The sequence below is a fragment of the Leptospira hartskeerlii genome (assembly GCF_002811475.1).
Lineage (GTDB): Bacteria > Spirochaetota > Leptospiria > Leptospirales > Leptospiraceae > Leptospira_B > Leptospira_B hartskeerlii.
This window is the reverse complement of sequence record NZ_NPDL01000009.1, coordinates 136513-177415: the sequence shown is the minus strand read 5'-3', so window position 1 is coordinate 177415 and position 40903 is coordinate 136513. Positions and strand designations below refer to the sequence as shown.

Here is a 40903-nt window from a genome sequence, read left to right as displayed (position 1 = left end):
CCTTCACGAAAAACACTGCGGTTACCATAAAAAATACGAGAAGAAGAAACGCGATATCCGACATAGAAGAGGCTGAAATTTCCTCCAAACCTCTTTTTTTCTTAAGCTGAATCATATTCCGAATTCCTAATAAATGGAAGAGCTAATATTAAGCTCTTGCGTTACGTTTCAGGAATTCTTTATAAATTCTGTTTGCAGCTTCTTCCACTTCGGAAGTAAAACCGTCGATCCTGGAAGTCAGGTATTGGTGAAAAGTCATTGCAGGAATCGCGATGATCAATCCGGCCGCAGTGGTGATAAGAGCTTCTTTAATACCGCCCGCTACCACTTTCGCGTTAACTTGGTCGGCATTTGCGATCGCATCGAATGCGTTTATCATACCGGAAACCGTTCCTAAGAACCCGATCAAAGGTGCGATAGTCGAAACAGCAGCCAAGATCACAAGACCTCTTTCAAGAACTACGATCACTTCAGCAGCTTCTCTTTCGATACCTTTAGCGAAAATTTCTGCGTTACCTGCGGATACATCGATACCGTTTTTCAAAATATCTGAAATTTTATAAGAAGGATTTGCTTCGATGAATTCTTTCGCTCCATCAAAACCTTTTTCATCAACCTTCTCCCCTAAATCGATATTAAATCCTTTAGGCAGAAGTTTGGAAGTAGTAAGGAAGTAGATCCTTTCGAAAATAATTGCAAGAGCAATGATAGAAGAAAGAGCCAATGGATACATTGTCCATCCACCCTTATTGAACAGATCTACAAATCCCCATGTTCCGCTTTTTTCAGCAGGAGCTTGCGCAGGTTGTTCTGCAGGTGCGGTAGTTTGTTCTGTTTTATTTGCGTCGGTTGGCGCAGCATCTTGAGAAAAAGTAGGTAAAGTTGCAGTTAGAACGAATCCTCCCACAAGTGCAATGGCGATCCATTGGCGTAGAGAGAGATTAGTATATCGATTATGCATAGCTTTCGGAAGCTCCATAAGAAGTAATGAGACATTTTTACGTGATTTGAGTTACGTTCAGATTACAGGGAGGTTACGGGTGTGCTAGTTTGGGGAGAGAAAAGCCGCATTCTATTTGGAAAATTTCCCTTATGATTTCGTTTTGTAACGAAGAAAAGGAACTTAGAATGCGGCCAGGTTTATTACTTAGAAGGATAACCGCCGTAAGTCATCTTTCCAATCATATAGATCGGACTTTTCTTTTGGACCAAAACTCTTGTCTTAAGATCGTTCTGGATGGAAGAAAGAAGGCTTTCCGAGTAAGAGACTCCTGCAGCATCCACTGCCACTAAGAAGTGCACAGAATTTTCCGGATCTTCATCAGAATCCAAATCATCCCAAACTGCTAGAATATTTCCGGAACCGCTAACACGATTCGGGTCAGGAATAAGAACTGCTTCATTGGATCTATTTTGAGGGCTTGTAGGAATTCCTTTATTGTAAATAGTTTTGTCGGTGATCAACACTAGATCCGAACCGGAAAAATGCGGAGGAAGATATACTTCCGTAGGTGCGTCTGAACGTTTGCCGGTCCAAATCACTACGATAAATCTTCTGTCACCGAAATAGCTTGTGCCAGTTTCGGTGGGTCTGATCGCTCCCCATTGAAATACATTATTCCAAGTATCATATCCGATCGTATTATAATAGAAACTCATGAGAGAACCTTGGATCTTTCTCGGATAACCTCTTTGCAGAACATGAAAGTCCATATTTGCTTTGGTCCCGTAACTTCCAATCGCGGAGAAATCCTCGTCGTTCCAAGCATCCTTAGAAGTTAGAAGTTTGGAAGTATTACCATTCATGTATTCTTTATGATTATCGTAATAATAATCCCAATGCCATTCTGTTCCGGACACTACGGGATTATAGAAGTCCGCGAATCTGGTCTTAGTAGTTTGTTGCACGTCAGAGATTTCCATAGCTTGGTAAACTCCGCTGATCGTACGGGCGGTATCCTGGGCTCCTACACCTTTGAGTTTCATTCCGAATTCACTTAAGAAAACCGGAATGTCCAAGAATCTAGCTTCTTTTCGGATCTCATCCAAAGCCTTGAAATAAGTACCGTTATCAACCCCGGTGGTATCCAGACTCAGTCTGCCTGCGTCATAAAAATGAGAATTGAAAACGAAACCTTGGCCAGGCTTAGAAGTCAGATATCCTCCACCGGTTGCAATACCTCCGAAGTTTGTATTCCAAAATACCATAGGTTCTGCATAAACCCATTTGTTTTCCCAGCCACTTTGATCTAAGGTTTGTCTTATTTTATAATAGAAAGGCCAAAGCTTTTGGTTATCCCATTGAGCAGGAGTAAGACCTTCCATTCCACCATCAGCAGGTTCGTTGAAAGGATCTAATCCTAAAACGTAATCGAATTCCTGACTAGATAAGTTATTTTTAATATAAGATAGGGCTTTGCCGACCTGCCAAATATATTCCGTCTGCAAATTTCTAGCTTTATTCGCAGCGGTGAAGGGAGCGTTATTCCAAAAATTACGGAAACCTCTACGAACTGCTTCATTTGAGAAAAGGTTTTGTCCCCAAGTAAAACAGATCCCGCAAGATTCTTGAGGATAAGAACCGCTCGGTAAAACCCAAGCGGGCGCTCCGTTGCCTGTATACCAAGAACCTTTATTGAATAAATTTCTGGAAAATAAGTCCTGATGATAATCCAGCAATATATACATTCTACGAGCAATTGCAGCTTTGATCTGAAGAATGACAGCGTCCAAATAAGCATAATCGATCGTATCTGCGGAAGGATTCACTCCTTCCCAAGCGATTAGAAAACGAACCATATTGGAACCGGCGCTTTTTCCTAAAAGAGAGAATGCATTCTCCGCATCCGCAGTATTCCTAAACGGTTTAAAGCCGTCGGAAAGCATTTTGGTATTACCTGAAATATTAAAACCTCTGAAATACGCCTCTCTGCCTAAACCATCCACGAAGATCCTGTCGGTTGTTCCTGAATAGGATTTTGATCCTAATTGAATTCTTCTATCTTGCTCAGAACCTATATAATCCAAGGAGTGAGAATAAGAAGTAGAGTCTACTGCTGTGGAGTTTAGAGCGTGTTCATTTGTTTGTGTTCCTATGTTGGATACGTTTAACAAAGAAAGAATAGAGTTATTGAAACCTTTAGAGCCGACATTTTCACAAGAAGTGAAACATATTAGGATCAATGCTGATAATATTTTCGTATAGTGCTTACGGGTCATGCGTAGCGATCTAAGATTATATTTTTTCGTTGGAAAGTAGATTTTAAAAGAGTATAAGTTATTTTTAATACAGGAATATTATTTATTTTCACTTTTATTTCAGGAGATAAGTGAATTATAAGAAGAAGGTTTTGAAGAGGAGGGAAGGGTAAGTAGTGATTTTGAAATTAGGACTGAGCTAAGTAAATAGGACGAACAATCCTCCCCAAAATAAAAAAGCCCCTAATTCCTTTATAGGAAAGAGGGGCCTGCGATAGTTTTAAAATTTATTTAAAGCTTATAAGTAGCTTGGAAAGCGTAACTTACCCCTGTTCTATAAGAAAGGAATAGATCCTTCTCTCCGGTTAGCTCGTTTTTCTGATACACTCTATAGCGAGTATCAAAAATATTCTGAGCAGAAACCTTGAATTCAAGATGGTCTCCTCTTTTGGCTGTATAAACAACGTCGGTCAAACCAACTGCTCTTTCATAAGCGTCCGGTAGATAGTTCGCACCCACTGCATATAATCTATCTGCAAAGTAGTTATAATATACCCCGATTGTTTGTGTCTTTTTCTCGTTTAAGAAAAAGTCAAATCTCAGGTTGAATACGAATGGAGACTGCCCTTGCAGAGGTCTTGAAAGATTCGTCGGGTTATAAGCGGCGACTCTGGAAAGCGTATCTACTAAACCTGATTGAACTGCAATATATTGTTCCCAAGAGAGTACATCCACTCTGGATTTAATAAAGAACATATTCGTTTCAAAACGAAGCCAGCTAGTGATTTCCTTTCTGAAATCAAATTCTACCCCTCGGATGGTTGCCTGTTGAGCGTTAGCAAACGTGAATTTTTGGCTAATTCCACCTGCAACCGGTTGGCCGATCATTTCTATCGGATCGGAGATTTGTTTGAAGAATGCTCCTACCCCAACATAGTCGGTCGGATTTAGATAATATTCATAACGTAGATCGTAGTTATGGATATAAGATCTTTGTAATGAAGAGTTACCAAATATAGTGTTTGCTCCATAATAAGGAGTAAATCCGAAAGGCGATAATTCTCTTAAGTCAGGTCTTGTAAGAGTTTGGGTGACTGCTGCTCTTACGATCTGATCTTTTGCAAGTTCCCAGTTTAAATTGAAAGATGGAAGGCGGTCCTTTGTTCTGAGTTCTCCCACTCCATTATTGAACTGATCGCAAATATTATTCCTGATTAATGCAACTCGAACAGTGTCATCGCTTACACCGCATCCATAATCCAAATTTAGGAAGCTAGTAGTATTCCCAGTATAGTAAGTTTTTACTTTTTGGTAACTATCCTCGTAGCGCATACCGACTAATACTTTTAACTTAGGTAGGATTGGTAGATCCACCTGGCTATAATACGCTTGTAACTTTTGAGAAGCGGCATACGCGTTAGACTGACCCGGTAATTGTTGTGAAAACTGGTTCGTATTGTCTAAGAATGTTATAGGATTTGAATATACTTCCCCAGGAAGAGGATAACGTTCTAAACCTGTGGCAGTGTTAGGCTTTTGGCCATACCAGAAAAACGTAAAGTCTTTCTCTCTTGCCATCGAATAAGTTCCTAATTTGAGTAAAGCTTTCAATCCTGACCACTGATCAAAAGGAATCTCATAATTCAGTTTTAATGTTCTGGAAATATCTCTAGTATTTGAGAAGAATCTAGATCCGTCGTTAGAATCTCCTAATCTGGTCATATCATAAGGGTTCGGATTTCCTATCCCTTGTCTCCAAACCTGTTGTTGTAAATCAGGCTGGTCTCTGTCTGCTTGAGCGTAGTTCGCTCTCCAGTCGAACTTATGTGCACGATCTCCAAACCAGTTTAGAGCATGGTCTCCACCTAAAGTATGGTGTTGGATCAAGCTGCTGGTATATTGGGTTGTTAGTGCCTTGAAGTGAGCTAAGTTAATATAATCATTACCTTGAGCATCACGAACAACTCCTTCGCCTTGTTGAGTATAAAGTGATTTGATAAAGACTTGTTGGCCTTTAGTAATCTCATAAGCAAGGTTCATGTTATTTCCCCAGTTTCTTTCCTCAGTATAGAGGTCAGCTTTTTGGTCCTGGAGTTTATTTAGAGTAGAACCTGCAGTTGTATTTGGAAAAGCCGCAACACCTAAGTATCGATTTGATTCTTCTTGTCTGAATCTATAGTTTCGGTTATATGTTGAACCTACTAAAATACCAATACGAGAAGTTGCTCCAACTTTAAAAGTATCTCCATAGTTGATGGAGAAGTTTCTGTCGAAAGGAGCAGGACCCTTATCCGGGGTCCATTTTTGATTAAATTCAGCACTACTTGCTTGGACTATAGCAGGATCATATCCACCAAAGATGGATCCTGGAACTACAGGAGTCACATTCGGAACATTTGCAAGAGGGTTCTTTTGGTTGTCGTTCACTCCTCCCAACATATTTCCTTGGTTCATGTTTAAGAATTTATGACCTGTGGTATTATAGTTTCCACCAGCACCAACAGAAACACTGAATAATTTCTCTTCCGGATATTCTTGGGTCTCGATCTTTACAAGACCTCCAGAAAATTCAGCAGGTAGTTCCGGGATGAACGTCTTAATGATCCGAACGTTCTTTAACACTCCGGAAGGGAAGATGTCTAACGCAACAACCCGTTTATCTGGCTCAGTGGATGGAACTAAAGTATCATTCAATTCTGTGTTGGAATAACGTTCTCCCAAACCGCGAACGAATACGAATTTACCGCCGACTAATGTGATCCCTGTAACTCTTCGAACCACTTCACCTGCAGAGGAGTCCGGGCTTTTCTTGATGGCTTCTTTCGAGATACCGTCAGAAACGGATGAAGATTTCTTTTGTAATGCGAGAAGGGCAGCTTCCGCGTCGTTCAAGGCTCTTCCTTTAACATCTACAGTTTCCAGAGTTTGGAGACCGAAGGTGATATTGACCACTTGAGGTTTTCCTGGAGTGACAGTCACTGTTCTCTTTTGAGCAGAGAATCCGATCATTTGGAATTCTATTTCATGAGTTCCAAGCGGAAGTTCCAGATCATACGCGCCGTCAAAATCGGTCTTAGCGAATTTTTTGACTGCTCGAACTACAATGGTAGCACCAAAAACAGGTTCTCCATTGTCTCCATCTACGATTTTTCCCCTGACTTTTCCTGCCGCCTGTGCGAAAGCATTCTCCGAAAAAGTGAAGACCAGTAAAGCGATTGCAAAAAGTTTTATTTTCATTGTTAGTATTCGTTTTTATTATTTTTAAGAATTAAGTTCCAATAACGCAGACTTTAAATTTGCCTCGGTGTTCCACGACCAAGCGCACTTCTTCCAGTGTCACTTTTTCATTCCCGAAACTAATCGTTAAATTACCGACCCTATGCCCCTTTAAAGCTTTTAGCTGACGGACATCTTCTCTCCAAGTTAAGGTCTCTATTTTAAATTTTTGAGTTTTATGTTTTTTGAATAGGTTTTGAAGATTTTCTAAGGCAATGAATCTGCGCATATCCGTGAACTTCCAAGCTTGTTCTAAAGGCATGGTATTGGATAAAGTGTTTTCATCCATGGTATTCGGAAGGAAGATATTGATGTATTCGTCTTTGGTAAAAATATAGCGATCAGTCTGTCCATTTTGGACAGCTTCTAAAAATCGATAGACTGCTTCTTCTTTCGTGTTACTGAGATCGGAAATTTCGTAATTGTCTTTTATGCGGGCTCTTAGATAGGCCTGTGACTCTTCGATCTTCTTAAAATACTCTGGATCGTCGCCTTTATATTCTTTTTTGCAATTTGCGACTAAGCTTATAGTTAATATTGCAAAGATGATTTGCGTTATTGCAATCAATCTGGCATTCATGTTTGGTTCCCGGAACTTTATTTTTTTATTTTTATGTAATTATAAAAAAGCCTCCCCTGTGAAGAGGAGGCTTATGTAGTTTTTTAGATTCGATTAACGAGCTCTCCAAACAGACCAGCCAGAATACCAGCTGTTTCCACCAGTAGGTGTTACTACTGTAGTCCCGTCGAAGTCGTATAGAGTGGTTCCAGTATCAGGAGCTCCACCCCAAGTAGTTTTTCCCGCTACATTCGTTTTCAGATCCGGCTTGAATCCCAAAAACCCGCAATTGCTTTGGGTTGTTGTGATAGAAGCAACCGGAGCACTTGCTAAGGAAGTATCGCGAGTTCCTGTAGAAGTTGTTAGAGTGCAAGTTTGGACTTGGTCTGGATTGGTATCACTTACTAAACCATCGATGATGGAAGTAGAATCCCCGTATCCAGTTCCACTTGTAGCTGCACTTTCGCATTTAATGATTTGTTTGAATGCGTAAGCAACACCATGGAGGAATAATCCTTTCATACCTTCTCTATGACGTTCTGCATAACTTGCAGTTTCGTTCACTCCAAGCAGGGTGTATTGGTCTACGAATGGGTTAGAAGGTTCATCTCCTGCAGTTGCGCTAGGAGTTTTAGTGGTTCCATCCACTCCATCCATTTCCATTCCACCTGGGTCAGTGGAAGGAGTTCCACCGCAGGTTTTAGGATATTTAACTGCGATAATATATTTCAGGGCTCCGGAGAATCCTTCATCCATATCGAAGTCGTCATCCATACCACCGGTTCCTAAAAGGAACTTTCCTTTGAAAGTACGCTCAGTCGCTCCACCGGTTCCGGTTAGATTAGGAGAAGCTGCAGTTCCTACATCAGTAGCGTTAGCACCTCTTCCGCCTCCCCACCACTCAAAAGAATCGTCCAAACCTCTGTGAGATTGAACATAATTGAAGTTTCCGCTATTGAGTGCATACATAGAGTAAGAGTTCAACTCGTCTCCAGGTGCAACCTCAGTTCCTGCAAATTCTACGATTGTGTAATTCAAAGTAACGCTGGAAGAACCGGATGAAAGCGGATAAGCTAATGGATTGGTTCCTTCAGTTAAAGCTGCTGCAGTTCTGGTATTATTTCCACTTCCTATAAAGATCAAACCACCCCAGTCTCCAGGGAATCTGGATCCTCTTGCTTGTGCAGAAGTGAAACATACAGGGTTTGCAGCAGTTCCGTTAGTAACAAGGTTACCGCCATTGAAGAACATTGCAGAACCTCTTTCACCGTAAATCACAGCGCCAGCTGGAGCAGTGATTGTCGCTCCATTAGAAACAGTTACAGTTCCTCTTAACAGAGTGTAAGCTCCTAAAGTTTTGTTAGAAGTGATGTTTCCGGAAACGATCTCGGGATTTCCGATAGAGTCACATTTAGCTTCCCCGACAGTTGCATTAGGGTTACTGTAAACTCCTTTTACGGAAGTGATTACTGAAATATTAGATGCTAAAGTAGATCCGTCGAAAGTTCCAGTAATTACCAAACCTGCGCTGGAAGCTGCAACATCCGGATCAACAACTCCTGTCTCGTTTGAGAAGGTGATCTGACTTGCGCTAGTAGGGGCGGAAAGATCTACATTCACCGCCATGTCAAATGTTCCAACCAATTCGGTATAATTAGATGAACTGTCGCATGGATTCGGGTTTCCGGAGCATGTTGTAGTATCCGGAACTGAGAAAACTTCTCCTTTGATAGTTGCACTGGAATCGCTGATTTTAGTTGTGATGTTAAAATCAGCGGCGTCGTTGTTTCCGCTCGCATTTGCACATGCAACAGTGAAGTCAGTCCCTCCCGCTGTAATTTTGGAAGAAGTAAGTTTCACATACAAAGGTTTCGCAAAAGCAGGGGCACTGTTAAAGTTTGCAGGAAATTGTCCTACACAGTTTGCTTTTGCAAAAGTTCCCGATTGGGTTAACTTCCCGTTGATGATGACGGTGGCTTCGTAACCAGCTCCGCCTAAAGCGGCTAAAGCTAAGCCTGCGCCGTTGCTTCCTCCGCCGGAATCACAGCCTACAAGAGCAATAGCAACTGCAAGAGCGCTAACTGCTTTCGAGACTTTTTTATTTAACGATTTCATGGATCGAATCTCCTATTCATTCTGAAAAGAGGCCGAAATCCGATCGACCTCGAGGATTATGTTAGATAAAATACTTTACGACTTGATTACGTACCTGTTAAGGTTTTGGTTCTTTAGGGTAAAAGTAGTATTACCAAGAAGATCGCACCGAAAATCCCATAGTCAGTGTATCTTTCTTTATCAGGATAGTTCTCCTGATCTTTTTGTTTCCACTCTACAGGTTTTGCTTCAACAGTAACAGACGTTCTGTCAAAACCTCTACGAGAGCCGTCTTCGAACTCAACGATCACACCTTGTTCTGTCTGATTGGTTTTTACGTTCTCAATGACTTCTTTGGTTTTGGTATTGGTGACTGTGTCTGCAGAAAGAGTTCCCAAACATATTAGAAAAATTGAAATTGTAATAATAGTTCTCGTAATCATAATGTAATACTTCCGGTTCACTGTATCCTCCTTATGGAAAGTATGGATACTCGTGCAATTCGATTAAGCCGAGAACTGTTACAAACAGATTAAATGTAATAAAGGAAAAGGTGAAAGTGTAAGGACTAATCGATTGTGATTAGCCATGAAGGTGCGGAGAAGAAGTTGTATTAGGTTTGAACGAATACCTCTAATTCTTCTAAAAGAATCGGTTTACTTAAGAAATATCCCTGTGCTTCGTCACAGCCAAGATCTTTGATCTTACGCATTTGCACTTCTGTTTCTACACCTTCTGCAGTGATCCGCAGCCCTAAACTTTTTCCTAATGCGACGATCGTTTTAGAAATCGCCAGCGAATTCGGATCCGTTAGGATTTTGCGTACAAAGGATTGATCCACTTTTAAGGTTTTGAGCGGGATTTTACTTAAATAAGAAAGGCTGGAATATCCTGTTCCAAAATCGTCCAAAGCCAAGGAAATTCCCCAGGAATGCAGTTCTCCTAAAATTTCTAAAGCAGACTGTATATTTGTAATGAGGCTCGATTCTGTGATCTCAAGCTCTAGATCTTCTACGCTTAGATTGTTCTTCTCCAATATATCCAATACTTTTTTAGTAATATTCTTATCTTCCAATTGTTTTGCAGATAAGTTTACTGAGATGCGGATCGGAGGCAGCCCTCTCTTTTTCCAAATTCCCAAATCTTCCATAGATTTGGAAAGGACCCATTCTCCCATTTCTCCAATGATACCACTTTCTTCTGCGATTGGTATGAAGATAGTAGGGGAGATTACACCGTATTCAGGATGATTCCATCTAAGTAGTGCTTCTGCGGAGATTTTTTTGCCTGTTTGTACTTCTATTCTTGGCTGGTATTGAATGAATAGCTGGTTTCTAGAAATTGCAAGTCTCAGGTCTTTTTCGAGAAGATATTTCTCTTTCATCCTTTCCTTCCATTCGGAAGAATAAGTTTGGATCTTAGAAGTTCCCGATATTTTTGCTTGGTTTAGTGCCGTCTCAGATTTCCATAAAAGTTGATCGGATGATTTTCCATCATAAGGAAAAACTGATATTCCGATTAGTATCTCGGAAGAGATCTGTTGATCTACGACGTTTAAAGGAGAAGATGTAATGTCCTGTATCTTCCCCGCCCAAATTTCCGAATCCGTTTCTAATATTTGAGAAGAAGAAGGTAAAGGAAAGAAAGAGAATTCTGCATCTCCTGTCCTTGCGAGAACTGTTTCCGGTCCAAGCATTGTTTCCAATTTTTGTACCAATGATCTCAGGTATAGATCGCCCATATGTACACCAAAATTAGATCTGATCTGTTTCAAGTGGGTTGCTTCTAATGAAAGAACAGGAAAACTTAATATTTCTTCCCTCATGGAGAGTTCATGAAGAGAACTGCCCAATCTTTCCAAGAATAGATCCCGATTCGGTAATCCGGATAACCCATCATAATTTGTCATGTAATGAATGAGCTCATCCAGCTTGCGCACAGTAGTAACGGTATCCGCCATTAATGAACCAGCTTCATCTCGGAACACTGTGGGTAGATTCGGGATCTCTCTTTCGCTCAAATATCTATTCAAAGACTTAGAAGTGAGCATTACCGGAGCTAAAAGTTTACGTAATGCAAGAAGAGTGGCGGCCGTTCCCGTAAGAGTTGCCGCGAGTGCGATCCCTAAAATTTTAAATGCAGTCTGTAAATCCTGAATAGTGGATATCACAAAGAATAATAAAAGTGTGATCAACGGAACGTGGGTTCCGAGAAATGCCACCAGCATAATTTTGCTGGAATAGGTTTTAAGAATTCGGACCTTACTAAGATAGGAATAAAAATTTAATCCGTTAAGACTCATCAAAGTTTCCTTGATTGGAACGTTATACGTTTTCGCGTTGTGCCGAGGCTTTTCGTCTTAGGTGGAACTAAATTTCTACTTATAAACCATGCTTTTGAGGAGACCTCCCTAAACAAGGACAAAAAATCAAAGGCATAGTCCGAAGTATTTAGTTGATAATTTATTTTCTGAATATAGGAACTTCAACATCAATAACTTGAAGAAGTTCTCACGCAAAGCCTCTAAGTAGAAAAGATTTTCCTGCGGAAGGGATACGGAGGGGAAGTCCGAAGGACCGAAGCCCGTAGTAGCCCGGTTCGAGCAAAGCGAGAAGTCGCCCAATCCTTTCTTTTGTCGGATCCGCCGATTTGGACTGTTTTAAAACGATTGTTAGAAAAAATCCCAATCTGGGGATTTTTTTCTTGATCCGAATTGGGTTTATGTTATAATACCAAACGTTCGAAATAAATTAAATCGATTGATTTTCCCGGAGAAATGCGGGATAGGAGAGAGAGAGATGAGTGTAGGGAAAAGATTATCCTTCTTAATTGCATACCTGATCCCGGGGCTAGCCGTAGCAGGTTATTATTTGGGAGGCAGTTTTAATTTTTTAACTTTGGCAGTGGTATTTGGAATTCTTCCGATCATGGATCTTTGGATCGGGCCGGATGCGAGTAATCCTAAGGAAGAAGATGTGCCTGAGCTTCAAAAGGAATTATACTTTAGATTCCTGACCTATGGTTGGGCCTGGATCCAATTTGCATTAGTGATTTGGGCTCTGTGGGAGGTCCAAACTCAAACTCTTTCCACATTGGAATGGGGAGCTTTTGTTTTAGCGATCGGCGTGAACACCGGCGGGATCGGGATCACAGTTGCTCACGAACTCGGGCATAAGAACACTAAGATTGAACAATGGTATTCTAAGTTCATTCTGATGACTGTTTGCTATATGCATTTCTTTATTGAACACAACCGAGGTCATCACGTAAATGTTTCCACTCATGAGGATCCTGCTTCCAGTAGAAAGGGTGAGTCATTCTTCGCTTTTTATCCAAGAACAGTTGTAGGAAGTTTAGTGAGCGCTTGGAACTTAGAGAAAAAAAGACTGGGTAAACTGGGCAAGTCCGCTTGGACATTGGACAATGAGATGATCACATCCATGATCATTCCTGTTTTGTTCATCTCTACAGTAACCGGGATTTTTTATGCGATCACCGGCAATTTGAATTGGCAGGTGCCCGTATTTTTCTTTGTCCAAAGTTGGATCGCATTCTCCTTATTGGAGCTCGTAAATTACATTGAACATTACGGCTTGGCTCGTAAGGAATTATCTCCTGGAAAATTCGAGAAGGTCCTTCCGATCCATTCATGGAATCAGAACTTCAGCTTGTCTAACGCGTTCTTGTTCCAACTACAAAGACATTCGGATCATCATGCGAACGCGGGAAGGAGATACCAATCTTTAAGACATTTTGAAGAAAGTCCTCAGCTTCCTTATGGATATGAATTGATGATACTTCTGGCTTTATTTCCTCCACTTTGGTTTAAGGTGATGGATAAAAAATTGGAAGAATGGAAGATCCAACATGGACAAACTTCGGGGAGTTCCGGAGGAAAAAGGGAACCTGCTACTGCATAGTCCTGTCTAAAAAATAGATCTTTTTGGTAAAGAGTTAGAGGCTGCCCTCTAACTCTTCTTTTTTCTTAGAGAACTAAGTTAGTCTTTTTAGTCTTTGTATTTTTCTAAAACCTTCAAGGTTCTTTGCATATCGTCTCTTTGCTGTTGGAGATCCTTCTTCAATAGTTCCGGTAGTTTTTTATTTTGATCCAGAAATTCTTGGGTTCTTTTTAGAAGGCTTGGATCCGGCTCGAAAGAAGGGAACATCATATGACCGAATGCAGAAGCAAAATGCGGATCTCTTGTCTCATACACTGAGATCACTAAATTAAAATAAGAATCAGTATAAGAAACTAATAACTGCTTTTGGTGATTCCATTGGAATCCCCTCATCCCGTATCTTAGAAAGTCGGTAGAATCTCCTTCTTTCGGTTTCAGGAATCTTTCCCAGGATTCTCTTTTTGTTTCAGGATCCGGGAAGGAAACTTTAGCTAAGAATGCCTTTTTAGCTCCTAAATCCGTATTATCTTTGGCAACTTCTTCTTCGATTCGTTTGGAAGATTCGGGATCTCCGTAAGCGCTCAACCTAGATAGAATGACCCAACGTCTTTCTTGGTCCATTGCGATCCCTGGAATACTTTTTTTCTGATCCAGCAATTCTTTCAAATAAGAAAGTTGTTCTATAGATTTAGAAGTATTTTCTAATATTCTAAACCATAGGATCTGCTCTTGTTCCGGGTTTTGGGCAAGAAGCGATTTTTCTTTGGCGATACTGTTCAATTTGTCCGACCAGTTTCTCTTCTCTGCTTCCGGGATATAATTGTCGATTACTGTTAGAGCTTTGGTGAGTATATGGCTATTTCGAACGGAAAGATCCGGTTCTTTTAAGCCTTGGTCCAAAGCTAACTCAAGGAATTCTTTGGGAGAAAGTTCGGCGTCTCTTACCATTTGCCATAAACTTCCCCATACAACTCTTCTGGAAAAACGATCCTTTAAAGTATGGAGACTTCTTTTTAAGATGGGGAGCGATTCTTTGCTGAGATAAGTTTTGGCATAAGCAAAGTCTTCTGTATTCAAAAGTAGAAGGTCCGCTTCACCGGAATAATTCTCTTCTAATAGAGTTTCTTTTCCTTTTACGAGTACTCTTTTTTTCCAGACTTCTTCGAGGTTCCCGTTCTTTTCTCTGAATAATGAGGCTTGGAGAGCATGGGTGCGTAAAAGTCCGTTTGTTGCAGAAGGTCCTTGGTATAAAAATAATCTACCATTTTGTCGAACTGGACTGAGAGTGTTGACTCCTGTTGTCTCTAACCATTCTTTACTCCAGCCTCTGATATCGATTCCGCTAGTTTCCGACATGCAAGAAAGAAAATCGTTTAGTACTGTGTTTTTCTCGGCATGCCTTTTGAAATAAAGCCTCATTGCATCTCTGAATTTTTCTTCTCCCACGTAATACATCAATTGGCGAAGAACGGATGCACCTTTGGAATAAGAGATCCCGTCGAAATTGCTGATCGCTTCTAACGTATTTTCCGCTTTTCCTGCAATTGGATGGGTAGTGGAGAGTTGGTCTTCTCTATAGGCCCATTCTTCTCTTACATAAAAATGTTCTAATGCATCCGGGAAAATTTTTCCTTTGGACATAGAGTAATAAGAAAGATAATCCGCAAAACTTTCATTCAACCAGAGATCGTTCCACCATTTCATCGTGACCAGGTTTCCGAACCACATATGTACCATTTCGTGATACACTGTGTTTGCTCTGTTTAAGTATTCTGAATAGATCCTAGGTCCTCTGAAAATATAACTTTCGGAGAATGTGACTGCTCCCACATTCTCCATGGCTCCCATATTGAATTCTGGCACAAATATCTGGTCGTATTTTCCATACGGATAGGAAACCGCGAAATATTCCTGAAGGAATCCGAATGCTTCCTTTGTAATCGCAAATAGATTCTCCGCGTCCATATACTTGGAGAGAGATTTTCTGCAGAATATTCTGAGAGGAATTTCTCCTGCTTTATCTTCCCAAACTGCGTATGGTCCTACGATTAGAGAGAAAAGATAAGTGGAGAATTTTTTAGTCTTATTGAACTTTATGTTTTTATAATTCCCCTGTGTTTCTTCCGATTTTGGAACAGTGTTATGAATATAAGTCCATTCGGAAGGTCCTGTGATCTCTAACTCGTAAGTTGCTTTTAGATCCGGTTGGTCAAAAGAAGGGAATAATCGATGAGCTTCGAACGGTTCGAAGTCGGTATGCATATACTCGGCTTTGTCAGAAGGATCCGTAAATTTATGAAAACCGGAACCGCTATGATCGAAAACGTTTTTGTATTTTACCTTAAGTTCATTTTTGCCTTCCGCTAATAATTCTCCAGGTAAGAAGAATGCGGATTCTTTCTTTTCGTAATTTGTTTCTTCTTTTCCGTTTAGCCAAAGGATCTCAATCTTCTTAGATACAAAATCTACTTTAAGTTTCCCTTTTTTGCCGCCGCTGTATACGAATCGGACCGTGGTTTCTCCCTCGTATTCTTGGGATCCTTTTTCCAGTTTTATTTTTAATGTATAGTCCACTTCGGAGATCTGTCCGGAGCGGAGCATCGCTTCTTGTTGAGTAAGAATATTGTCCATATTAAACCGTTATATCCTTTAGATCCATTTTTCGAAGGCGAGGTGCGATCGCAGTAACGATCCCTACGGTTAAGAGAGTGAGTGTTCCTCCGATTACCACGGAAGGGACCAGGCCGAATGCTTTTGCGGTGGCTCCTGATTCGAATGCTCCCAACTCATTGGAAGAACCTATGAATATATTATTCACTGCAGAAACTCTTCCTCTCATATGTTCGGGAGTATACATTTGAACGATCGTATGACGGATCACAACACTTACCATGTCAAAAGAACCGCTTACGATCAAGGCTGCGCAGGAAAGATAAAAGTTCTTAGAAAGTGCGAATACGATCATACATAGCCCAAAACCGAATACACTACTGAGCAATATGATCCCCGAATTTGTTTTAGGAGGTTTTACTGCGATAAATAATGCGCAAAGCACCGCACCGATCGCTGGAGCGGATCTTAAAATTCCGTAATATTCAGGACCCATTCCTAAAACTTCTCTGGAGAATGTGGGGATAAGCGCCACTGCTCCGCCGAATAATACTGCAAATAGATCCAAACTGATCGCACCTAATATCAATTGATGTCCGAATACGAATTTCCAGCCGGTTCCCAAACTTTTCCAGATGGATTCCTTCTCTCCTTGTTTTTCCGGAACAGGTTTAGAAGGAACAAGTAGTAGTAGAAATAAGGAGAATAACATAATGCAGAAATCCGCGAGATATGCGGTCTGCACTCCGTTAAATCCGGTCAGAAGTCCTCCTAACATTGGACCTAAAACTGCGGAACCTTGCCAAGCGACACCGCTCCAAGTCGCCGCGTTCGGAAAAATTTCCTTAGCTACCAGCTGGGTTTGAAATGCTGCGATACTAGGAGATAAAAATCCTCTACAAATTCCTGAGAAGAAGATTACGGAATAGATGGGATAAACCCAATATTCTTGGATGACCCATTGAAAACTAGGAAGAGTGAATAATAAAAGTAAAAAGGAACTAAAAGTCAGACCGCTTAAGGAAAGAAAGATAATCTTCTTTCTTGGAAAACTATCCACAACCAATCCGGAAAAGAGAGAAACTGCTACGTTAGGCACGAGCTCTGCAAATCCGATCAGTCCAACGAAAAATGCATCGTGGGTGATATTATCTATCTGCCAGAAGACCACAGTGGATTGCATAACGAATGAAAGTGTGACCAAAAATTTTCCGGCCAAGAAGTTCCTGAATTCAGGGACTTGTAAAGAGATGAATGGGCTCGAGCTTGCGGATTTTGTCATGAGATAGTTCTACTTCTTCTTTGCTCCGTATTTTAAAAAGAATAATCCGAACGCTGCCACGACCAATGCGTGGTGTACGATATTCTTCTCTAAAATTTCGGGGATTTTGTCTAATGGATATTGATACACTTCTATTTGTTCGCTTTCATCCAGTTCTTGTCCACCCGGATGAGGATAGACATTTCTGGCGATATAAGTATGACACCAATTGTTCATAAAGGAAGGATTTGCAGAGACCTTTCCTAGATATTCCCAATCATCCGAGATAAAACCTGTCTCTTCTCTTAATTCTGCCTGAGCGGATTCTAAGATTGAATTTTTTTCCGCGATCCCACCTGGGATTTCCAAACAATAAGAATGCAATCCATGTCTGTATTGATCGATCAAGATCACATTTTCATTGGAGGTGAGAGCGATTACATTCACCCAATCCTTGGATTCTACTTTGTAAAAATTGCCTGAGATCGTTTTGTCCGGAGAAATTTTCGGAATGGAAACTAACTCGAAAATTGGAGTTTTGAATTCGGAAGTTCTTTTTCCTTCTTCCCAGAGATTGGAATCAGGGAGGTAGTTTTCTGGATGGAATTCTTGCATATCTGCGGTTTCTTCCAGTTTTTTGAAATCCTTTCAGATTCGCAAACCTTTGCCTGTACGCAGTTGACAAGAAGAGAAAAATCAGGATTATGTCGCTTATAGCTGGGGTTCGAAAAACCGGATTTTTCGGATCTTGAGATAATTTTGCCCTCATAAAATCTGATGAAAGAAGATACAAATCAAAGTCTGGATCTGTTTTCCCATCTGGAAATTCCGGAAGGAAAACCGGAGCAGGATCTACCATTACTCAGCTTCTCCGAAAGCATTTCGGACGGGAAGGAAGAAGGTCCGCTCGTGGTAGGAACTCCCGCTACTTCTCCAATGGAAGAAATACAAGAGGAATCCTACGGTTCTTCCTTTTATGATGAGGATGATTTTTCAGAAAAAGAGACCTCGGAATTCGTTTCTACTTCCATAGAAGTTTCCGAAAGTTCCGAAAAGATTGAACTTGAGTCAGTGGTAGGAACTCCAGAACAGGAAGAAGTCTTGGCCTCAACCGAGGTCAATTCTGAGATCGCTGAAGTATCTGAAGAAAAACCTTCTATTCCCAAAAGAAAAAGAGAAGAAAGGCCGAAGGAACCTCGGGACTCCGCTGCTATTTTCCTAAGTCTGTCTCCGGAACAAGCGCGTGCCGTGCAAACGATTCACGGTCCTCTTTTGATTTTCGCCGGTGCAGGTTCCGGAAAAACAAGAGTGATCTCGAATCGCATCGCGCACATGATCCAGGACCATTATATACCTGCGGGAAAGATTGTTGCATTGTCCTTCACAAATAAAAGTGCAAAGGAAATGGGAGAAAGGGTTCGTAAACTTATTCCCAGAAATTTATTAAAAGGGATTACTCTTTCTACATTCCACTCTTTGGGACTTGGAATCTTAAAAAAACATATCGAGAAGTTGGAATACAAACAACCTTTCCTTCTTCTGAACCAAGCGGACCAAGAAGGTCTTGTGACAGGAATGCTTGTGGCACAAAAGCTCGAGCCTAAACGTCCTCAGATCATGGAAGTTCTTTCTAAAATTTCCAGGATCAAAAACTCAGGAGAAGATTATTTAGCGGATATGAGGACCTCTATGAATGAGGGTGATCTTCTGGCCGCCTCTCTTTTTCAGCAATACCAAGATACTTTAAAAGAACAGAACTCTATCGACTTTGACGATTTGATCCTTCTTCCTTCTAAACTTTTAAGACAGTTCGAAGAAGTCAGAGATGAATACCATAAAAAGTTCCAATATTTCATGGTGGATGAGTTCCAAGATACAAACCCGATCCAATACGAATTTTTAAGAGCACTCATGGGAGAATCGGACAATCTATGCGTGGTGGGTGACGACGACCAATCCATCTACGCTTTCAGAGGTTCCGATGTAAGTTTGATCCTTGGATTCGAAAACGATTTTAAGGGCGCAAACGTTATCCGTCTCTTAGAGAATTATAGATCCACTGATATCATTGTTTCTGCTGCGAACTCTCTCATTCGTCATAATCTTTCCAGAAGATCCAAAGAACTTTTCTCTAAGGTGCCTGGTGCACTTAAAGTGAAGTATGTGGAAAGAAGTGATGAGAAAGACGAAGCGGAATGGGTTGCCGAAAGTATCCGAGAAGAGATCATAAAACAAGCGAGAAAGGGAAGCCAGATCGCGATCCTTTTCCGCACGAATTTCCAATCCAGGCCTTTTGAAGAAGCGTTTAGATCTAGGGAAATGCCTTATAAGGTAGTGGGCGGATATAACTTCTTCGATCGTAAAGAAGTCAGAGACTTGATATCTTATATCCGTCTCATTGCAAACCAAAAGGACGATGCATCTTTATTAAGGATTATTAATTATCCGAAACGTGGGATCGGTGCTGGATCCATTTCTCTTGTGCATGAGAAAGCGGCTCAGAATAAGGAATCTCTTTATGAGACATTATTTAGAGTATGTGAATCTCCCGATTTTATACCTGATCTGAACCGTAAAATTTCTTCAGAGATCTATAATTTTGTAAATCTGATCGAAAAGGCTAAGAAAAAATTCTCTTCTTCACCAAGACTATTCTTCGCATTACGAGAGTTAATTGCGGATCTGGGCCTGGAGAAAGAGATAGTGCTGGAAGAGAAAGAGGAGAAGGTCGCAAAGGCTCGTATCTATAATATGTCCGAGCTTGTGAATATGTTGGCATTCTTCGAAGAAAATAATGACTCAGGAGAAAAGCCTACTCTATTCGACTTTATCAACCGTTTGGCGATGCTAATGGAAGATGAACCTTCCGATGAGAAGGAAGATAATCGAGTACAGTTACTCACCATTCACCAATCTAAGGGTTTGGAGTTCGAGTCTGTTTATGTCGTAGGACTGGAAGAGGGGATCTTGCCTTCCGGAAGGGCCACCGTCGAAGACCAATCTGTGGACGAAGAGCGCCGTTTGATGTATGTAGCGATGACTCGGGCGAAGAGGCATTTATGCTTGACAGGTGCCGCTAATCGCCGCAAATTTGGGGAGCAATTGGCTTCCGAGCCTTCTCGCTTCCTGAGTGAGATAGATCCGGAGACTTTGGACTGGCTTTCTAACGAGGAAACCAGACAACAGGAGACTAGTGATTTCCTGCAAGAACTCGAAAAATTGAAAATCGGATGAGAAAATGAGTAAATATCTGACAATATTGTTTATCGGAGCTCAATTCCTCCTCTACTGTGCAAGTACACAAAAAGAAGGGGCGGTTTCCGCCAATTTAGAGACCCAGGTCCGAGCGGAAATCAAGGGAATAGACCAGCAATTAAGCGATCTACACCCTGAAGACAAAAGACGTTCCGAGCTACTCCTCCAAAAATCCAAACTTTTACTAAAAATCGAATCTTTCAAAGAAGCTTCTCTCGTATTGAGAGAAGTGCAAAATTCTAAGGATGGTCGTAATCTTCAACATTTGGACCATTATTTAGGTTCTGCTTACCTTGGGATCAACGACTACGATAATGCTATCGTTCATTTCCGTAAGTCGGACAATGTAGATCGCGATTTTGAGTCTGTTACCCGCAAAAAAATGTGGGCAAAGGCGTATTTTGAAGATGAGAAATATGGCCAGGCTCTTGGGATTTTAGGCCGAGCTTCCAGAGAGAAAAACTTTGAAAAAGATCTATTCTACTATGAGACAGTAGTAGTCAGCTTCTACAGAATTAAGGAATACAAAAGATGTCAGTTGGTTCTGGAAGAGGGATTACAGAAATTTCCGGAAAGTCTAGTGCTGAAGGAAACCTCGGAAAAAATCAGCCAGGTTCTCCAGCGGTAATTTCTCTCTCTTTCCCTCTCCCTAAAAATCCATTCTTTAAAAAGGACAGCGTTACATTCCAGATCGCTGTCCCGGCTAAATTGTATCGATTCGTATCTTCTTCTTTTGAACGGATACAATCTATTATAGAAAAACCTTCCTTTAGAAAGATCTCCATTGCTCTGATTGTAATATTCCTTCTACTAGCTGCTGTAAAAGAAACTGCAGAATGGTACTTCGTGAGAAGAGTGTTGGATTTACGCGGGGTGAAGGAGCTCACGCGCGGATTTATCAACGAAGAATTGGACAGGGCAGTGACCCTGGGAGTTGTAGAATACGAATTCCCGAACCATGTATTTATAGAAGATCTAAAAATTTCCAGCGATGAGGACTTTGCTTCTCAAAGAATGATCTTCAAAGCAAACAAAATCGAATTATTATTAAGAGGTCTTTGGAAGAGTCAACCTTCCGTAAAAGCGATCCGTGTCCGTAATGCACAATTGAGCATTGATTTGGAAGACAGGATCTCCGGAGAAATTCTTTCCTATATTCATAAGATCAATATTCCTGAGATCAGATTAGAAGATACTACTGTCACCGTTTACAAAGGTGGCAAAGTCCTTTTGGAAAATGTGAAAGGAATCGATTTTAATATCAGAAAAGAGGATACTAAGATCAATGTTCAGATTTCTGATTCTTTATTTCCTATTCCTGGATTTAGATATGTAAGCGGAACATTCAGCACGGATATCGGAAGCAAGAATATGAATCTGGAAATCCTGTTTAAGAATGCTAAGGCAGAATCTTCGGGAGGTTTGTATTCTGAATTCTCCCAATTCTATCCTAAGAAGGGAAAAATTTCAGGGCACGCAATCTTAGAGTCCGACGGAACCAATCTGAAGGTCCAAGGTAAAACAGAATTTTCTAATGTAAAAGGGATCGTTTTACAGGAACTTCCATTACAAAGCGAAGTTTGGGAATGGAAAGATATAGATCTGGAACATGAATGGACCCGTGATCAAAAAGGTGATGTTTTCACTGAAGAACATAAGGTATTTTCCGGAGAAGATAAACTTACTCTTCTAAAATCTAAAAACGAGAAGGGGCTTAAATCTTGGGATTTGAGCCTGACTGTCCAAGACTTGGATGATATTCGTAATTTTCTGCCTGTTTCTTCCGATCTGGAAACTTTGGGTGGAAGTCTGGATCTACATTGGAAAGGTGCTGAAACAGGAAATTATGGAGACTGGATGAAGTCAGAGGCGAAATTCTCCCTCCAAGATTTCAGATGGAAGGATCCATATTTGGATCTGGAAATCAAAGATGCGGATCTTGGCTGGAGCCCAGCGGGAATTTTAGAAGCAAAGTTAAAAGGAAAACAATTTGGTCTTCCTTGGTCTGCAAGCCTGAAAGGTAAAACCGGATACAAAAAGGGAATTAAGGGAGATGGGAGTTCCTACTTCCCTTTGCAGGGAGAATATAATCTTGAGTTAGAGACTGACTCCATCGTACTTTCTAACTTTTTTCCATTGTATAGATCTGTTCGTCAATGGATCAGAGAAGATATCCATACTAGAATGGAAAAGCTGATCCCTGAAATTAATTTTACTAGAACTCCTATCTATAAATATTTCTTAGAAAATCCTACCGGTAATCTCAAACTTACTTCTAAGGAAGTAAAATGGGATCTTGGACTTCCGAGTATGGGCAAGTTGGATGTGGGTTTGAAATTTGCGCCATCTCAATCTAGATTGGATGCAAGTATCGCAGGTTCCGGAACTGCTAAATTGAATTCTTATTTTACTTATGGAACTGATAATCCTTATTTCGGAATAGATTTCGAGACAGTTAATTTGGCCTGGGGTGTTCCTAGCTTTTCTTTCTGCGGGGGGGACTTGATCCCGGAAAGTTTGGATTCGGACGGTAATATACGATTTAACGGAAATAATTTTTTAGACATTCATGATAGAATGTACGTCACCATAGACAAAGTGAAACTTTCGAACACGATTTGGAAAGGAAAGGGGGAATTTCCTGTCCCTGTTCCTCCTAAGTTCGAAATGGGATTCGATTATTGGAATCCTGGTAGCCCTCCCAAACGAAATGTTTATTGGAAGAGTGGAAACGTAAGTGCAACAGCGAACTCTTATATAGATTCTGATTCTGTGAAATACTTTGTGACCGGAAATACTTATTCACTTTCCAGTGAATCTAATTCTGCAGTTCCGATCTCTGCATTTGCATTTAAGATTAAAGAGAACAGCGCTGGTTGTGTCAAAGAGTAGCGACCGGCTTTTCTTTTAGAAACTGAAGAATTGCCTTACTTGCGTTTTTAGAACTATGCTCTTCGCCTAAAGATTCTTTTACAGAGCGGATCTCTTCTATCATCTGGTTCCTGTATTTTTTGTTTTTCAGGATGGCCATTGTCTCTCTTACAGTTTCTTCCGGAGTGCATTCTGCTTGGATGAGTTCCTTCACTGTTTCCCTTCCGCTAAGAATATTTACGAGTCCGATAAAAGGTGTGCGGATCAGAAAAGCTGAGATAAAATAACTAAGTAAGCTGACCTTATATAAGATCACCATCGGTTTTTCGAAATATACAACTTCTAAAGTAGCAGTTCCGGAAGTTACTAGAACGATATCAGAAGCCTCGATACATCTTAAAGAACGATCGAATAAATATTCGATCTTGATGCCGGGATAAGCTTCTTCCGTTTCTTTAATTTTAGTTTGGATAAACTCTTCTTCTTTTAAGTTGATATTTGGGATGAGAAAGCGCACATGTTTTTTTTCTGCTTCCGCTTCTTGGTGAATGAGTGCAGCGGACTTAAGTAGTGTATCCAACATTCTATGGATCTCTCCCGTGCGAGAACCCGGCATAAGAGTGATCGTTTGCAAATGAGCCAGTTGTTTTTCGTCAACTGGGATCTGCGCTTCTTTTCGGATCTTCTCCTTAATCCTTTGGGCGATCGGATGTCCAACAAATACGGAACGAACTCCGTAATCGTCGTAGATCTTTTTCTCGAATGGAAATAATACCAACATCAGATCTATCGTTTCTTTGATCTGATAGATCCGACCGAAATTCCAAGCCCATAGTTGGGGAGACACATAGAAGATCACTTTAATCCCTAACTCTTTGAGCCTGGCTGCTAGTCTAAGATTGAAACCTGGATAATCGACTAGGATTGCATGTGTACAAGAACGTGCCACGGCTTCCTCTACCAATCGATCCATGAGTGCTTTTAGGAATTTGTATTTGAATAAGACTGCAGTGAAGCCGATCACGGAAAGTTCTTCCATGTTTTCTATGGAGTCGAAACCTTCTTCCAACATTCTTGGGCCGCCGATCCCGAAAAATGTTAGTTCCGGATCATGTTTTTTAAGTTCTTTTAATACTTCTGCGCCGAGTAAATCACCGGAATGTTCTCCGGCTAATATCATAAATACGGGAGAAGAAGGTACGGAAAGATTTTCCGTCCTTATTTTGTCTCCGGCCTTCTTAGGCTTTAGGGAGCTTTTTTTGGGTAGAGTTAATTTTCGAGACGTTGCCACGGCCGATGCTCAAGATATGGATTTTCAATTTTTCTGCAAGGTTAATAAATTCGGAAGGATTTACAATTATGGTCTCTCCTTCTCGAAAGGCGAGTGTATCGCAGTTATTCTCGCTCATTACTTTTAAGGTTTCTATTCCTACTGTAGGTAGATCGAATCTAGGGTCTTGGCTAGGTTTAGAACTTTTGCAGACTACAGCCTTTCTTTTTTTGGCGAAACTACCGCCTCTTCGAATTGTTTGGTCTGTTCCTTCTACAGCTTCTACCGCCAAAACGGATTTGTCTACTACCACTACTGCTTGGCCTATATCCAGATGGGCGATCTTCTCGGCGTATTCCATTCCGAAGGTCACGTCCTCTATCTGCTTCTTGTCCAGGGCTCTTTTGGTATAACGTCCTTCCGGAAGTAACAAGGATTTTAGATAGGTCTTTTGAGAAATAATATGAATGCCTTGTTTTTCGAAATCTTCTGCTACTGTTTTGAAGATAGAATAATCGTGGCGGTTCACCATTCTTGCGAGTAGTGCCAGAGCTTTTAAGTCGAAGTTCAGGCTTTTAAAAATAATCTCTTTTTTAACTTTTCCTAATAGAAGAAGCCTATCTATCTGATTGGTTTTACATGCTTTTAATAATCCGCCAATCTTTACGATCCGAATTGGGATCACTCTGTCCGGATAATTTCCTGGAGTAAAATCGGACTCAGCTATGGAAAGAAAGAATGGATCTTCCCCGGCAGCAAGAGCTTCTTTCATGCCTATCTGAGGAAGATTTCCTCCTCCCGCTAATATTCCTAAACGTCCCAAAAACTTAGTTGGAAGAAGAACCGGAAGAGCCGGTGGAGGATTCGGAACTTTTGGAAGACGATTTATTATCTGTTACGTAGAATCCGGATCCTTTAAAGATGATTCCCCCTACGTTGGAGATTAATCTATCTACTTCTCCAGTTTTACCGCAGAGAAGACAAGTAGTGATCGGGTCGTCCTTCATGGATTGAAAATGTTCAAAAGTTTGTCCGCAAGCCTTGCATCTATAATCGTAAGTAGGCACTTGATTTTCCTCGCTCGATCCTATGATCAAAATAAAAACTTAAATTGGAACGCTGCCGCATTCGAATCGGACTTTTTATCCGCTTGTTGCAGGCATAGTTTGAATAGAACTCCTTCAGTAGAGGAACCCTCTTCTTCGGGAGAAATTCCCTGTAATACGGTTTTTTCTCCTACTAATAGAGACGCTGAAGTCGTCCCGTTTACTGAAAAAATTCCAAGTTGGAATCGCTTCTTTCCACCCGCATTTCCAAGTATATACTTGTTCCTATTGATGGAAATACTCTCTCTGTCAAGGTCGATTAGGTAAGCGGACTTCCACTCGCCGGGTCTTCCTGAATATAGTTTAAAAATCGGAACGGATTCTTCTCCGCTTAAACTTGCTGTTAAAAATTCTAAGGATCTAAAAGGTTCTTCTACAATCCTGCAGATCTCTTTGTATTTTCCAGTTTTAGATCTATGTAATACGATTCCGTAATCTCCATCTAAGGCTAACTTTTCAGTAGGAATGTATTCTCCATGAAATCCAGGAGGGATTTTATCTTCCGTCCAAAATGCAAAGTCCCAGGCTTGGCTTTTTTCGGATTGAGAGAATTCCGCAAATGTTTCTTCTGCTTTTGCAGTAGAATAAGGATCTTCTTCTAAGAAGTGTGAGAAGATCCAACCTGAGATTTGTAATTCAGGAATATATACTTGGACCCAATTTCCTTTTCTTCCTTGGACTGTTTCAGAACGAGGGTCCTTGTCTAACGCATAAAGTAAGAGTCCTTTTTTTAGACGTGTCTTACCAGGGTTTTCCGTTCCAGGTCCGGTTCTGAGATTCGTATTCTCTCCGGTATTCTTAAATCTAGAACCGAGTAACGTAGAATCTTCTCTTACCGAGAGAAAACCTAATAGTTCCGAAAGTTTGATCTGGTCTCCGTCTGAAAGTTTGGTCTCTCTTCTTATAACTTTTTTAAGCACGGAAGAATAGGAAGAAATTCCTAACGTGACTGGGTTACTTCGGATCAGCTCTTTTAGATCGCGTAAGAATTGAATATCGTCTTCCCATTCTCCCGCGATCTCCGCTCTGGAGAGAATTGCTTTTTGTCTCCAGTATCCACCTGGTCTAAGTTGTAGAATAAAAGGATCTTCGAATACGGGAAATTCTCCTGTAGATTCTAGAGATTTGCCTGAACCTATCCCATTTTCTTTTTGGAGTCTTGCTGAAATTTTTGCTCTGTCTTCTGCATCTTTAGTGATCAGTTCCGCATTCAATCTAAGAAGAGATTGGGAACCGTAAAAAAGATCTTCAGGAGTAGGGGAGCTGGATTTTTTTACTAAGGAGATTACTTTCTCCCATTTTTCCTTTTTATAATACTCGTAAATGGTGTCGGAAGGTTTGGGCCAAAAGCGAATGGTAAGCCAAACGATTAGCCCGAATAATACGATCCCGAATATAGAAAGGAAAAATCCGCGTTTCAATGAGAACTACAAAACCTATTAATCCAAATGCGGAATCAGTTTTTCTGCATCTAGGTCGAATCTTTCTAAAAGCATATTCTTAGCGATATAGTATCTCATTAGATCTATATTGAAATTCACTTTTGCTTGAGTAAGACTGAGCTGGTCTCTCACCAAAGTATCCAAAGCATTCTTAACTGCGACTGCATCCGCTCTTCCTTGTTGGAAGCTTCGGACCACACCGTTATAATAGTTTTGGGTTTCTTTTTCGGTGACTATGGAGTTTTTATAAATTTTATAACTAGCTTCTAAAGAATCGATCCTTCCTCTCAGATCGTCTCTTACTTCATTCTTAACTTCAGTTTCTTTTAAGCTAGCTTGGCGAACTCCAATTTCGGAGTCTCTTCTTCCTGCAGCAACTCCCTTATCGAATAATGGATAAGAGAAACTTACTTTTCCGTTGAAGTCTTTGTATCGCGCTGACTGAACACCGTCAGTTGCGTCCATAAAATTTTTATCAGGACTTGTAATTGTCTGAGCCTGAGAAGAAGCGGATCCAGAAAGTGTAAGAGCAGGCAACTGATCACTTTTTGCATTCTTTAGCATAAGTTCAGCGATCTCTTTTTCTCTGACTGCGTTCAGATAATCCGCTCTCTTTTTGTAAGCGATCTCTAGGTCTTTATTGTAGTCAGGTTTCTCAGGAATTTCTTCCATAAGGTCTGTCTCTTCGGAAAGATCGGAATCATTCTCTAATTTTAAAGTACGAGCTAATTTTCTTTTTGCTTCGTCTTTTTGAACGACTGCGGTTTCTAATTGGCTATCTGCTTGCGCGAGTAGAGCGTTCCATTGGTTAACTTCGAATCCTTCTGAAAGTCCTAACCCTTGTTTACGCACTGTAAGATTTCGAATATTGCTTACGTTCTCTTTTAATCTGCGGAATGTTTTTAAGGACTGTAATTTAACTGAGTAGTCCCAGAAATCCACAAGAGATCCTACGATCGCTTCCGAGATCTGTAAAGAGACCTGGTTTTTTGCCATTTCTTTTTGGTTGTCCAGGATCTTTTCCTGGTTTCTTCCCTTATAACCGAATGAGTTCTTTAATAGGTCTTGGGAAACTGTAGCAGTGATAAATCCGGTATAAAGAGGAGGAAGTGCGAGTCCTGCGAAACTGGAAGTAAGAGGGTTACTCTTATCCTCGAAGGCGTTGGAGTCGAATCTTCTGTTTCCTGCTTCTAACTTGAAGTAGGTTCCGGTTGCACGGATCGTTTTTTCAATCCCTCCTTTGATCGTATCATCGGAAGTTTTTGTTCCGGTAAAGACGTTGTTCTGGTTTAAAGGAAGAACTGTTTGTCTAAAACTTCCGTCGGCTACTAATCTCCAAGAATATTGGGATTCGGCTTTTAAGTAGCTCGAATCGGATTTTGCCAATTCGTATCGTAAGTTTTGTAGTTTGAAGTTACTATCGAGAGCTCTTTTCACTGTCTCTTCTGTGGTTAACTTCAAAACTTTTCCGGATCTATTCTCTTGGGAGAATACTCCGGAAAAACCTGAAAGGAGGATGAGGCTCGAAACTAAAAAGACGGAGATCGTCTTCCCGCTCAATGTTTTGGTCCAAAAATTCCCTTTTTCTAATTTCATAACCTTTCCTCCCGATCTAAAGTATTAGATTAACCTAATGCTTTTTTCATTTTTTCGCCGACTTCGGCGATAGATTGGCAAACTGAAATACCTGCATCCTGCATAGCTTTCATCTTGGAAGAAGCTGTTCCCATTCCTCCACTGATGATCGCGCCGGCATGTCCCATCCTTTTTCCAGGAGGTGCAGTTTGGCCTGCGATAAATCCTACTACAGGTTTTTTAACATTCGCTTTGATGTAAGCAGCTGCTTCCTCTTCCGAGGTTCCGCCGATCTCTCCGATCATCACGATCCCTTTAGTTTCAGGGTCTTCGTTCAGAAGTCTGACTGCTTCCGTGTGATTCATTCCTGGAACTGGATCTCCACCGATACCGATCACGGTGGATTGTCCTAAACCGTGTTGGCTAAGTTGAGCAACTGATTCGTAAGTTAAGGTTCCGGAACGAGAAACAATACCGATACTTCCTGCTTGGTGAATGAAGCCTGGCATGATCCCCATCTTTACATTGTATTTAGGGGAAATGATCCCAGGACAATTCGGTCCGATCAGTCTGGTTTTGGAATTTCTTAAAGCGCTATACACTTTTAGCATATCGTGCGTTGGAATTCCTTCAGTAATACATACCACTAAAGGGATCTCGTTAAAAATTCCCTCTAAGATAGCGTCAGCTGCAAATGGAGGCGGAACGAAAATGATAGATGCATTCGCACCTTCTTTTTCCATCGCGTCTTTTAGACTGTTGAATACCGGAACTGCCTTACCTACTAAGTCCGCTTTTTGTCCCCCTTTTCCTGGAGTGACACCGCCGACTACATTGGTTCCGTATTCGATCATCTGCTGCGCATGGAAAGAACCTTCTTTTCCGGTAATACCTTGTACTACGACTTTCGTATTGTTATCTACTAATACTGCCATGTTATATTAAGTTAACCTTATGTTTTTTATTTAATGGCTTCCGCCACTTTTTTGGCCGCGGTACGAAGATCTTCTTCCGCGATGATGTTGAGACCGGATTCGTTTAAGATCCTTTTTCCTTCTTCCGCGTTGGTCCCTTTCAGACGAACGACTAACGGAACGTGGATATTTACAGCTTTAGCCGCTTCGATGATCCCGTTTGCTACTCTGTCGCAGCGAACAATACCTCCGAAGATATTTACAAAGATCCCTTTCACGTTCGGATCGCCTAAGATCAGTTTGAATCCGTTGGTAACAGTAGTAACGTTAGCTCCACCACCTACGTCTAGGAAGTTTGCAGGTTCAGCACCGGCAAGTTTGACGATGTCCATGGTTGCCATTGCAAGACCGGCACCGTTTACCATACAGCCGATGTTCCCATCTAACTTAACATAGTTGATATTATATTCGCTGGCTTGTACTTCCAAAGGATCTTCTTCGGAAATGTCTCTAAATGCAGCGTTTTCAGGATGGCGATAAAGAGCGTTCTCATCTAAATCCATCTTACAGTCACCCGCAACGATTTCGTTCTCTTTTGTAAGGATCAAAGGGTTGATCTCTAATAAAGATGCATCTTCTTTAATATAAGCATTATAAACGGAAGTAAGAAGAGCTTTGAAAGATTTATGAGATTCAGTAGGAAGTCCCAGGTCGAAAGCGAGTTGAGAAGCTTGGTTCGGTTGTAATCCGATACCTGGATCGATAGCGATCTTTAGGATCTTTTCAGGATGAGTTTCAGCAACTTCTTCGATCTCCATACCACCTTCGGTCGAAGCCATGATGATTGTTTTGCGGATCGCACGATCTAATAATACGCTTAAATAAAATTCCTTCGCGATATTGATCCCTTGCTCGAGATAAACTTTTAAAACTTTTTTACCTTCAGGACCTGTTTGAGGAGTGATAAGCTGCATGCCCAGGATCTTATCGATAGCTGCTAATGCGTCTTCTTTCGTTTTGGTAACTTTAACTCCACCGCCTTTTCCCCTACCACCGGCATGGATTTGGGCTTTTACGACTACAACAGAAGCTCCCGTTTTGGAAGAAACTTCTTCGTGGGCTTTTGCACCGTCTTCTTTTTTATCAATTACTACGCCGAAAGGAACTTTGGCGTTATGGCGTCTCAGGATTTCCTTGGCCTGGTACTCGTGAATTTTCATGAATCAACCTTGTTTTTTTGGATGTGAGTTCAGTTTGGAATGCTTTTTCTAAGGATTTTACCTGGAAGAATCCTGTCCATCCCCTTTCGGTAGGAGTTCCCACAAGGGCATTGAAATGCTAAGACAAACCTTGGTCCAACGGGTTTTGGCCGCCTCCCGCCTGGGGCGGGACTGGGCTGCTTCGGGCTCGTCCCTGCGGGACTAAAGTCCTTCGCATCCCTGGCGGGTAGTACATGAAAAATCCTCCGGAGGCATAATGCAGGGAGGATTTATAAGATTAGAGTGAAGAAAGGATAGCAAGATCCAAGGAGTAAGCTCCGCCACCTACGATTGCTAAAGCGATCGCAAGTCCGATGGCTAATATTTGGAATTCATAACCTTCCCCTTTTTGAGTTCCGAACCAGTTGATGAAAAATCCATGTTCTCTGTGAACGAGTAGTGCCGCTCCAAGCATGATAATGCCGATACCGATTGCGGAAACACGAGTGAGCAGTCCGAGGACCAGCGCTACGGAACCGAATGATTCACCTATGATGATTAAGAAAGCGATGATCCCTGGAAGTCCTGCTGTTTGAGTAAAATAACCGTAGGTTCCTTTGAAGCCGTAACCACCGAACCAACCCAATAATTTTTGTGCGCCATGTGGGAAGATTACGATCCCGAGGGTTAATCTTAAGACCAGTGGGACGATATCGTTGCTGGTTGCTAAAAGTGTTTCTAACATTTTGAATACTTCCTTCTATTAATTTAGGAATTAATAGTTTATTATTAAAGTATATTACTTTGAATATGAAGTATTTCTTACAAGTTTTTTTCACCAGGGTCGGCCCAAAATCGGAAATTTTTTCAGGTAGGAACTCCTAACCTGGAATTTGGCTGCGATAAACTGTTCGGAATCGCCGATTTTGCAGGATTTTTTCGACTTTTAGAGAGGATCAATATATGATTCTATGACCCAGTTTATTGGCCTGAATTTTTAGCAAAATTCAATATAGCAGAATTAAATCTGTTATTTATGAGGATGGGATTTGGGATAGTCCCGGAGATCTTTCGATACATTCGGAAAAAGATCAGGAGAGAAGAATGTCTGAAGTATTCCATTGGATAATCTCTGTTTTATTTTTAGGATTCATTCTGGGATTTCCATGGTTGGCAGGAAGTCTTTCCAAGAAGCACAAATGGCTTGGGTTTTTAGGTCCCGTCGTTCTATGTTACGCTTCCGGAATTATATTAGGTAACTTGATCCCAAGTGAGTTTTTGCCTAAGAAGATTGCAGAATCAGTTTCCGAAATTTCTATTCCAATCGCGATCCCGCTCTTACTTGCTTCTTCCGATTTTGGACGAGGAATTAAAGAAGCAAGACTTGCATTATTCTCCTTCTTTCTTTCCTGTATTGCTGTCGCGATCTCTTCCGTTTCCGTAGGATTTTTCTTAAGCTCTCTACATCCTGAATCTTCCAAAATAGGCGGGATGCTTGCTGGCTTATATACGGGAGGAACTCCGAATTCAAATGCGATCGGTCTGGCGCTGGATGCAGGCAAGGCAACAATTGCACTCGTGAACACGGTGGATCTTTTGATTGGCGGGACTTATCTTTTATTTCTGCTTAGTTTTTCCAAAAAAGTATATTCTATTTTTCTAAAGCCTGAGGTTGTAGGGGAGGTCGAAGAAGGAGCAGTTTCAGAAGCTAAGGTTTCCCCTAAAAATCCAGTCGTAAGTTTGTTATTAGGAATTGTTCTCTCCATTTTGGGACTTGGTGCTTCTCTCGGGATCTCTCAAGTAATTTTCGGAACTGCTTCTGCACCCTTCATCCTTTTGGGAATTACTACGTGGGGAATCGGGATATCATTTTCTAAAAAAGTAAGAAGTTTGGATATTTATCCTGTCGGATATTATTTTATTCTAATATTCTCTGTTGCCATCGGTTTTTTGGCGGATTTCGGAAGTTTGGTTAAGGGTGCTTCCGGTGTTCTTTTAATCGTGCTTGCGACTATGTCGATTGCGATCCTTCTTCATTTGATTTTCGGAATTTTGTTTAAGATCCCTGTGGATACTTGGATTATCACTTCTGTTTCCAGCATTTATGGTCCTGCGTTTGTGCCTTCTGTTGCTGCGGCGATTGGGAATAAAGGGGTGCTGATTTTGGGAATCTTAACGGGACTGATCGGTTATGCGGTAGGGAATTATTTAGGTCTGGCCGTGTATTGGTTCTTGGCGAGGTGAGAAAGAAGGCGCGGAATATTGATTCCGCGCGATTTTTTTAAATGCGCGCGATGTTGGAATTCCAACATAGGAATGATTCCCCCGCGCGATCTACTTAAAGATTCTTTAATATTTCTCGGATCAGTTCTCCTGTATCCGTGAAGTTTTGTTTTTTAAGGACCTTCTCCACTTCCTTGAGAGCAGACTTGTCTTCGAAACCCAATTGAACGAGTGCTTGCACTGCTGTTTCTTTAAAACGATCTTCAGGAGAAGGAAGTTTTTCTTTGGAAGTTTGCGGGATAGATGGATCTTCCGGCCCTGCTTCTAAAAATAGCTCCAGTTTTTTCAGGTTTTGTTTTACTTCGAAAAATATTTTCTCGGAAGTCTTGGCTCTGACCTTCGGAATTTTTTCCAAGTCCTTTGCTTCTCCGGAAGAAGCGATCTTATGCAATTCCCAGGGACTGAAGAAGGATAATACTTTGAGCGCGGTCATTTCTCCGATTCCGTGCAAGCCTTTCATTACTTTAAAAAATTCTTTATCTCTTTCTTGTAAGAATCCGAAAAGCTTTTGTCCTCTTTCGGTGATGGAGTGATGGATATGAAGTCGGACTTCTTTTGCGGAAGTTTGGAATTCTTTCAGTTCCCAATAGGTCTTGAATGAAATTACGATTTCATAAGTTACTCCGTGAACATCTAAGTGCACGGAGCCTACTTCTAGTTTTCGGATAGAACCTTGTAGTCCTGAGATCATGTCGGGAAAGTTTAAAAAGTGATGCCTGCGGAGGCAATCATTTCCACAAATCCGAAATTCTGTGTGGCGCGGTCTTTGGATTTTCCGTTTGTGTAGATACTTGTTAGATCTATATATCCACCTTTTGCTCCGAATTCAAAGAAGAAGGATTTGAACAAGTCGATCCTAAGTGCGGAATATCCGGAGACTCCGTATCCGGAAAGATGGAATCGATTATTATGACCTTCTCCAAAAAGTCTTACATCACTTCTACAAACTACCGGACCACCTCCGACTGAACCAACTAAGCTGAGTGCGTTCTCTCCATTTGGAGAAACCCAGAGTGGTGCCACGTATCCAACATCTACAAATAGATAATTGAGTCCGTCTGTATGTTCGAATTTCAGGAAATCCGGAGTGATATTGATTGTTTCTCCTCCATGGTATCCTGCGAACTGATTTATATTATTAGGAAATAATAATGCATAAGGAGCAGATTCGAAAGAAGTATGAAGTCTTGCCCATTCTATTGCGTTAGGATCTATGTATCCGCTTATGTTTGCAGCCTGTCCTCTGGACATTACATATTTCATATGATCTTGTCCGAATGCGATGAACAGATTGTCCGTTAGATAGTAAGTAAGTTTAAAATTGTACTGTGGAATTTCCCAAAGTGAGGGATTCAGATATACGTCTGTGGAAAATTGTTCCGGTTTGTCCCTGGCAACCACATCTTTTAATGTAAAATGATATCCAGGTCCCTTAAAGTTGATATCACTTTGAGTATAAGAATCTCTGTTATATCCCCATTGGAAGGACCAGCGACCTTTTCTTTGGTCCACTCTTCTTTCTTCTTTTTTTGATCGTTCCGGTTGAGAGTCCGTTTTTGCCTGGGCCAAGCTAAAAGGTGCTTCTCCTCCTACAGCAAATAGAGAAGTGGAGAAGGTTAGTAGTATTAAGATAATATAATGAAGGAATGACGACGATTTAGTTTCGGATCTCATTTTGGACGGAAAGCCTCCGGGACACAGTTCTATGCCAGAATTCAGGAATAGTTCCGGGAGGCTATGTTTTTTCTTACGATATAAATTTCCAAATCATTCCAAGTCTATGCCGCTGCCTATAGTCCAAGGTACAATTTTGACCCCGTCTTTACTTCCCCAGGAAATTCCATCCGAAGTAGGATAGAGTCCTTTTGTATCGGGAGAAGAAGGGAAGGTAAGTCTTTGTTTGAGGTCCAACATAGGCTCCTTTGGTAGATCATCTCCTAAAGGAAATGTCCCCCAATGGATCGGTGCAAATGACTTTGCATTCAGATCCTTGGTCGCAACCAACGCTTCCTCCGGTCCGATATGCGCGTATTTCATAAACCATCTTGGTTTATAAGCCCCGATAGGAAGAAGTGCAAGATCCACCGGTTTTCCCAGACGTTCCGAGATATTCTTAAAATGAGAAGAATATCCAGTATCTCCCGCAAAGTAGATGATCTTTCCCTGCGCTTCTAAGGAATAACTTCCCCAAAAGTATTGGTTCGTGTCAGTGAACCCCATTCTACTCCAGTGGTGTGCAGGAAGAAATGTGATTTTTACGGATTCTTTTGTGCTAACCTGGCCCAACTCTTGGGAAACAGTAGATCCTAAATTTTCTTCTTCCGAAAATGATTTCATTCCAGAGGGAAGAAGTATCTGTAAGTTCGGATTTTTACTTCTCAAATATCTCAATGTATCCCGGTCGAGATGGTCTCTATGAGCATGACTTACTACCACAAAGTCCACTAGAGGAAGATCCTCTTTTGGGATAGGAAGTTTGACTAGCCTATTTACTAGGATTGGAGCTTCAAAGATAGGATCCGTCAGAACATTTACTGTTTTCCCTTTAAAGGTAGAAGAGATCCAAACTGTGGCATGTCCGAACCATACCACTCTGACTTTTCCTTCGGGAGCGACTAGGTCCTTAGAGTTTCTTTCGAGCACTATAGGAAGTTCTTCGGTAAGTCCTTCTACTGCAGGAGGATCTTTAGGTCCCAAGAGTTTCCAACGTAGGATCGCTAAAGGAGACTTTCCCTGCAATTCTTCGTCCGGATCTAAATTATGATATCTACCTTCTCTATAACTGGGGGACTTTACTCTTTCTGGATCCAGTGGAAAACAATAGAAAAATGAAATTGCGAGTAAGAGAGTCGTAGAATGGAATATTAAACTCATATTGTTGTTTTGGACCTCTTGTAACATTTTTGGAGCCGATTTTTTTCCAAAGAATAAACAGAATCAATTTATTTCTATACTTCCCGGTTGAATAAGATCGAACCTTTTTTTTCAAACCGACCGATGTCGCCACGTCTTAGTTCAACAGGTTGCTTGCAGAAAATTCCCCTCTCATCCGTTCTATCCTAAATGGAAGCTTCTATCCAAATCAGAGATCTACCATTTGCGAAAAATAGAATACTTTCGCTCGTGATCCTATTATTATTTATAAGCTTCCATTTTTTGTTGCCATTGGGACTCTTATTGGGTGGTTTTCCTTATTGGGCCGCTTGGGTTTTTGCTGCGGCCTTGGGACCGGTATCCTATACTTTTTGGAATCTGATCCATGAAAGTATCCATGGGAATTTTTCGAACGAAAGAAAACAGAATCATTTTTGGGGAAGGTTTCTTTGTATCGTGTTCGGGGCTCCTTATTCAGTTCTGAAATGTAGTCATCTGATGCACCATAAGTTCAATAGAGAACCTGGTGATCGGATAGAATTTTATGATCACAAATCTTGGAAACCAAGATGGTTCCAAAGTCTAAACTATTATTTCAGAATTACTGTGGCGACGTACATTTTTGAAGTAGGGACAGGGCTCCTACTTTCGCTGCCTTCTCGTTGGACAAAACGTATCGTAGACCGTTTCATCGAGTACCCGATAGAAGAAGGTTTTTTTAAGTGGATCTATCGTCCTGAAATTTTGGAAGAATTAAGAAAGGATATTTTTTGGATCTTGGCAATTTACATTCCTTCTTTCTGGTTGTTTGGAAGTAATTGGCCTTTGTTGGTATTCCTACTTCTGAGCAGGTCCTTCTTTATATCATTTTTCGATAATGCGTATCATTACGGGAAAGAAATTGATGATAAGAATTCCGCCTTTAATTTAACTCTGCCGAAAACGGTAAGTACGTTCTTTTTACATTTTAATTATCATAGGATTCATCACCGATTCCCAGGATGTTCTTGGGATCGATTACCTAAACAGATGGAGGTTTGCGGAGAAACCTGGGACAAAAGTTTTATAAAACAAGCGTGGAGCCAATGGGGCGGGCTCTTAGAACCTTTGGATGGAAAAATTTCTAAATAAAAAGAAAACATATGAGAACAATAATACAATCTTTCATTCACAATAGACTCTTCATGTATTTGGGAGTCATATTCATTGTTGCTGCGGGGGGAATGTCCCTTTGCGGTTTGCGCAGAGACGCTTTTCCAAATGTGGATATGAAGCAGCTCGTGATCACCACAAAATTCCCGGGAGCTTCTCCTGCGGATGTGGAATTACGGGTAACGTATCCTATTGAGGAAAAGATCAAAGAGATAGACGGTATAGATGAGATCCGTTCCTTCTCTCGTAACTCTGTTTCCGATATAGACGTACGTGTAAGCTTAGAAGAGACGGATCCTGAAAAAGTTTTGGATGAGATCCGAAGAGCAGTAGACAATGCAATCTCCGATTTTCCTCCTCAGGTAACCGAAAAACCTAAAATTACGGAAAGAAAATCAGGTTCCTTTCCGATCATGGACTTCTCTGTTTATGGTGGTACGGACGAGATTGAGCTTCATACAATCGCTGAATTTATAGAACTGGAACTGGAGAAGATCCCAGGAGTAGCCAGAGTAGACGTATTCGGAAAACGTGATAGAGAGTGGCATATTCTTGTAAATGCGGACAGGTTGAAACAATACCAATTGGATCTTTCCGATATCACAAGAACGATCCGGACTAGAAATATCAATTTACCTGCAGGTTCCGTAGATTCAGAAGATGCATTCGATTTGAGGATTGACGGAGAATTTAAACAGCCTTCGGAAATTGGAAAGATCCCAGTTAGGACGAATGACATATTCTCAACTGTTCGTATCGGAAATTTAGCAAGGGTAGAAGATACTTTCGAATACCCAAGATTTCTTGCGATCGCGAATGGACAACAAGGCTTGATCCTTTCTGTGATCAAAAAAGAAAGAGCGGATGCGATTGAAGTCGCAGACAATGTCCAAGTTAGATTAAAGGAACTGGAAAAAATTTATCCTGAAGGAATTAAAACATTCAAATTAAACGATGAAGCGAAAAGGACCAAGAATAGATTGAATGTGGTTTCTTCGAATGCGCTCATCGGATTTTTGATCGTTTTTGGGATTTTGTTTTTGTTCTTAGATTTCAGAACTGCGACCTTGACTTCCATGTCATTGCCTCTCTCGATGCTAATGACATTTGCAGCACTTCCTTTCTTCGATGTATCTTTTAACATGATCTCCATGATGGGACTTATCATCTCACTCGGGATGCTCGTGGATAATTCCATTGTAATTTCGGAAAATATTTATACCTACCTAGGCGAGAAGATGGACAAAACGTCCGCTGCCTTGAAAGGAACCACTGAGATGTTAGTGCCGATCTTTGGATCTTATCTCACTACTGTAGCAGCATTCCTTCCGATGTTATTTATGGCCGGGATCATGGGAAAATTTATCTGGCAGATCCCACTCGTTGTGATCATTGCATTAACTGCGAGCTTGATCGAGTCGTTCTTATTTCTTCCCGCGAGAATTGCAGCATTTGCAAAAACTCCGGATGAACTGAAGAAAACTTCTAATTTCAGAAAATCTTTAGATACATTCTTCGCAAGAATGGAGGAAAGATTTACCGATTTCGTGGCTTTTATGATCCGAAATCGGAACAAATCTTTCTTCGCGATCATATTTATTGTAATGGGTTCCTGCGGAGTCATGTCCCAGATGGACTTTATTCTTTTTCCGAAGGAAGATATTGAGATCTTCTTAATTAAAGCGGAGTTTCCTCCTTCTTCCAGGATATTCCAAACTAAGGAAAAAATGAAGTATATGGAAGAAATTCTGAAGAAAATCCCTAAAGATGAATTGGTAAGTTATTCTACCAAGATCGGTGTGCAACAGTCTGAGCCGAACGATCCACTCTCCAGATTCGGAGAAAATTTAGGAGTGATCCTAGTGTATCTGACTCCAGAATCAAAAAGGGTACGAAAGGCCTCTGAAATATTAGCTTCCATCGAGGATGATATCCGAAAAACACCAGGACTCTCCGATGTGTATTTGGAAGAACAGGCGATGGCACCTCCGATCGGTGCACCCATTACAATTGGAATACTCGGAAAGGATTATGAGGTTCTCAAAAAAGTTTCCGCAGATCTACAATCTTTCTTAAAAGGTATCAAGGGTGTACATTCCGTCCGAGATGATTATAGGAACGGACGCAAACAGATGTACATCCAGCTGGATGAGGGTTTGGAAAGTTTTACGGGAGTATCTACCTTCTCCGCAGCAAACATGCTAAGAACAGCCTATGATGGAGAGAGAGCGGGTAACGTTCGTCAAGGGAAAACTAAAATTTATCTGAGAGTAATGTATGATAAGAACTTCCGGAAAAATCCGGAAGAAGTAAAAAGTATTCCTCTCAGGAACAAGGCCGGAAATATCACAAACCTTGCAAAAATTTCCAGAATGGATCTGAAGGATTCTCCTGAATTACTTTCTCATAGGGATTTTGAAAGAGCGGTCACAGTAAACGCGGATATCAAGATCGAAACAGGTATGACTTCGAGGGAGGCGAACCAAAAGGTGATAGATGAGTTTAAACCTTTGATCGAAAGACAATACCCCGGAGTTTCCATCGTATTTGGTGGAGAAGAGAAGGACACACAAAGATCCATGGCCTCTCTCGGAAAAGCAGGACTCATTGCTTTACTCGGGATCTTTATCATTCTAGCATTAACTTTGCAGAATGTGGTAAGGCCTCTTCTGATCTTGAGTACGATCCCACTTGGATTCGTAGGGATCGTAGCAGGATTCGTATTGTCCGGAAAAGCGTTCAGCTTCTTGGCAATGATTGGGATCATCGGACTTGCGGGAGTTCTTGTAAACGCATCTATCGTGCTCGTGGATTGTATCGATTCTATTCGTAAATCTTCGAACGCGCCTCTGGATGAGATCTTAGTCGAAGCTAGCCGCAGAAGGTTCCGTCCGATCTTGTTGACTACCTTGACTACAGTTGCGGGACTTCTTCCTACTGCGTATAGCGTGGGAGGATCGGATCCGGTATTAATCCCGATGACTTTGGCATTAGGTTGGGGACTTGGATTCGGAACTCTCGGAAGTTTACTCTATGTTCCTGTAACACTTTCGGTCTTCAGTCATTTGAGAGCTAAGTTAGGATTTAAAACAAAGCCGGAACCTAAGCACCATTAATAAAAGGGAGCACAGAGTCTTTCACGCTAAGGCGCTAAGAAAAGAAGATATAGTTTTCCAAATTACGAAAATCTCTTCTAAACTTTGCGGCTTTGCGTGAGCCCAGCCTCAGTGTTCTCTGTACGAAACCGTTCGAAATTGACCCCCTTTAATTCTCTTGCCTCCGAGTCCGGCCAGATCAATCTGTCCAGAAAATGGCGTACGAGCATAAGAATATCCTGGATACGGACCAGTTCTCCAAAGAGGATCTGGACTTTTTAGTCGAGAGAACTCGTGAGATGGAAAGGCTGGTGGAGCAAAATAAGGCCTTTGGAATTTTAGAAGGCAAACTTCTGGCTTCTCTTTTTTTTGAAGCTTCAACAAGGACCCGACTTTCATTCGAAGCTGCCATGGAAAGATTGGGGGGAAGGGTAATCTCCACAGTAGGTTTCCAATTTTCTTCCATTTCTAAAGGTGAGACATTATACGATACCATGAAAATGGTAGAAGCTTACGCAGACATCGCAGTGATCCGACATCCTGTGGAAGGTTCATCTAGAATTGCTGCGGGTGCAGTCAAGATCCCTGTCATCAATGCCGGAGATGGAGCTGGACAACATCCAACTCAAGCACTACTCGATCTTTATACGATCATTTCCGAAAAAGGAAAATTAGACGGACTCACTCTTGCATTTATCGGAGATCTAAAATATGGAAGAACGATCCATAGTTTGATCAATCTTCTCCGCCATTATAAAGTTCACTTGTACCTGATTTCTCCGCCTGAACTTTCACTTCCTGAGTCTTATAAGAAGGGACTTGCAGGATTCCCGATCACTTTCGAGGAATCGGACGATATCAAGAAAGTCTGGGATTGTGATGTCGCTTATGTGACCCGCATCCAAGAAGAAAGATTTCCGGATCATAGAGAATACGAAAGATTAAAAGAATCCTTCAAGTTGAACAAAGA

Annotated in this window: 30 protein-coding genes (1 of these 30 cut by a window edge); 8 read left to right on the top strand and 22 right to left on the bottom strand. The window is 41.1% G+C overall.

Annotated elements, in window-relative coordinates; genetic code table 11:
- The 8 genes from CH352_RS16450 to CH352_RS16415 form a co-directional block, all read right to left on the bottom strand.
- Positions 1-115, bottom strand: a 115-nt coding sequence (locus tag CH352_RS16450; RefSeq protein WP_208861349.1) for a biopolymer transporter ExbD, incomplete at its 3' end; no start/stop codon positions are given.
- 33 nt (positions 116-148) lie between these two features.
- Complete coding sequence (locus tag CH352_RS16445) at positions 149-961, bottom strand: MotA/TolQ/ExbB proton channel family protein (RefSeq protein WP_100707939.1); 813 nt, start codon at positions 959-961, stop codon at positions 149-151.
- A gap of 182 nt (positions 962-1143) precedes the next feature.
- The gene (locus CH352_RS16440) at positions 1144-3219 is read right to left on the bottom strand and encodes a cellulase family glycosylhydrolase (RefSeq protein ID WP_100707938.1); all 2076 of its coding nucleotides are present in this window, start codon (positions 3217-3219) and stop codon (positions 1144-1146) included.
- A 270-nt stretch (positions 3220-3489) separates the two neighbouring features.
- Entirely contained in the window at positions 3490-6435 is a 2946-nt protein-coding gene (locus tag CH352_RS16435) for a TonB-dependent receptor domain-containing protein (RefSeq protein ID WP_100707937.1), read from the bottom strand.
- 31 nt (positions 6436-6466) lie between these two features.
- A complete protein-coding gene (locus CH352_RS16430; RefSeq protein WP_100707936.1) occupies positions 6467-7054 on the bottom strand; it encodes a hypothetical protein in 588 nt (195 codons plus the stop codon).
- 93 nt (positions 7055-7147) lie between these two features.
- A complete protein-coding gene (locus tag CH352_RS16425) occupies positions 7148-9148 on the bottom strand; it encodes a hypothetical protein (RefSeq protein ID WP_100707935.1) in 2001 nt (666 codons plus the stop codon).
- A 113-nt stretch (positions 9149-9261) separates the two neighbouring features.
- On the bottom strand, positions 9262-9570 hold the full coding sequence (locus CH352_RS16420; RefSeq protein WP_100707934.1) for an LIMLP_04285 family protein: 309 nt from the start codon (positions 9568-9570) through the stop codon (positions 9262-9264).
- A gap of 170 nt (positions 9571-9740) precedes the next feature.
- On the bottom strand, positions 9741-11429 hold the full coding sequence (locus tag CH352_RS16415) for a putative bifunctional diguanylate cyclase/phosphodiesterase (RefSeq protein ID WP_100707933.1): 1689 nt from the start codon (positions 11427-11429) through the stop codon (positions 9741-9743).
- 496 nt (positions 11430-11925) lie between these two features.
- Here CH352_RS16415 and CH352_RS16410 point away from each other — a divergent pair, with 496 nt between their 5' ends.
- Complete coding sequence (locus CH352_RS16410; RefSeq protein ID WP_100707982.1) at positions 11926-13047, top strand: alkane 1-monooxygenase; 1122 nt, start codon at positions 11926-11928, stop codon at positions 13045-13047.
- Positions 13048-13134: 87 nt separating this feature from the next.
- Here CH352_RS16410 and pepN read toward each other — a convergent pair whose 3' ends face one another.
- Genes pepN through CH352_RS16395 form a run of 3 tightly spaced genes read right to left on the bottom strand, consistent with a single transcriptional unit; the run spans position 13135 to position 17512 of the window.
- Positions 13135-15657, bottom strand: a complete 2523-nt coding sequence (gene pepN / locus CH352_RS16405; protein WP_100707932.1) for an aminopeptidase N — start codon at positions 15655-15657, stop codon at positions 13135-13137.
- A gap of 1 nt (position 15658) precedes the next feature.
- On the bottom strand, positions 15659-16918 hold the full coding sequence (locus tag CH352_RS16400) for an MFS transporter (protein WP_100707931.1): 1260 nt from the start codon (positions 16916-16918) through the stop codon (positions 15659-15661).
- Between the two features lie 9 nt (positions 16919-16927).
- Positions 16928-17512, bottom strand: a complete 585-nt coding sequence (locus CH352_RS16395) for an NUDIX hydrolase (protein ID WP_100707930.1) — start codon at positions 17510-17512, stop codon at positions 16928-16930.
- A gap of 162 nt (positions 17513-17674) precedes the next feature.
- Here CH352_RS16395 and CH352_RS16390 point away from each other — a divergent pair, with 162 nt between their 5' ends.
- Genes CH352_RS16390 through CH352_RS16380 form a run of 3 tightly spaced genes read left to right on the top strand, consistent with a single transcriptional unit; the run spans position 17675 to position 23044 of the window.
- A complete protein-coding gene (locus tag CH352_RS16390) occupies positions 17675-20131 on the top strand; it encodes an ATP-dependent helicase (RefSeq protein ID WP_100707929.1) in 2457 nt (818 codons plus the stop codon).
- A 4-nt stretch (positions 20132-20135) separates the two neighbouring features.
- Positions 20136-20780: a tetratricopeptide repeat protein gene (locus CH352_RS16385; protein WP_100707928.1), complete on the top strand. Its 645-nt coding sequence runs from the start codon at positions 20136-20138 to the stop codon at positions 20778-20780.
- Entirely contained in the window at positions 20684-23044 is a 2361-nt protein-coding gene (locus CH352_RS16380) for an LIC_12586 family protein (protein WP_243396430.1), read from the top strand. The genes CH352_RS16385 and CH352_RS16380 overlap by 97 nt, the downstream gene beginning before the upstream one ends.
- Here CH352_RS16380 and lpxB read toward each other — a convergent pair.
- The 8 genes from lpxB to CH352_RS16335 all read right to left on the bottom strand — a co-directional run bounded on the left by lpxB (position 23034) and on the right by CH352_RS16335 (position 31274).
- A complete protein-coding gene (lpxB, locus tag CH352_RS16375) occupies positions 23034-24314 on the bottom strand; it encodes a lipid-A-disaccharide synthase (RefSeq protein WP_100707927.1) in 1281 nt (426 codons plus the stop codon). The genes CH352_RS16380 and lpxB overlap by 11 nt on opposite strands.
- A complete protein-coding gene (locus CH352_RS16370; RefSeq protein WP_100707926.1) occupies positions 24262-25116 on the bottom strand; it encodes an LpxI family protein in 855 nt (284 codons plus the stop codon). Before CH352_RS16370 ends, lpxB begins: the two co-directional genes overlap by 53 nt.
- A 4-nt stretch (positions 25117-25120) precedes the next feature.
- Positions 25121-25360 (bottom strand): FmdB family zinc ribbon protein, encoded by a 240-nt coding sequence (locus tag CH352_RS16365; RefSeq protein ID WP_100707925.1) that lies wholly within the window; start codon positions 25358-25360, stop codon positions 25121-25123.
- A 26-nt stretch (positions 25361-25386) separates the two neighbouring features.
- Positions 25387-26820, bottom strand: coding sequence for an SH3 domain-containing protein (locus CH352_RS16360; RefSeq protein ID WP_100707924.1), 1434 nt, complete (start codon positions 26818-26820; stop codon positions 25387-25389).
- 18 nt (positions 26821-26838) lie between these two features.
- Positions 26839-28437, bottom strand: coding sequence for a TolC family protein (locus CH352_RS16355; RefSeq protein ID WP_100707923.1), 1599 nt, complete (start codon positions 28435-28437; stop codon positions 26839-26841).
- 29 nt (positions 28438-28466) lie between these two features.
- Positions 28467-29351 carry a succinate--CoA ligase subunit alpha gene (gene sucD / locus CH352_RS16350; RefSeq protein WP_100707922.1) on the bottom strand — a complete coding sequence of 295 codons (885 nt, stop codon included), beginning with the start codon at positions 29349-29351 and terminating at the stop codon, positions 28467-28469.
- 26 nt (positions 29352-29377) lie between these two features.
- Positions 29378-30550 carry an ADP-forming succinate--CoA ligase subunit beta gene (gene sucC, locus CH352_RS16345; protein WP_100707921.1) on the bottom strand — a complete coding sequence of 391 codons (1173 nt, stop codon included), beginning with the start codon at positions 30548-30550 and terminating at the stop codon, positions 29378-29380.
- Positions 30551-30827: 277 nt separating this feature from the next.
- Entirely contained in the window at positions 30828-31274 is a 447-nt protein-coding gene (locus CH352_RS16335) for a DoxX family protein (RefSeq protein ID WP_100707920.1), read from the bottom strand.
- Between the two features lie 359 nt (positions 31275-31633).
- Here CH352_RS16335 and CH352_RS16330 point away from each other — a divergent pair, with 359 nt between their 5' ends.
- Entirely contained in the window at positions 31634-32773 is a 1140-nt protein-coding gene (locus CH352_RS16330) for a DUF819 family protein (protein WP_100707919.1), read from the top strand.
- A gap of 94 nt (positions 32774-32867) precedes the next feature.
- Here the strand turns inward: CH352_RS16330 and ruvA are convergent, their stop codons facing one another.
- From ruvA to CH352_RS16315, 3 genes are all read right to left on the bottom strand, one after another.
- Positions 32868-33503, bottom strand: a complete 636-nt coding sequence (ruvA, locus tag CH352_RS16325) for a Holliday junction branch migration protein RuvA (protein ID WP_100707918.1) — start codon at positions 33501-33503, stop codon at positions 32868-32870.
- A gap of 11 nt (positions 33504-33514) precedes the next feature.
- Positions 33515-34486: a hypothetical protein gene (locus CH352_RS16320; protein ID WP_100707917.1), complete on the bottom strand. Its 972-nt coding sequence runs from the start codon at positions 34484-34486 to the stop codon at positions 33515-33517.
- Positions 34487-34579: 93 nt separating this feature from the next.
- Complete coding sequence (locus CH352_RS16315) at positions 34580-35686, bottom strand: MBL fold metallo-hydrolase (protein WP_244283365.1); 1107 nt, start codon at positions 35684-35686, stop codon at positions 34580-34582.
- Between the two features lie 189 nt (positions 35687-35875).
- Between CH352_RS16315 and CH352_RS16310 the strand changes: the two genes are divergently transcribed.
- From CH352_RS16310 to pyrB, 3 genes are all read left to right on the top strand, one after another.
- Positions 35876-36817 carry a fatty acid desaturase family protein gene (locus CH352_RS16310; RefSeq protein WP_100707915.1) on the top strand — a complete coding sequence of 314 codons (942 nt, stop codon included), beginning with the start codon at positions 35876-35878 and terminating at the stop codon, positions 36815-36817.
- Positions 36818-36828: 11 nt separating this feature from the next.
- Positions 36829-39954, top strand: coding sequence for an efflux RND transporter permease subunit (locus CH352_RS16305; protein ID WP_100707914.1), 3126 nt, complete (start codon positions 36829-36831; stop codon positions 39952-39954).
- A gap of 194 nt (positions 39955-40148) precedes the next feature.
- A protein-coding gene (gene pyrB, locus CH352_RS16300; protein WP_100707913.1) for an aspartate carbamoyltransferase crosses the window boundary here: on the top strand, positions 40149-40903 show its 5' portion. The gene runs 172 nt beyond the window's last position; the window shows 755 of its 927 coding nt (coding positions 1-755); it begins with the start codon at positions 40149-40151; its stop codon lies beyond the right edge, outside the window.

Coding starts and splice junctions, on each gene's coding strand:
- ruvA (WP_100707918.1), bottom strand. CDS start 33,503: ATGATCTCAGGACTACAAGGTTCTATCCGAAAACTAGAAGTAGGCTCC.
- CH352_RS16395 (WP_100707930.1), bottom strand. CDS start 17,512: ATGCAAGAATTCCATCCAGAAAACTACCTCCCTGATTCCAATCTCTGG.
- CH352_RS16425 (WP_100707935.1), bottom strand. CDS start 9,148: ATGAAATCGTTAAATAAAAAAGTCTCGAAAGCAGTTAGCGCTCTTGCA.
- CH352_RS16430 (WP_100707936.1), bottom strand. CDS start 7,054: ATGAATGCCAGATTGATTGCAATAACGCAAATCATCTTTGCAATATTA.
- CH352_RS16410 (WP_100707982.1), top strand. CDS start 11,926: ATGAGTGTAGGGAAAAGATTATCCTTCTTAATTGCATACCTGATCCCG.
- CH352_RS16385 (WP_100707928.1), top strand. CDS start 20,136: ATGAGTAAATATCTGACAATATTGTTTATCGGAGCTCAATTCCTCCTC.
- CH352_RS16380 (WP_243396430.1), top strand. CDS start 20,684: ATGTCAGTTGGTTCTGGAAGAGGGATTACAGAAATTTCCGGAAAGTCT.
- CH352_RS16305 (WP_100707914.1), top strand. CDS start 36,829: ATGAGAACAATAATACAATCTTTCATTCACAATAGACTCTTCATGTAT.
- CH352_RS16315 (WP_244283365.1), bottom strand. CDS start 35,686: ATGAGTTTAATATTCCATTCTACGACTCTCTTACTCGCAATTTCATTT.
- CH352_RS16400 (WP_100707931.1), bottom strand. CDS start 16,918: ATGACAAAATCCGCAAGCTCGAGCCCATTCATCTCTTTACAAGTCCCT.
- CH352_RS16390 (WP_100707929.1), top strand. CDS start 17,675: ATGAAAGAAGATACAAATCAAAGTCTGGATCTGTTTTCCCATCTGGAA.
- CH352_RS16320 (WP_100707917.1), bottom strand. CDS start 34,486: ATGAGATCCGAAACTAAATCGTCGTCATTCCTTCATTATATTATCTTA.
- CH352_RS16420 (WP_100707934.1), bottom strand. CDS start 9,570: ATGATTACGAGAACTATTATTACAATTTCAATTTTTCTAATATGTTTG.
- sucC (WP_100707921.1), bottom strand. CDS start 30,550: ATGAAAATTCACGAGTACCAGGCCAAGGAAATCCTGAGACGCCATAAC.
- CH352_RS16435 (WP_100707937.1), bottom strand. CDS start 6,435: ATGAAAATAAAACTTTTTGCAATCGCTTTACTGGTCTTCACTTTTTCG.
- CH352_RS16310 (WP_100707915.1), top strand. CDS start 35,876: ATGGAAGCTTCTATCCAAATCAGAGATCTACCATTTGCGAAAAATAGA.
- CH352_RS16445 (WP_100707939.1), bottom strand. CDS start 961: ATGCATAATCGATATACTAATCTCTCTCTACGCCAATGGATCGCCATT.
- CH352_RS16330 (WP_100707919.1), top strand. CDS start 31,634: ATGTCTGAAGTATTCCATTGGATAATCTCTGTTTTATTTTTAGGATTC.
- CH352_RS16415 (WP_100707933.1), bottom strand. CDS start 11,429: ATGAGTCTTAACGGATTAAATTTTTATTCCTATCTTAGTAAGGTCCGA.
- CH352_RS16355 (WP_100707923.1), bottom strand. CDS start 28,437: ATGAAATTAGAAAAAGGGAATTTTTGGACCAAAACATTGAGCGGGAAG.
- CH352_RS16440 (WP_100707938.1), bottom strand. CDS start 3,219: ATGACCCGTAAGCACTATACGAAAATATTATCAGCATTGATCCTAATA.
- pepN (WP_100707932.1), bottom strand. CDS start 15,657: ATGGACAATATTCTTACTCAACAAGAAGCGATGCTCCGCTCCGGACAG.
- CH352_RS16335 (WP_100707920.1), bottom strand. CDS start 31,274: ATGTTAGAAACACTTTTAGCAACCAGCAACGATATCGTCCCACTGGTC.
- sucD (WP_100707922.1), bottom strand. CDS start 29,351: ATGGCAGTATTAGTAGATAACAATACGAAAGTCGTAGTACAAGGTATT.